The 57,671-nt window shown below is 57.2% G+C and carries 52 protein-coding genes (2 of these 52 cut by a window edge); 18 read left to right on the forward strand and 34 right to left on the reverse strand.

The window, feature by feature from the left end; all coding sequences use genetic code 11:
• The 3 genes in view from JOE56_RS00270 to lipB are tightly spaced (at most 30 nt apart) and all read right to left on the reverse strand, a layout consistent with a single transcriptional unit that may run on beyond the window.
• Positions 1 to 600, reverse strand: partial view of a DUF4191 domain-containing protein gene (locus tag JOE56_RS00270; RefSeq protein WP_102237957.1) — the 5' portion only. 135 nt of this gene lie to the left of the window's left edge; the window shows 600 of its 735 coding nt (coding positions 1-600); it begins with the start codon at positions 598 to 600; the stop codon falls past the left edge of the window.
• Between the two features lie 30 nt (positions 601 to 630).
• A complete protein-coding gene (locus tag JOE56_RS00275) occupies positions 631 to 1,671 on the reverse strand; it encodes a lipoyl synthase (protein WP_204514327.1) in 1,041 nt (346 codons plus the stop codon).
• Between the two features lie 14 nt (positions 1,672 to 1,685).
• On the reverse strand, positions 1,686 to 2,354 hold the full coding sequence (gene lipB, locus JOE56_RS00280) for a lipoyl(octanoyl) transferase LipB (protein ID WP_338028586.1): 669 nt from the start codon (positions 2,352 to 2,354) through the stop codon (positions 1,686 to 1,688).
• Between the two features lie 125 nt (positions 2,355 to 2,479).
• Between lipB and JOE56_RS00285 the strand changes: the two genes are divergently transcribed.
• Complete coding sequence (locus JOE56_RS00285) at positions 2,480 to 3,238, forward strand: hypothetical protein (protein ID WP_204514329.1); 759 nt, start codon at positions 2,480 to 2,482, stop codon at positions 3,236 to 3,238.
• Positions 3,239 to 3,296: 58 nt separating this feature from the next.
• On the opposite strand, the gene sucB is transcribed toward JOE56_RS00285, so the two are convergent.
• The 3 genes from sucB to JOE56_RS00300 all read right to left on the reverse strand — a co-directional run bounded on the left by sucB (position 3,297) and on the right by JOE56_RS00300 (position 8,144).
• Entirely contained in the window at positions 3,297 to 5,096 is a 1,800-nt protein-coding gene (gene sucB / locus JOE56_RS00290) for a 2-oxoglutarate dehydrogenase, E2 component, dihydrolipoamide succinyltransferase (RefSeq protein ID WP_204514330.1), read from the reverse strand.
• A 15-nt stretch (positions 5,097 to 5,111) separates the two neighbouring features.
• The gene (gene lpdA, locus JOE56_RS00295) at positions 5,112 to 6,503 is read right to left on the reverse strand and encodes a dihydrolipoyl dehydrogenase (protein WP_102237952.1); all 1,392 of its coding nucleotides are present in this window, start codon (positions 6,501 to 6,503) and stop codon (positions 5,112 to 5,114) included.
• Positions 6,504 to 6,683: 180 nt separating this feature from the next.
• Complete coding sequence (locus JOE56_RS00300) at positions 6,684 to 8,144, reverse strand: leucyl aminopeptidase (RefSeq protein ID WP_204514331.1); 1,461 nt, start codon at positions 8,142 to 8,144, stop codon at positions 6,684 to 6,686.
• Positions 8,145 to 8,212: 68 nt separating this feature from the next.
• Here JOE56_RS00300 and JOE56_RS00305 point away from each other — a divergent pair, with 68 nt between their 5' ends.
• Entirely contained in the window at positions 8,213 to 9,280 is a 1,068-nt protein-coding gene (locus tag JOE56_RS00305) for a quinone-dependent dihydroorotate dehydrogenase (RefSeq protein ID WP_204514332.1), read from the forward strand.
• Here JOE56_RS00305 and JOE56_RS00310 read toward each other — a convergent pair.
• Positions 9,255 to 9,872 carry a DUF3043 domain-containing protein gene (locus tag JOE56_RS00310; RefSeq protein ID WP_102237949.1) on the reverse strand — a complete coding sequence of 206 codons (618 nt, stop codon included), beginning with the start codon at positions 9,870 to 9,872 and terminating at the stop codon, positions 9,255 to 9,257. The two genes, JOE56_RS00305 and JOE56_RS00310, sit on opposite strands and share 26 nt — an antisense overlap.
• Before the next feature lie 12 nt (positions 9,873 to 9,884).
• Between JOE56_RS00310 and JOE56_RS00315 the strand changes: the two genes are divergently transcribed.
• The 6 genes from JOE56_RS00315 to JOE56_RS00340 all read left to right on the forward strand — a co-directional run bounded on the left by JOE56_RS00315 (position 9,885) and on the right by JOE56_RS00340 (position 15,525).
• Positions 9,885 to 11,303 carry a dipeptidase gene (locus tag JOE56_RS00315; RefSeq protein ID WP_204514333.1) on the forward strand — a complete coding sequence of 473 codons (1,419 nt, stop codon included), beginning with the start codon at positions 9,885 to 9,887 and terminating at the stop codon, positions 11,301 to 11,303.
• Positions 11,304 to 11,391: 88 nt separating this feature from the next.
• Positions 11,392 to 11,733: a HesB/IscA family protein gene (locus JOE56_RS00320; protein ID WP_102237947.1), complete on the forward strand. Its 342-nt coding sequence runs from the start codon at positions 11,392 to 11,394 to the stop codon at positions 11,731 to 11,733.
• Positions 11,734 to 11,770: 37 nt separating this feature from the next.
• A complete protein-coding gene (aat, locus tag JOE56_RS00325) occupies positions 11,771 to 12,409 on the forward strand; it encodes a leucyl/phenylalanyl-tRNA--protein transferase (RefSeq protein ID WP_102237946.1) in 639 nt (212 codons plus the stop codon).
• Positions 12,410 to 12,524: 115 nt separating this feature from the next.
• Positions 12,525 to 13,415: an aa3-type cytochrome oxidase subunit II gene (gene ctaC, locus JOE56_RS00330; protein ID WP_204514334.1), complete on the forward strand. Its 891-nt coding sequence runs from the start codon at positions 12,525 to 12,527 to the stop codon at positions 13,413 to 13,415.
• Positions 13,415 to 15,127: an aa3-type cytochrome oxidase subunit I gene (gene ctaD, locus JOE56_RS00335; RefSeq protein ID WP_204514335.1), complete on the forward strand. Its 1,713-nt coding sequence runs from the start codon at positions 13,415 to 13,417 to the stop codon at positions 15,125 to 15,127. Before ctaC ends, ctaD begins: the two co-directional genes overlap by 1 nt.
• Positions 15,124 to 15,525, forward strand: a complete 402-nt coding sequence (locus tag JOE56_RS00340; protein ID WP_239272184.1) for a cytochrome c oxidase subunit 4 — start codon at positions 15,124 to 15,126, stop codon at positions 15,523 to 15,525. The genes ctaD and JOE56_RS00340 overlap by 4 nt, the downstream gene beginning before the upstream one ends.
• Positions 15,526 to 15,926: 401 nt before the next feature.
• On the opposite strand, the gene JOE56_RS00345 is transcribed toward JOE56_RS00340, so the two are convergent.
• From JOE56_RS00345 to ctaE, 5 genes are all read right to left on the reverse strand, one after another.
• Complete coding sequence (locus JOE56_RS00345; RefSeq protein ID WP_204514336.1) at positions 15,927 to 16,619, reverse strand: alpha/beta fold hydrolase; 693 nt, start codon at positions 16,617 to 16,619, stop codon at positions 15,927 to 15,929.
• Between the two features lie 255 nt (positions 16,620 to 16,874).
• Positions 16,875 to 18,506 carry a cytochrome bc1 complex cytochrome b subunit gene (qcrB, locus tag JOE56_RS00350; RefSeq protein WP_204514337.1) on the reverse strand — a complete coding sequence of 544 codons (1,632 nt, stop codon included), beginning with the start codon at positions 18,504 to 18,506 and terminating at the stop codon, positions 16,875 to 16,877.
• The gene (gene qcrA / locus JOE56_RS00355; RefSeq protein WP_204514338.1) at positions 18,503 to 19,552 is read right to left on the reverse strand and encodes a cytochrome bc1 complex Rieske iron-sulfur subunit; all 1,050 of its coding nucleotides are present in this window, start codon (positions 19,550 to 19,552) and stop codon (positions 18,503 to 18,505) included. The genes qcrB and qcrA overlap by 4 nt, the downstream gene beginning before the upstream one ends.
• Positions 19,553 to 19,590: 38 nt before the next feature.
• The gene (gene qcrC, locus JOE56_RS00360; protein ID WP_204514339.1) at positions 19,591 to 20,376 is read right to left on the reverse strand and encodes a cytochrome bc1 complex diheme cytochrome c subunit; all 786 of its coding nucleotides are present in this window, start codon (positions 20,374 to 20,376) and stop codon (positions 19,591 to 19,593) included.
• 38 nt (positions 20,377 to 20,414) lie between these two features.
• The gene (gene ctaE, locus JOE56_RS00365; protein ID WP_275433679.1) at positions 20,415 to 21,089 is read right to left on the reverse strand and encodes an aa3-type cytochrome oxidase subunit III; all 675 of its coding nucleotides are present in this window, start codon (positions 21,087 to 21,089) and stop codon (positions 20,415 to 20,417) included.
• Positions 21,090 to 21,278: 189 nt separating this feature from the next.
• On the opposite strand from ctaE, the gene trpD reads away from it, so the two are divergent.
• Complete coding sequence (gene trpD / locus JOE56_RS00370; RefSeq protein ID WP_204514340.1) at positions 21,279 to 22,358, forward strand: anthranilate phosphoribosyltransferase; 1,080 nt, start codon at positions 21,279 to 21,281, stop codon at positions 22,356 to 22,358.
• Here the strand turns inward: trpD and JOE56_RS00375 are convergent.
• The 3 genes from JOE56_RS00375 to JOE56_RS00385 form a co-directional block, all read right to left on the reverse strand.
• Positions 22,308 to 24,029, reverse strand: a complete 1,722-nt coding sequence (locus JOE56_RS00375; protein WP_204514341.1) for a DEDD exonuclease domain-containing protein — start codon at positions 24,027 to 24,029, stop codon at positions 22,308 to 22,310. The two genes, trpD and JOE56_RS00375, sit on opposite strands and share 51 nt — an antisense overlap.
• A gap of 86 nt (positions 24,030 to 24,115) precedes the next feature.
• Positions 24,116 to 24,529 carry a hypothetical protein gene (locus JOE56_RS00380; protein WP_204514342.1) on the reverse strand — a complete coding sequence of 138 codons (414 nt, stop codon included), beginning with the start codon at positions 24,527 to 24,529 and terminating at the stop codon, positions 24,116 to 24,118.
• Positions 24,526 to 25,281 (reverse strand): alpha/beta hydrolase, encoded by a 756-nt coding sequence (locus JOE56_RS00385; protein ID WP_204514343.1) that lies wholly within the window; start codon positions 25,279 to 25,281, stop codon positions 24,526 to 24,528. The genes JOE56_RS00380 and JOE56_RS00385 overlap by 4 nt, the downstream gene beginning before the upstream one ends.
• A 57-nt stretch (positions 25,282 to 25,338) precedes the next feature.
• Here JOE56_RS00385 and JOE56_RS00390 point away from each other — a divergent pair, with 57 nt between their 5' ends.
• The gene (locus tag JOE56_RS00390; protein WP_338028587.1) at positions 25,339 to 26,046 is read left to right on the forward strand and encodes a lysophospholipid acyltransferase family protein; all 708 of its coding nucleotides are present in this window, start codon (positions 25,339 to 25,341) and stop codon (positions 26,044 to 26,046) included.
• 215 nt (positions 26,047 to 26,261) lie between these two features.
• Positions 26,262 to 26,831, forward strand: a complete 570-nt coding sequence (locus tag JOE56_RS00395) for a MerR family transcriptional regulator (protein ID WP_204514345.1) — start codon at positions 26,262 to 26,264, stop codon at positions 26,829 to 26,831.
• A 104-nt stretch (positions 26,832 to 26,935) separates the two neighbouring features.
• On the opposite strand, the gene JOE56_RS11150 is transcribed toward JOE56_RS00395, so the two are convergent.
• From JOE56_RS11150 to JOE56_RS00410, 3 genes are all read right to left on the reverse strand, one after another.
• Positions 26,936 to 28,096 carry an AAA family ATPase gene (locus tag JOE56_RS11150; protein WP_204514346.1) on the reverse strand — a complete coding sequence of 387 codons (1,161 nt, stop codon included), beginning with the start codon at positions 28,094 to 28,096 and terminating at the stop codon, positions 26,936 to 26,938.
• 85 nt (positions 28,097 to 28,181) lie between these two features.
• Entirely contained in the window at positions 28,182 to 31,157 is a 2,976-nt protein-coding gene (locus tag JOE56_RS00405; protein WP_204514347.1) for an AAA family ATPase, read from the reverse strand.
• Complete coding sequence (locus tag JOE56_RS00410; protein WP_204514348.1) at positions 31,154 to 32,260, reverse strand: exonuclease SbcCD subunit D; 1,107 nt, start codon at positions 32,258 to 32,260, stop codon at positions 31,154 to 31,156. The genes JOE56_RS00405 and JOE56_RS00410 overlap by 4 nt, the downstream gene beginning before the upstream one ends.
• A 158-nt stretch (positions 32,261 to 32,418) precedes the next feature.
• Here JOE56_RS00410 and JOE56_RS00415 point away from each other — a divergent pair, with 158 nt between their 5' ends.
• Entirely contained in the window at positions 32,419 to 35,820 is a 3,402-nt protein-coding gene (locus tag JOE56_RS00415; RefSeq protein ID WP_204514349.1) for a pyruvate carboxylase, read from the forward strand.
• Entirely contained in the window at positions 35,813 to 36,307 is a 495-nt protein-coding gene (locus tag JOE56_RS00420) for a peptide deformylase (protein ID WP_204514350.1), read from the forward strand. Before JOE56_RS00415 ends, JOE56_RS00420 begins: the two co-directional genes overlap by 8 nt.
• A 10-nt stretch (positions 36,308 to 36,317) precedes the next feature.
• On the opposite strand, the gene JOE56_RS00425 is transcribed toward JOE56_RS00420, so the two are convergent.
• Positions 36,318 to 37,550: an aspartate aminotransferase type Ic gene (locus JOE56_RS00425; protein WP_239530299.1), complete on the reverse strand. Its 1,233-nt coding sequence runs from the start codon at positions 37,548 to 37,550 to the stop codon at positions 36,318 to 36,320.
• A 49-nt stretch (positions 37,551 to 37,599) separates the two neighbouring features.
• On the opposite strand from JOE56_RS00425, the gene JOE56_RS00430 reads away from it, so the two are divergent.
• The gene (locus tag JOE56_RS00430) at positions 37,600 to 38,583 is read left to right on the forward strand and encodes an endonuclease/exonuclease/phosphatase family protein (protein WP_204514352.1); all 984 of its coding nucleotides are present in this window, start codon (positions 37,600 to 37,602) and stop codon (positions 38,581 to 38,583) included.
• Positions 38,576 to 39,304 carry a class I SAM-dependent methyltransferase gene (locus JOE56_RS00435; RefSeq protein ID WP_204514353.1) on the forward strand — a complete coding sequence of 243 codons (729 nt, stop codon included), beginning with the start codon at positions 38,576 to 38,578 and terminating at the stop codon, positions 39,302 to 39,304. The genes JOE56_RS00430 and JOE56_RS00435 overlap by 8 nt, the downstream gene beginning before the upstream one ends.
• Positions 39,305 to 39,375: 71 nt before the next feature.
• On the opposite strand, the gene JOE56_RS00440 is transcribed toward JOE56_RS00435, so the two are convergent.
• The 4 genes from JOE56_RS00440 to JOE56_RS00455 all read right to left on the reverse strand — a co-directional run bounded on the left by JOE56_RS00440 (position 39,376) and on the right by JOE56_RS00455 (position 42,126).
• Complete coding sequence (locus JOE56_RS00440; RefSeq protein ID WP_102237924.1) at positions 39,376 to 39,837, reverse strand: Hsp20/alpha crystallin family protein; 462 nt, start codon at positions 39,835 to 39,837, stop codon at positions 39,376 to 39,378.
• 198 nt (positions 39,838 to 40,035) lie between these two features.
• Positions 40,036 to 40,854, reverse strand: a complete 819-nt coding sequence (locus tag JOE56_RS11390; RefSeq protein WP_275577187.1) for a septal ring lytic transglycosylase RlpA family protein — start codon at positions 40,852 to 40,854, stop codon at positions 40,036 to 40,038.
• A gap of 35 nt (positions 40,855 to 40,889) precedes the next feature.
• The gene (locus JOE56_RS00450) at positions 40,890 to 41,702 is read right to left on the reverse strand and encodes a transglycosylase family protein (RefSeq protein WP_204514354.1); all 813 of its coding nucleotides are present in this window, start codon (positions 41,700 to 41,702) and stop codon (positions 40,890 to 40,892) included.
• A 148-nt stretch (positions 41,703 to 41,850) separates the two neighbouring features.
• The gene (locus JOE56_RS00455; RefSeq protein ID WP_102237921.1) at positions 41,851 to 42,126 is read right to left on the reverse strand and encodes a hypothetical protein; all 276 of its coding nucleotides are present in this window, start codon (positions 42,124 to 42,126) and stop codon (positions 41,851 to 41,853) included.
• A 109-nt stretch (positions 42,127 to 42,235) separates the two neighbouring features.
• Here JOE56_RS00455 and JOE56_RS00460 point away from each other — a divergent pair, with 109 nt between their 5' ends.
• Positions 42,236 to 42,577, forward strand: coding sequence for an RNA polymerase-binding protein RbpA (locus tag JOE56_RS00460; protein WP_102237920.1), 342 nt, complete (start codon positions 42,236 to 42,238; stop codon positions 42,575 to 42,577).
• Here JOE56_RS00460 and JOE56_RS00465 read toward each other — a convergent pair.
• Both JOE56_RS00465 and JOE56_RS00470 read right to left on the reverse strand, forming a co-directional pair.
• Complete coding sequence (locus JOE56_RS00465) at positions 42,561 to 43,313, reverse strand: glycosyltransferase (protein WP_204514355.1); 753 nt, start codon at positions 43,311 to 43,313, stop codon at positions 42,561 to 42,563. The two genes, JOE56_RS00460 and JOE56_RS00465, sit on opposite strands and share 17 nt — an antisense overlap.
• A gap of 10 nt (positions 43,314 to 43,323) precedes the next feature.
• A complete protein-coding gene (locus tag JOE56_RS00470; protein ID WP_204514356.1) occupies positions 43,324 to 44,241 on the reverse strand; it encodes a metal-dependent hydrolase in 918 nt (305 codons plus the stop codon).
• A gap of 49 nt (positions 44,242 to 44,290) precedes the next feature.
• On the opposite strand from JOE56_RS00470, the gene JOE56_RS11535 reads away from it, so the two are divergent.
• Together JOE56_RS11535 and secA2 are read left to right on the forward strand one after the other, a co-directional pair.
• Positions 44,291 to 45,901, forward strand: coding sequence for a 5'-3' exonuclease H3TH domain-containing protein (locus tag JOE56_RS11535; RefSeq protein WP_204514357.1), 1,611 nt, complete (start codon positions 44,291 to 44,293; stop codon positions 45,899 to 45,901).
• A complete protein-coding gene (gene secA2 / locus JOE56_RS00480) occupies positions 45,901 to 48,153 on the forward strand; it encodes an accessory Sec system translocase SecA2 (protein ID WP_204514358.1) in 2,253 nt (750 codons plus the stop codon). Before JOE56_RS11535 ends, secA2 begins: the two co-directional genes overlap by 1 nt.
• 15 nt (positions 48,154 to 48,168) lie before the next feature.
• Here secA2 and JOE56_RS00485 read toward each other — a convergent pair whose 3' ends face one another.
• From JOE56_RS00485 to prcB, 9 genes are all read right to left on the reverse strand, one after another.
• On the reverse strand, positions 48,169 to 50,853 hold the full coding sequence (locus JOE56_RS00485; RefSeq protein WP_204514359.1) for a DEAD/DEAH box helicase: 2,685 nt from the start codon (positions 50,851 to 50,853) through the stop codon (positions 48,169 to 48,171).
• 24 nt (positions 50,854 to 50,877) lie between these two features.
• Positions 50,878 to 51,624 (reverse strand): twin-arginine translocase subunit TatC, encoded by a 747-nt coding sequence (gene tatC, locus JOE56_RS00490; protein WP_239272143.1) that lies wholly within the window; start codon positions 51,622 to 51,624, stop codon positions 50,878 to 50,880.
• A gap of 35 nt (positions 51,625 to 51,659) precedes the next feature.
• Positions 51,660 to 51,944, reverse strand: coding sequence for a Sec-independent protein translocase subunit TatA (gene tatA / locus JOE56_RS00495; RefSeq protein WP_239530303.1), 285 nt, complete (start codon positions 51,942 to 51,944; stop codon positions 51,660 to 51,662).
• A 24-nt stretch (positions 51,945 to 51,968) separates the two neighbouring features.
• Positions 51,969 to 52,844 carry a WYL domain-containing protein gene (locus JOE56_RS00500; protein WP_204514360.1) on the reverse strand — a complete coding sequence of 292 codons (876 nt, stop codon included), beginning with the start codon at positions 52,842 to 52,844 and terminating at the stop codon, positions 51,969 to 51,971.
• Positions 52,837 to 53,730, reverse strand: coding sequence for a helix-turn-helix transcriptional regulator (locus JOE56_RS00505; RefSeq protein ID WP_204514361.1), 894 nt, complete (start codon positions 53,728 to 53,730; stop codon positions 52,837 to 52,839). The genes JOE56_RS00500 and JOE56_RS00505 overlap by 8 nt, the downstream gene beginning before the upstream one ends.
• A 77-nt stretch (positions 53,731 to 53,807) precedes the next feature.
• Complete coding sequence (locus JOE56_RS00510; RefSeq protein ID WP_204514362.1) at positions 53,808 to 54,743, reverse strand: FKBP-type peptidyl-prolyl cis-trans isomerase; 936 nt, start codon at positions 54,741 to 54,743, stop codon at positions 53,808 to 53,810.
• Positions 54,744 to 54,766: 23 nt separating this feature from the next.
• Positions 54,767 to 56,227: a Pup--protein ligase gene (gene pafA / locus JOE56_RS00515; protein ID WP_204514363.1), complete on the reverse strand. Its 1,461-nt coding sequence runs from the start codon at positions 56,225 to 56,227 to the stop codon at positions 54,767 to 54,769.
• Positions 56,224 to 56,955 (reverse strand): proteasome subunit alpha, encoded by a 732-nt coding sequence (gene prcA, locus JOE56_RS00520; RefSeq protein ID WP_204514364.1) that lies wholly within the window; start codon positions 56,953 to 56,955, stop codon positions 56,224 to 56,226. Before prcA ends, pafA begins: the two co-directional genes overlap by 4 nt.
• Positions 56,952 to 57,671 carry the 3' portion of a proteasome subunit beta gene (gene prcB / locus JOE56_RS00525; RefSeq protein ID WP_204514365.1) on the reverse strand. It continues 78 nt past the right edge of the window, so only the last 720 of its 798 coding nucleotides appear in the window; its start codon lies off the right edge, out of view — the gene reads right to left on this strand; its stop codon occupies positions 56,952 to 56,954. Before prcB ends, prcA begins: the two co-directional genes overlap by 4 nt.

Below are 57,671 nucleotides of genomic sequence, written 5' to 3' on the forward strand. Positions count from 1 at the left end.
TTTGCGCGGTAGCTTGTGAACGGTGGATACCAGGTTGTCCATTGGTACCTGGTCTTTACCGTCACCGGCCTGAATAATGTGGACAGGGACGTTCGGAAGAACACGTTCGTGACGCTTGCGTTCCTTCTCTAACATCTTGTACGTGCGGTTAGCCGGGCCCTCACTGACAAGCACAACACCACCTCGGCCGGTGGAGCGGAACACCATGTCCTTGGTGCGAGGGTCAACCGCAATGGGCTGTTCATCCATGAGCCAGCTCCTGCGAGCCGAGTTCAACACGGCACCGATCGCGCCTGGCTTTCCGCGCATTTCTGCAAACGCCGCCTTTTCTGCGTAGCGTCCCAGAATCCACAAGGCGAAAACGACACCGCCCATGAAACCGAGGATTCCCCACAGCCACACGGGTGGCAACAGGAGCCCAACAAGCACACCCACCAGGGTGATGCCCACGATTGCCGCGAGCATGATCCATGGGAGGGCCGGGTAGTGTTTGCGCGCAAGCTTAAACACTTCACGCATCTGCTCAATGCGTCCAGGTTTTGCGGGGTCCTTTGGTTTACGTTTGAACAAGCCTCGCGATTGGTTTTCTTTTTCAGCCATAGTCTCTCGTTAGTGTTCGTATACCTCGACCTAGAATTTTACCTCGTCGCCGGCACCAAACGTATCAACCACTGACTGAGCCTCCTGTTTTGCGGGAAACTCCTTGTCCAAGTGGCTCAAGTGAGCTGGAATCTCCTGGCCGCGCTTGCGCATTGCACCTGCCCACAGACGCCCTGCACGGTATGACGAGCGGACCAGCGGACCAGACATGACACCCAGGAAGCCGATCTCCAGGGCAGCGTCCCGCAGTTCAACGAAGTCTTGTGGCTTAACCCAACGGTCAATCGGGTGGTGCAGAGAGCTTGGGCGAAGGTACTGCGTAATGGTGACCAGATCGGTTCCCGCTTCGTGGAGATCGCGAAGGGCGTCGATAGCTTCTTCATTCGTCTCACCCATGCCCAGGATCAGGTTCGACTTAGTGATGAGTCCAGCTTTCCGGGCTTTTGTAATCACTTCGAGTGAGCGTTCGTAGCGGAACGCGGGGCGGATACGGCGGAAGATTCGGGGAACGGTTTCCAGATTGTGGCCCAACACTTCTGGACGTGAAGAAAAAACTTCGTCGAGGTCGTCGTCACGGTTCTGGAAGTCGGGGATGAGGAGTTCAACTCCGGTACCTTGACCGTCCGCGTGTTCAAGGGCATGGATGCGGCGCACGGTTTCAGCGTAGAGCCACGCGCCGCCGTCAGGCAGGTCATCACGCGCAACACCTGTGACGGTGGAGTAGCGCAGACCCATTTTGGCCACCGACTCTGCCACACGACGCGGTTCGTCACGGTCGAGCTCTTGCGGCTTTCCGGTGTCGATCTGGCAGAAGTCGCAGCGACGCGTACACTGTTCGCCACCGATGAGGAAGGTGGCTTCACGGTCTTCCCAGCACTCGAAAATGTTGGGGCAGCCTGCTTCTTCACACACCGTGTTGAGCTTGGAGTTGCGAACTAAGGACTTCAGCTCGGTGAACTCCGGCCCAATGTTCGCTTTCGCTTTGATCCATTTGGGCTTGTCCTCGATAGGCGTCTGCTGATTGCGCGCTTCAACGCGAAGTAGCTTGCGTCCTTCTGGAGCAACTGTCACTGTATCGATCCTTCTTATGCGGTGATGTGGGTGTTCAAGAGTTCAATGAGGCGATCGGCAACGTCGCTGGGGTTTACGGTTTCGCCGATCTCATCAGTGATTGAGGTGACGCCCGCGTCGGCGATGCCACACGGGACGATCATGTCGAACCCATCAGTGGAGTTCGAACAGTTGAGCGCCAGACCGTGCATGGCCACGCCCTGGTGGATGCGAATCCCGATGGCCAGGATCTTGCGTTCCGGCTTAGTATCGGTTGCAGGTAGCCACACTCCCGAGCGACCGTCGACCTGCCCGGCTTCAATTCCGTACTCGGCCAGAAGTTCGATTCCGGCTTTTTCAATTTGGTCCACATACAGGCGAACCTGGTGTGCTTCACGCAGCCGGTAGATGGGGTAAATAACCAACTGGCCGGGGCCGTGCCACGTAATTTTCCCACCTCGGTCAATGTCGATGACCGGTGTTCCGTCCCGAGGTCGTTCATGGGGTTCCGTGCGTTTCCCAGCCGTGTATGTGGCATTGTGTTCCAACACGAGGAGCGTTGATTCGCGAGTTCCGTTCACCACGTCGCTGTGGTACTGATTCTGCACGCGCAGTGCATCTGTGTAGTCAACAAGGTCGGGAGCAAAGCCCAACTTTTCGACAGTGAAAGCCATAACGACAACCCTAGACCCCTTAGCGACCACACCCAAATAGAGAAAACTAAATGCTCAACCCTAGTTTTTCTACGTTAAACAAAGTATTCTAAACACCATCAAACGACATCAAACAATGCTGTTGGGTCGTCGAAAACGTGAACGGATTTACTTTCATGGAACCCATTGAAGAGTACTTGCGGAACCTCCACAAGAAGAACAGTCCACGCAGTCAGTCCCGTGAGCACACTGGGCAAGAAGCACAGGCAGTGCGCGAGGACGCCGCTAGTGCGCCCACAACTGAGCTACCCACAGTTGTCGCTGCACTCCGCAACAACGAAGCCCAGAACACCGGTCAAAAATCCGGCCGCACGCAACCGTCTCCCACGCGCGCCAGCCGCAGAAGCAAGCGCACCCGTAAACGACCTCGGCGGTACGACCTTATGATCATTGCCGCTGGTGTAGCTGTCGTGGCGGTCATTGTGGGGATTGCGTTTATTCCGCGGGGGAGCGAGCGAACCGTCGCGCACCACGCACCAGCCAGCACGGCAAGCCCCGGGGAGGAGGGCAAGGCCGCACATACGCCACCAAGCAAGCAGGACAATCCACCGTCTCAGGACGAGTCGGCTCACGACGCCGTCATCCGGTTGTGCAATGAACGCGCACTGGCCTTCAGCACCACGGACGAAGATCTCCTGCGCTCTCTCACGGTGGACGGATCGCCGGCACGCAAGGCCGAGAAGTTCGGCGACATCCACAAGTACGGGGGAGCGGACATCGCAATCGACGCAACGGACATCGACGTGGTGAAAGAAACCCCAGAATCGGCCGTGGTCACCGCAACCGTCACCGCACACCCGGAAACCGGCGTGCGCCTCACGCTCACACTTAAGAAGGTGGACAAGAGGTGGCGCGTCTGGGAGGTCACAGAGTAAGTAGGAATAAACAAGGCGGGAGGTGTCTACACACCTCCCGCTTTGTTCTTAGCGCGATTTACAGGTCAAGGTCGGCTTCGAAGTTTCCTTCTTCCAGGCGAGCCTTGATGGTCTGCAGGAAGCGTCCTGCGTCAGCACCGTCAACCAGTTCGTGGTTGTAGGTCAGTGGCAAGTAGACCATGTCGCGGATCGCGATCGATTCCTCACCGTCTTCGGTCTTGACCACGACTGGGCGCTTGGTGATAACACCGGTACCCAAAATGCCCATCTGAGGCGCGTTGATGATTGGTGTGTCGAACAGCGCGCCCACCGAACCAATGTTGGTGATCGTGAAAGTTCCACCGGACAGCTCGTCGGGACCGATCTTGCCGGAACGCGTGCGCTCAGCAATGTCGTCGATCGACTTCGACAGTTCAGCCAGCGACATTTCGCCTGCATCCTTGACAACAGGAACCAACAGACCACGTTCAGTGTCTACCGCGATTGCCAGGTTCTCGTGGTCGAAGTACGTGATTTCCTTCGCGTCCACGTCGTACTGTGCGTTGACCTTAGGGTGAACCTGCAGTGCTTCGACAACAGCCTTTGCGAAGAACGGCAAGAAGGTCAGCTTAACGCCGTGAGCGCTCTGGAATGCGTCCTTGTGCTGCTTGCGCAGACGGGCGACGCGAGTCATGTCCACTTCGATCACCTGAGTGAGCTGAGCGGAGTTCTGGAGCGATTCGCGCATGCGTGTCGCAATGGTCTGGCGAATACGGGAAGCCTTTTGCGTGGTGCCACGCAGCTTCTTCACGTCCTCTGGGATCTCTACCTTGTGAGGACCCTTAGCAGCAGGCGCCGAGGTGGCTGCAGCTGACGAGGTAGAAGTAGCGTTGAGGACGTCTTCCTTACGGATACGTCCGCCCACTCCCGTTCCTTCAACAGTGTCAAGGTCAACGCCCTTTTCGCGTGCCAGCTTACGCACCAGTGGGGTCACGTATGCGCCAGCGTTAGGACGTGAGATGCCCTTGACGGACTGCGTCTTGGTTTCTGCAGGCTTGTCGGCTTCCTTCTTAGGCTCCTCGTTAGGAGCTTCTTCCTTAGGAGCTTCTTCAGCCTTAGGCTCTTCCTTCTTAGGCTCCTCCTTAGGAGCTTCTTCCTGAGCCTTTTCTTCCTTAGGAGCCTCGTCCTGTGGAGCGGCGTCTTCATCGGCAGAGTCGTCTGCGGAAGCGTCGCCGGAGCCGATGCGTGCCAGTGGGGCACCGACCTCGACCTCGTCGTCTTCAGCAGCGAGCTGTTCAAGAAGAACACCGGCTACAGGTGAAGGAATTTCGGTGTCGACCTTGTCGGTCGAAACTTCGACAAGCGGTTCGTCGACCTCAACCTCTTCGCCAACTTCCTTGAGCCAGCGAGTGATGGTTCCTTCAGTCACCGACTCGCCCAGGGCAGGCATAGGAACCTCGCTGGACTCACCCGATGACGCTGGTGCGGACTTCTCCGACTTGTCTTCTGAAGCGTCGTCAGCCGAGTCGTCCTCAGCGTTGTCATCCGAAGCGTCTTCAGCAGGTGCTTCTTCAGCTGGCTCTTCAGCCTCTTCCTCAGGTTCTTCCTCAGCTTGGTCCTCAGACGAGTCGCCACCACCGGAGCCATCGCCGATGATTGCGAGGTCTCCGCCGACTTCTACGACGTCGTCCTCGTCAGCAAGAATCTTTTCGAGGACACCCGCGTATGGGCTGGGGATTTCGGTGTCGACCTTGTCGGTCGAAACTTCAAGTAACGGTTCGTCGACTTCAACTTCTTCGCCGACTTCTTTGAGCCAGCGCGTAACGGTACCTTCGGTGACGGATTCACCGAGGGCTGGCATCTGTACGGAGTTAGACATGTGTATTCCCCTGAATCAGTTGTGGAAGTGGAGTGGCTTACCGGCAAGGGCGAGCATTGCTTCGCCGATTGCTTCGTTCTGAGTTGGGTGCCCGTGGATGAGGTGTGCGACCTCTTCTGGGAACGCTTCCCAGTTGATGATGAGCTGCGCTTCACCAACCTGTTCAGAGAAACGAGCTCCGATACCGCACAGACCCACAACTGGGCCTTCTTTGACACGGACGGCCTTGACGAAACCGTTGGTCTTAAGAATTGCAGACTTAGCGTTACCACCCAATGGGAACTTCACGCTGGCGATCTTGTCTTCGCCGTACTTTTCCTTGGCCTGGTCCTCGGTGAGTCCCACGGAGAAGATTTCAGGCTCTGAGTAGGTGGCACGTGGCACACCGTTTTCATCGACTGGAGTTGGCTCAAGTCCCGCAATTTCTTCTGCCACAAAGATTCCGTGTCCGAACGAACGGTGGGCCAGCTGCAAACCAGGAACGATGTCACCGACTGCCCAAATGTTGCCAACGCCGGTGTGCAGGCGTTCGTTGGTGACAACGAATCCGCGGTCGAGCTTCACACCTGCTTCTTCGTAGCCGAATCCAGCTGTGACCGGTCCACGACCAACGGCGACCAAGAGAACGTCAGCTTCGAGTTCTGAACCGTCTTCGAGCTGAACCTTGACACCGTTGTCGTCCTGTTCGACGCTCTTGAACTTCACGCCCAGTTTGGACTTGATCTTGCGACGACGGAATGCTTTTTCCAGTTCCTTCGAAATGTCGGCATCTTCGTTAGCGACGAGGCGGGGGAGTCCTTCAACAATCGTGACTTCCGAACCAAGCGAGGACCAGATGCTTGCGAACTCACAACCGATCACACCGCCACCCAAAACGATCGCGCTACCTGGCACCTCGGTGTGGCTCAGCGCTTCAGTGCTGGTGAGAACGCGGCCACCAATTTCGATTCCGATCGTCTTCGGTTCGGAACCGGTAGCCAGAATGATGTTCTTGGCGTCGAGCTCAAGTTCACCTTCATCAGTGGACACGGTCACCGTGGACTGGTCCTTCAGCTTGGCTTCACCGCTGATGAGGTCAACGCCGTCGGCCTTGATCATGCCGGACAGGCCCTTGTGGTTGCGGTCAACAATTCCATCTTTGAACTTGATGGCCGCTTCCATGTCGACGCCCTGGAACTCGGAAAGGATACCGAAGCTCTTGGAGTCACGGACGCTGTGAGCGACTTCCGCTACGTGCAACAGCGCCTTGGTAGGAATACACCCGCGGTGGAGGCATGTTCCACCTACTTTGTCGCGTTCGATGAGTGCGACCTTCATGTCAAGCTGTGACGCACGGATCGCAGCTGCGTAACCAGCTGTTCCGCCTCCCAGAATGACCAAGTCGTACGAGTTCTTAGATTCAACCACGATGAGCTCCTCATACTCGTGAAAACAAATTGCCGTATCAGCGGTTATTCTTATCTTTCCACGAACTGGGAAAGATTTGGCAACACGTTGCGGGAAGAAAGCCGAATGTGGTGCGAACAACAGTAGAGTTCACACCACATTCCATGCTTGACATCCGCACAATCGTGCGCGAGACCAGAGTTATTTGCTCATTGAGCGGGCAAACTCAATAAGCGTCCGCACTGGAACACCGGTCCCGCCTTCGGGCGTGTAACCCCATGGGCTGGTCGTGAACGATGGCCCAGCAATGTCGATGTGTGCCCATTCAGTACCTTCTTCAATGAATTCCTTCAAGAAGATACCGGCTGCCAACATTCCACCTTCGCGTGTACCAGAGTTCTTCAAGTCGGCAGTCGCAGAGCGGAACTGTTCGCGGATTTCCTCAGGGAACGGCATTGGCCACACCTGCTCTCCGGACTCGTCAGCCGCCACACAGACGTTGGCCCGGGTGGCCTCGGTACCCATCACACCCGTCGTGCGCTTACCCAGTGCCACAATCTGAGCGCCGGTGAGCGTTGCAATGTCGATAACGACATCTGGGCTGTCCTTCTGCGCGGCAACCAGACCGTCTGCCAACACCAGGCGACCTTCAGCATCGGTGTTGGTGATCTCAACGGTCTTGCCACCCAGAATTGTGACAACGTCGGACGGGCGCTGAGCGTTGCCGTCAGGCATGTTTTCGGCCAGGCACAGCCATGCGGTGACCTTGACATTCAGACCGAGGTCGGCGACGGCGAACAGAGTGTGTGCGGCTGCCGCTGCACCACCCATGTCCGACTTCATTTCCTCCATCGACTGAGCAGGCTTGAGAGACAGACCACCGGAGTCGAAAGTGATTCCCTTACCCACAAGCGCCAAGTGCTTCTCAGCCTTCTTAGGGGAATACTCGAGCTTGACCAAGCGTGGGCCACGCGCAGAACCACGGCCCACACCGTGCAGACCGCCGTAACCATTTTCTTCTAGGTACTTGGCGTCATACACCGTCGCCTTGACCTTGCGACCCTTGGACAGTTCGCTCACACGGTTAGCAAAAGTTTCCGGGTACAGGTCCAGTGGAGGCTGATTCACCAAGTCGCGAGCACCAATCACACCGGACGCGATAGCGCGGGCTTCCTCGACAGCGTCCTTGAACTTCTTAGCCGTAATCACGGTGATCTCGGACGCGGTCTTCTTCTTTTCGTTTACATAGTCGTTGTAGCGGTACGCGCCCAACATGGCGCCCAACGTGATCGCAGCTGCGACCTCGGCGGTGGGGGTGGGAATCGCAAAGGCGACCGACACCTCGGCGTCCAACCCGCGATTAAATGACCCTACGTGCTGGCGGAGCTTTTCAAGGTCATCTTCCAACTTCTCAACTTCACCAACGCCAATGACCGCGACGCTCTTAGCACTCACACCTTTGGGTGCGGCGACACGCACAGACGAACCAGCTTTACCGGCGAAATCGATCGCATCAAGCGCACCCGTGAGCTCTTTGACGACCGATTTGTCCAACTCAGCGAGAACAGCGCCGTTGTGCGCCTTCGCAACCACCAAAATGTCAGCCTTGACCTTCGATGCAGACGCATTCGAAGCCGACACTGAAAGCGGGACTGTTGGCATAAGTAACATTCCTTCCGTTTATTGGGTTCTTTTCGATACTAGTCGAATCAGCCCGATACGATGAGGGTGTGTATGACTTCTTGTTTCGCAACGTCCTGACTCACGTCGACCCAGAGCGCGCACACCACATGAGCATGGCAACGCTCAAAGCGCTGGACACGGCAGGGCTTGGTTCGTATCTCGCCGAAATGTACGGGACTGCTCCCGATCCTGTGAACGTGCTTGGTCTCCAGTTCCCCAACCGTGTGGGTCTGGCGGCAGGATTCGACAAGAACGGAAGCGCGATCCGCGCGTTGTCCCGGTTGGGATTTGGCCACATCGAAGTGGGAACCATCACCGCCCACTCGCAGCCGGGCAACCCCAAACCACGCCTGTTTAGGCTCACGGATCACCGCGCGATCCTCAATCGCATGGGCTTTAACAACGATGGGGCGCGGCAAGCAGTCTTCAATATCAAATCCGAGCTCAAGAAGTTGCGAGTTCTGCCTGAGTCACGCCGGCCCATCGTTGGGATCAACATTGGAAAGACCAAAGTCGTTCCTGCAGATGACGCGGTGAGTGATTATGCGACATCGGCGCGGCTGTTGAGCCCGCTTGCGGACTACCTTGTTATTAATGTCAGTTCGCCCAACACCCCGGGATTACGGGACCTCCAAGCAATCGACACGTTGCGTCCAATTGTTGACGCTGTACGCGATGAAGCAGATACGGCTGTGCGCAACCCGCGCTCAACGCTAGGGCACGTACCGCTGCTGGTGAAGATCGCACCTGATCTGAACGACCAGGACATCTTGGAAGTCGCTGACATGTGCATTGACGCCGGGGTAGACGGTCTCATTTGCACAAACACCACCATTAACCGTGACGTTCTTTCCGGAAAGGACAAGGAACTGGCTCAATCAGAGGCCGGCGGCATCTCCGGTCGCCCCGTTGCTGACCGGTCCGTGGAAGTCCTTCGGCTCATCCGCGCGCACACGGATGCGCTCACGCTGGTATCCGTAGGCGGAATAGAAACTGCGGCCCACGCTCACGAGCGTCTGGCCGCAGGTGCGTCGCTGGTACAGGGCTACACGGGCATGATTTACCGTGGACCCGGCTGGGCGTCACAAATCACGAAGGGTATTCGCCACGCTTAACCTTGGCGCGCGGAGTGCGCAGAACTCGTAGCTGGATCGCGCGCATCGTCGCGTAGAATCCCAGACCCCGTTCCAGGTTCTCCTTGCCACCAAACTTCTGGGCCATGCGCCCTCGGAGCTGGTAGTTGAGGAAGATCGAATCCAGGATGATCAGTGCGAACAACCCGTAGACCACGATTGTCGCGTACAGCTGGATCTGCTGATTGCTGAAAATACCGATGAGCAAAACCAGCACTGCCACTGGAATGAGCAACTCACCAATCGAGAACCGAGCGTCCACGAAGTCACGAACGTAGCGTCGCTGCGGCCCTTTGTCACGGGCAGTCAGGTAGCGCTCGTCACCCTCGAGGACACCTCGGCGGGCTTCGTCACGCTGTTTAGCCATTTCCGCACGGTACTTGCGCTTCGCCTCTTTCCGGTCATCGGGCACCAGCGAGCGTTTCCGCTTCGCTTCCTGCTCTTTGCGGGTGGGCGTGGGCTTGTTCTTTTTAGCTTCGGCATCGCGAACGGTCGGCTCCTCAGGAGCCGTGTTCTGCTCAACTTCTTGAGCGTCCGTCGCTTTGTCTTTTTTCCGTCCAAACACGCCCAACATAGTATCGGAAGTATGACTAACAACTCTCACCCTGCCCAGGCGGGTCCTTCAGATTCCAATGTTTCCGACACCCTGACCCCAGAGAACTTGCGCACGGCCCTCGATGCTGAGTTTGACCACGTGCTTTCTCAGCTCTCCGAGCTCGTGGCTATCGAATCCGTCGCATGGCCGGCCTATGACCGTCGCAATGTGGAAAAGAGCGCCGAGGTCGTTGCCCAGATGGCGCGCGAACTGTCGTTCGACTCGGTTGAGATTCTCACCGCGCAAACACCCGACGGTGATGACGGCTACCCAGCTGTTGTTGCGCGGAAAGAAGCACCAGAAGGTCGCCCCACTGTCGTTTTGTACGCTCACCACGATGTTCAACCAACCGGCGATGTGGCGCTGTGGCAGACCGAACCGTTCGTGGCAACCGTAAAGGGCGACCGCATGTATGGGCGTGGCGCAGCCGATGACAAGGCCGGCGTCATGGTCCACCTCGCTGCGCTGAAGCTTCTGGGTGACAAACTCAATGTGGGAGTCGTCCTTTTCATCGAGGGAGAAGAAGAGGCGGGCTCGCCGAGCTTCAACAACTTCCTGCACACGTACCGCGACAAGCTCGAAGGCGACGTTATCGTCGTAGCCGACTCGGGCAACTGGGCGGAACGCGTTCCTGCGCTGACCGTGAGCCTGCGTGGAATGGTGGCGCTCGAGTTCTCACTCAGCACCCTGAAGCACTCGGTCCACTCTGGTATGTACGGAGGCGTTGTCCCTGACGCAGGTATGGCTATGATCCGTCTGCTGGGAACGCTCCACAACGCAGACGGATCCGTTGCGGTTGAGGGACTCGTTCAGAGCGAAGACGTCGCAAGCGACTATGACGAAGCGACCATTCGTAGGGACTCCGGTGTTCTCGACAGTACAGAACTCATTGGTTCCGGTCCGTTCTCAAGTCGCGTGTGGTCCAAGCCTGCGCTCACTGTGATCGGCATCGACATTCCTGATGTAGACCACTCGTCGAACACTTTGCAATCATCTGTGCGCGCCAAGGTTTCCATGCGGTTAGCTCCGGGCCAGGACCCGCAGGACGCTTTGTCAAAGCTTAAGCAGCACCTGAAGGAAAACGTTCCATTCGGTTCCACGCTCGAGTTTGGCCCAGAGGAGTCGGGCGCACCGTGGCAGGCGAACGTGGACGACCCTCGCGTCGCCGTTGCAAAACAGGCGATCACCGACGGTTTTGGTGCAGACGTCGTCGAAATGGGACTCGGAGGGTCGATTCCGTTCATTGCCGACCTCCTAGAGGTTTTCCCTCAAGCTTCGATTTTGGTCACCGGCATCGAGGACCCAGACACGCGTGCTCACAGCGCCAACGAGTCGTTGTTCTTGCCGGACTTTAAATCGGCTATCGTGTCTGAAGCTCTATTCCTGCACCGTTTGGGAAAATCCGAGTAAGACAAGCGGAATAGAATACGCGTACAGTACGTTAGGCATAAACAGACGACGTGTCATTGACGAGTTGACCAGTTATTAAGGAGTACACATGACCGCACCTGCAACCCACGGTGTTGAACTTTCGACGGTTGCCGCCGACAAAGTCCGTAGCCTCCTTGAACAGGAAGGTCGCGACGACCTCCGTCTGCGCATTGCGGTACAGCCCGGTGGATGCTCTGGTCTCATTTACCAGCTCTACTTCGATGAACGCATGCTCGACGGTGACGCGGTCCGCGACTTCGACGGCGTCGAAGTCATTGTGGACCGCATGAGCGTTCCATACCTCGACGGCTCCACCATCGACTTCTCCGACACCATCGAAAAGCAAGGGTTCACCATCGACAACCCCAACGCGCAGGGATCCTGCGCGTGCGGTGACTCCTTCAGTTAAAACTCGCCGCTCAACGAAAACTTCAACGACCTCGGCGATGGACCCCAGGGACCTGTGTTGCGTCAGCAACGAACTCACGGTGCCTGGGGTTCTTTCTGCTTACCGCAGCGGTCTGTTTCCCATGGGGGTAGGCGAGCAGGGGAGTGGACCGATTGGGTGGTGGTCGCCCGTGCGCCGCGGTGTTTTGTTTCCGGGGGACTTGCGTGTGAGTAAGAGTCTGCGGAAGTCGGTGCGCAAGTTTGAGTTTTCTTTTGATGCCGCCTTTCCCGAGGTCGTTGACGCGTGCGCTGACCCCGACCGCCCAGGTGCATGGATTACGCCGCAGATACGCGACCTCTACCGCGAACTTCACGACCGAGGTGTTGCGCATTCGGTGGAAGTCTGGAAAGACGGCGAGCTTACAGGTGGCCTCTACGGCGTGTGGTTGGGGAAATTGTTCGCCGGCGAGTCGATGTTTCACCGGGTGACAGATGCGTCGAAGGCCGCTTTGGTCGAGCTAGTTCGCGTCCTTTCTGACGCGTGTGGAGACGCATGGATCATCGATACACAGTGGCAAACACCGCACCTCAAGAGCTTGGGCGTGTCGGAAATTGTTGCCGGGAAGTACCGCCAACGGCTTGAGTTAGCGCTACAAGATGTAGATTTTTCAGGAATTTCCCATAAATCGGGCAGTTAGCGTGAATTTCTACCGCATGTAGCGGTAAGGTGTATTCGTCAAGGTTTGTGTTCGGACCATTTGTGCTGGCTTCTTGCCACATAAAAAGGTTCGACTAGGTTTCGAAAGGCTGCACGTGGATTCTCCGAATCAGCCAGTACGCAAGTCTGGCGCACGCTGGGCTAAGCGAGTTGGTGTTTTAGGCGGACTCGCCAGCACGGTGCTTCTCGCCGGTTGTACAAAGGAACAGTGGGAGGTTGGATTCTTCCCACCAGAGTCAAAGGGTGCAACTAGCCACACCGACCACTACATTTCACTGTGGAACGGAAGCTGGATCGCATTGCTCGCCGTGGGTGCTATCACCTGGGGACTCATGCTGTTCTGCATCATCGCTTTCCGCCGTCGCAAGAACGACCGCGGTCTGCCAGTTCAGGTGCAGTACAACATGCCGGTGGAAATCTTGTACACCGTACTTCCGATCATTCTGGTTGTGGGCTTCTTCTTCGCAACCGTCAACACCCTCGACAAGACCGTCTACGACGACACGCCTGGCGAGGTGAAAGTCGAAGTCGTTGGTAAGCAGTGGGCGTGGGACTTCAACTACCTCACTGAAAATGCGTACTACGATGGCAAGCAGGTCAACCTCGACGGTACCGAGCAACCCGGAATCGACGCACCGACGCTGTATCTCCCATCTAACACTGACGTTGAGATCGAGCTTCGCTCTCGTGACGTTATCCACTCGTTCTGGATTCCTGCGTTCCTCGAAAAGCGCGACATGATTCCTGGGCGTGTTGAAACACTTCACCTTCGTATGGAGAAAGAAGGGGAGTACCTCGGAAAATGTGCTGAACTCTGTGGTGAGTTCCACGCAGAAATGATTTTCAACGTCAAGGTTGTTTCCCTTGACGAATACAAGGCGTACACCGAAAAGCTTAAGGCTGAAGGAAATGAGGGTCGCCTCGGACCAGAGCTGGACCGTACCGAATGGTACAAGAACCCTTACACCAAGGAAGGGGAGAAGTAATGACTGCCGTGGCGAATGAAACGCAGTCGGTCGTACACGAACCTAAGGTGCCCAAGAGCTTGGGCAAGGTCATCGTCAACTGGATGACATCGACCGACCACAAGACCATCGGGTACATGTACCTGATCGTGTCGTTCTTGTTCTTCTGCATCGGTGGTGTGATGGCGCTGTTGCTTCGCGCAGAGCTTTTCGCACCAGGCATGCAGTTCATTGAGACAAAGGAACAGTACAACCAGCTGTTCACCATGCACGGAACGATCATGTTGCTCATGTTCGCAACGCCCCTTTTCGCAGGATTTGCGAACGTGATCATGCCTCTTCAGATCGGCGCTCCCGACGTGGCGTTCCCTCGCCTGAACGCATTTGCTTTCTGGCTGTTCCTGTTCGGTTCACTAATCGCGTGCTCAGGATTCTTGACCCCTCAGGGTGCGGCCTCGTTCGGGTGGACCGCTTACGCCCCGTTAAGTAACACCACGTACACGCCGGGTATTGGCGGACACTTGTGGGTCATGGGACTAGCTTTCCAGGGATTCGGCACCATCCTCGGTGGTGTGAACTTCATTACCACTATCATCACGATGCGCGCGCCTGGTATGACGATGTTCCGTATGTCGATCTTCACATGGAACACTCTCATCACCGGTATCCTCATTCTGATGGCGTTCCCTCCTTTGGCAGCTTCGCTGTTCGCTTTGGGAGCCGACCGCATTTTCGGTGCGCACATCTTCAGCCCAGAGAACGGTGGACCAATTCTTTGGCAGCACCTCTTCTGGTTCTTCGGACACCCCGAGGTCTACGTGATTGCGCTTCCGTTCTTCGGAATCGTGTCCGAGATCTTCCCGGTATTTAGCCGTAAGCCCATCTTCGGTTACAAGATGCTCGTGTACGCAACGGTCACCATCGCAGCCCTGTCGATTTCTGTATGGGCACACCACATGTACGTGACTGGTGCAGTTCTGTTGCCGTTCTTCGCGTTCATGACCATGCTCATTGCGGTTCCTACTGGTGTGAAGATCTTCAACTGGATCTTCACTATGTACAAGGGTTCACTGACGTTCGAAACGCCTATGCTGTGGTCAATCGGATTCCTGGTGAGCTTCGTGTTTGGTGGTCTCACCGGTGTGATCTTGGCCAGCCCTGCTCTTGACCAGCAGATCGCCGACTCGTACTTCGTTGTGGCTCACTTCCACTACGTGATTTTCGGAACCGTTGTGTTCGCCATGTTCGCTGGATTCTACTTCTGGTGGCCAAAGTGGACCGGAAAGATGCTGAACGAAACGCTCGGCAAAATCCACTTCTGGTTGTTGTTCTTTGGTTTCCACGGAACCTTCCTCGTCCAGCACTGGTTGGGTGCCGAGGGAATGCCACGTCGTTACGCAGACTACCTACCTCAGGACGGATGGACTTTCCTCAACGAGGTGTCCACATGGGGTGCATTGCTCCTGGCGCTGTCCATGATTCCGTGGTTCTGGAACGTGTGGATCACCGCACGCAACGCACCTAAGGTTACTGTCGACGACCCATGGGGTTACGGTGGATCACTTGAATGGGCGACCTCGTGTCCACCTCCACGCCACAACTTCACGTCGCTGCCACGTATCCGTTCGGAACGTCCAGCATTTGACGCGAACCACCCCGAACTATTGGAACTCGCGGGACACCCACGCGACTCCTACTCACTGCCAGCTAAGAACGAAGGAGCTTCTAAGTGAAATCAGCCGGATGGATCATGCTGACCACTGCGTTCTTCTTCATTCCAGTGGGTATTGTGTACGGGTTCCTCACCAACTTCGAAGAGATGGTTGGGTTCCCAGCGCTCGTCGTGACCGGCCTCATGTCGATCATGGTTGGTGGCTACATTCTCTTGCACCACAAGAGCATTGGAGCCCAGCCGCAGGACAATGAGGCTGGCGAGATCTCGGATGAAGCCTACGAGTACGGCTTCTACAGCCCGTGGTCGTGGTGGCCACTGGTTCTCGCAACCGGTGCGGCGATTATGTTCGTCGGAGTAGCGGTTGGATTCTGGATCATGCCATTCGGAGCAGTGATCTCTCTTGTTGGTCTGATTGGCCTTGTCTACGAGTACGATCGTGGTGATCACGCCCACTAAGCGTTAAGTAGCGCAAAGGGGGCCACAGCGTTTTCACGCTGTGGCCCCCTTTGCGTATCTGGGTGTACTCGGTACTGTGCAAAGAGTCCACGCCTACACCCTTGCCCGTTACCTTGTGAGCTCCCCCGATGGCCGGGGGTCTGGTCGCTCGGCGTGCAAACCGTGGTCGTTCCCGCGACCGCGTCGGTGGAGCTGGTGATCCCGAGAGTCGCCGGTCAGGTCAAAGAGCTGAAGGAACATCGGCAACGGGACCGCCGTCGAGAGCGCGGGCCACCTCGCGGCCTATGCCGGGATCGCACCGGTCACACGAAGATCCGACACCTCGATCCGCGGCGAGTTCCCCGCCCGATCAGGTTTCCTGCCTGGTCGGGGCGTCCTGCCCGGTGATGCTTCGTACCCGGTTAGGCGTCCTGCAGGGTGCTGGCGACCTCACTCAACACCTCGGCGAACCTGTCGGGGCACGACACCATGGGCCAATGCCCGCTGTCGAGGTCGGTCAGCTCGACCCGCTGAGCAGCCGCAAGCTCGGGAGCGTCCCCGCCCTCGATCGCATCGCGGGCATCCTGGGGAGAGAACTCCGGACAGATCACCGTCACCGGGAGCCCAAAGCGCTCCTCATGATCCAACGAGACCGTGGCTCGGCTCACGCCCTGAGGCACACCCACCATGCGCTGCTCGGTCACACGCTTCTGCTGTGCCGACATGTCCGCTGAATCGGGCCCCTCAAACTTCTCCCAGCCCGGGAACCGCATCCATCCGTCTTCGGGCTCAAAGAAATCGGCGTACGTCGCTCCATCAGCCTCGGGGAATCCCCCCACGAACACCACCCCAGCCACCTGCTCAGCCACCCGATCAGCCGCCATCCACGCCAGCGATGCGGCCGCCGAATGTCCCACCACCAAAGGGCGATCCACACTCGTGACCGCCGACGTCACCGCCTCCAGCTGGTCCTCCAACGTCGCGGTAGCATCATCATCACCTTGACCAGGAAGGGACACCGCAATGCCTCGATGTCCTCGCTTGCCCAACTCCTCCACCACTGACTCCCACACATCAGCGGTCAGCCACAACCCACCGACCAACACCATGTCCATATCAACGTCCTCCTTGACGGGCAACACTTACCCCTGCCTCAGCATACCAACTCACCCGCCAGCAGAGAGTACCCAATTTTCCTGTCCCGTTACCTTGTGAGCGCGCCCGATGGCCGAACCAACCGCTCCCGCGGCTTGACTCGAAACATAGAGACACCCCCAGGATGAGTAACCCGTCGAGTAATGGGTACAAGTGAAGGAGCGGGTGGGAAGTTAATCCCACCCGCTCCTTTAACTAGCTATAAGCTGATCGACTCACTTACCGAGTTGGTTGCGGTCGCTCTTACCTTCAACAGCGTGGTCATGGTGCGCTGCGTCAAGTTCAGCCTTAGTGACTGGTGCGACCCGGTCTTCGAAGAAGAACTTTGAGAGCTTCGCACGGTTACGCTCGGCCTTGGTGATGACGCCCTTTTCATTCGGCTGGGCCGGAATGTACTTAGGCGATTCGAAGGAAGTCAGGACCCACAGCTTTTCAGGCGACAGTGGTTCGTGACGTTCCTGGTACTCACCATGTGGCAGACGGATAATCTGACCCGTTTCACGGCCGTGTAGCGCAATCTCGCGGTCCTTACGCTGCAGTCCAAGGCACACACGTTTGGTGATGATGTAACCGATGACAGGTCCAGCGAAGAACAGGATACGGAAGATGTAAATCATGTCGTTCAGCGACATGTGGAACATCACTGCGATAAGGTCACCGGACGCTGCGGCCCACATGTTGAGGTACCAGATCGACACGGCAACACCCAGAGCGGTACGCGTAGGCGTGTTACGTGGACGATCCAGAATGTGGTGTTCACGGTAGTCCTTGGTCACCCACTGCTCAATGAATGGCCATGCGATCATTCCACCGAACAGCACACCCGCAGCCAAGAGGGCCGAGAAGATGTTGAAGCTGATGGGGAATCCAGCAATGTAGAACTCGAACCAGCCCGGAATAATACGTAGGTAACCGTCCATCCATCCGATGTACCAGTCAGGCTGCGTACCAGCCGAAACAGGGGAGGGGTCGTATGGACCGTAGTTCCACACTGCGTTAATCGTGAACAGACCCGAGATCAGTGTCAGAAGCGCTGTGATGAGGAAGAAGAATCCTCCACCCTTCGCAGCGAACGTTGGCAGAACTGGTTCACCAACAACATTCTTGTTGGTGTGTCCAGCGCCAGGCCACTGCGTGTGCTTGTGGATCACAACGAACATCAGGTGGACACCGATCAGCGCAATAAGAATGGCCGGAACCAGCATGATGTGGAACATGTACAGACGGGACACAATGTCGACACCTGGGAACTCTCCACCGAACAGGAAGAACGAGATGTACGTACCTACCAGCGGAATACCCTTGAGCAGACCGTCGATAATTCGGAGACCGTTACCCGAAAGCAGGTCGTCAGGGAGCGAGTAACCCGTGAACCCGGCGGCCATACCCATTGCGATCAGGGCGACACCGATCATCCAGTTGATCTCACGAGGCTTGCGGTATGCACCGGTGAAGTAGATACGCAGTGCGTGCAAGCTCAGCGCCGCCATGAACAGCAGTGCTGCCCAGTGGTGGATCTGGCGGATGAAGAGTCCACCGCGAATCTCAAATGAGATTGCGAGCGTCGAAGCATATGCTTCTGACATCTCGACACCCTTAAGTGGCACGAATGGGCCGTTGTAAATTGTTTCGCCCATTGCAGGCTTGAACCAAAGCGTCAGGAACGTACCCGAGATCAGCAGGATGACGAAGCTGTAAAGAGCAACTTCACCCAACATGAAAGACCAGTGGCTTGGGAAGATCTTACGACCAAACTCGCGCACTGCAACTGAAGCGCCCGTACGCGCTTCGATCCATTTTGCTGAATCCTGGAGTGCTTTCGACTCGGTCACTTGAACGTTACTCATTCAGTCTCAGTCTCCCTCGTGTGGATCTCCCAGAAGGTCGGTCCGACTGGTTCAGGGAAGTCGCGCTGTGCAACGAGATACCCTTCGCTGTCGACCGTAATCGGGAGCTGTGGAAGTGGGCGCTTTGCAGGGCCGAAGACCACCTTGCAGTGGTTTGTCACGTCGAAGGTCGACTGGTGGCATGGGCACAGCAAGTGGTGTGTCTGGTGCTCGTACAGAGCAACTGGGCAACCCACGTGAGTACAAATCTTGGAGTATGCGACTACTCCGTCAATACCCCAGTCTTCCTTAGCTGGGTCCGTCTTGAGTTCGCGTGGGTCAACGCGCATCAGGAGAACCGCTGCTTTAGCCTTCTCGTTCAGCGGGTGACCGGACTTTGCGATACCTTCTGGCAGAACGTGGAAAGCCGAACCGATGGTGACGTCAGCAAGCTTGATCGGACGCTCGGCACCTTCGTGAGGAATACCGCCCGGGTCCTGGATCAGACGAACGCCTGGTCCCCACAGGGTTTCAAACAGTTTGTTTCCTGGAAGTGGACCGAGGTCGCGCAAAACAAGCACAGCAGGCAGGGGAGCGATCGCTACCGCAGTGATGAGCATGTTGCGCAGAAGTGGGCGACGTGCGATGCCCGATTCTTCCTTGGCCTGGTTGAGGATCTCCAGTGCGATCGCCTGGTCTTCTTCGGACCCAGCGATGCGGTGGCGGTCTTCAACCACCTCAACGTCCGTGATCAGGTTCTTAGCCCAAAGAACAATTCCAATACCGATACCGGCAAGTGCGAGTGTCGCACCCAAGCCAAGCATGGTGTTCTGCAGTCGCAGTGCCTCCATGCTCCCGTCGAGCGGGAACAGGAAGTACGACACGATGAACCAAATGGTTCCAACCATGGAGGCCAGGAACCACATGGCAATCTGCCGTTCAGCTACCTTCGCAGCACCTGAGTCACTGTCTACAAGGCGCGGCTTGTGTTCAGGCAGTCCTGGGTTCTCAAACCCATTCACCTGCTCCAGCTGGCCTGTTGTGCCAGTCAAATTCTTCGAGGTCATTCGCTTCCTCGTCTAGTTCTCAATACTGATTTCTTTGATCACTTAGCGCGGGCGGTCAGCCACACAGTGATCCCAACTACTGCTCCAAGGCCGAAGAACCAAATAAACAGACCTTCGGCGACTGGCCCAATCGAGCCCAACTTGAAACCACCTGGTGACGGCGGTTCAGACACGGTACGTACGTAGGCGATAACGTCGCGCTTCTGCTCAGGTGTGAGGTTCGCATCGTTGAAGATAGGCATGTTCTGAGGCCCGGTCTGCATTGCCTGGTAGAGGTGCTTTTCGGACACTTCAGACAGGTTTGGCGCGTACTTACCACGAGTCAGCGCACCACCGGCACCGACAACGTTGTGGCACATTGCGCAGTTTGTGCGGAAGAGTCCACCACCAGCAGCAGGGTCACCCTTGGAAGCGTCCAGGTACTCTTCGTCAGGCAACGAAGGTCCAGGGCCCAGGGAAGCAACATAAGCTGCCATCTGGTCGATTTCGTCCTGGCTGAACTGTGGCTTCTTCACCTGGCCCTGTGGCCCGTGCATCTGAAGCGGCATACGTCCGGTACCCACCTGGAAGTCAACAGCGGACGCACCTACACCAATGAGGCTTGGTCCGTTGGGGCTACCTTCTGCATTTGCGCCGTGGCAAGTTTTGCAGTTTGCAATGAAGAGCTTTTCACCAGCTTCGATGTCTTTGGCCGAAGCCTGCTGTGCCGTGGCGGTTGAGTTGTTAGTGAAGAGTGCGTAGGCACCTCCGGTCACCAACAGGCCCACGAGCAACAGGACGACCAGCGCCAGCGGGTGGCGACGGCGTTGCGCTAGAAGCTTCACGTTACGAGTCCTTTTCTGTCTGAGCTAGGCGATAAGTATTAGTGCAGGAGGTAAATCACTGCGAACAGGGCAACCCACACGACGTCCACGAAGTGCCAGTAGTACGACACGCAGACAGCAAAGGTTGCTTCACGGTGACCAAATTTCTTGGCACCGTACGCACGACCGACAACCATCAAGAAGGCGATAAGCCCACCGATCACGTGAAGACCGTGGAAACCGGTTGTCAGGTAGAACACCGACCCGTATGCGTTCGAGTTGAGGGCTACACCTTCACTGACGAGGGTCGCGTACTCAAAGACCTGTCCACCAATGAAGATTGCACCGAGAAAGAACGAGAGGAGGTACCACTCGATCATTCCCCACTTGCCAATCTCGAAGATGCCGCCGGTACGTGCCGGCTTGAAGTGTTCGGCCTTGTGAACACCGAACTGACAGGTAATGGATGAGATCACCAGGACGGTTGTGTTAGCCAAGGCGAAGGGAACAGCCAGTTTTGGCGTTTCTTCCTGCCACATTTCAGGCGCGACAGACCGAATGGTGAAGTACATGGCGAAGAGCGCGGCAAAGAACATCAGCTCACTACCAAGCCAAACAATGAACCCCACGGTTGAGGTGTTAGGCCGGTTGATCACTGGATGAACTGGCGCTGAATGAGATGCAGTTGCTGTTGACACAGGCCTATTATTACCCAGTTGGCAGGGTAATTTCATCTTTTACTCAGGAACGATGTGCGGTTTACTTCGCGTGCCACCAGGAAAGTCGCGTGGATAGTGGCAAAGAGGCACTTTTGAGAAAAACGGGTGGGCGTGTCGAAAAATGAGCGAGGACTCACTAGCATTTAGTCGTTACTTCGCTTCACGAAAGTAAATCTCACACAGGCAATGATCAGAGGAGAGCGTATGAGTACTGCACAACCGGCCACGATGTCTGATGTGCGCAACTGGCCGGACCTGCTTGTTGGTCTCATGCGCGGCGTTCACATGGATGCTGACACCTCGGCGTGGGCGATGGACCAAATTATGTCCGGTGTTGTCCCAGACGTCACCATGGCATCGTTCTTGGTCGCGCACCATGCAAAGGGCGAAACAGTTGACGAGATCAACGGCCTTGTCCGTTCCATGTATGAACATGCTGTGCGAATCGACGGCCTCGAAGATTCAGTGGACATCGTTGGAACCGGGGGAGACCGTGCTAAGACGGTCAATATTTCCTCGACCGCCTCTTTCATCATCGCCGCATCTGGGCAACGGGTCCTCAAACACGGAAACCGGGCAACGTCCTCGGCGTCCGGATCCGCTGACGTCCTCGAAACCCTTGGCCTTCAGCTGGAACTGGGCCCAGAAGCCGCCACGGAGCTCGCCAAGCGCGAGAACATGGCGTTCCTCTTCGCGAACGTCTATCACCCGTCGATGCGGTTCATTGCACCTGTGCGCAAGCAGATCGCTGTTCCGTCTGCTTTTAACATCCTGGGACCGCTCACCAATCCGGCACGCACTAAGAAGGCGGCTATTGGGGTTGCTGACCCTGCCATGATCGACCTCGTTACTGGGGTTCTTAACAACCGTGGCGACCAGGCAGTCGTGTTCCGTTCCCGCGACGGGCTCGACGAGCTCAGCAACACCGATGTGAACGACGTGTGGGAAGTCCGCGACGGCAATATCACGCACTGGGAGTTCGACGCTACAGCCTTGGGTTTGCCACGTGTAACAAAAGACGACCTCCGCGGCGGAGATCCAGCGTTCAACGCCTCGGTCATGCAGCGCACGCTCTCGGGTGAACATTCTCCGGTGCGTGACGTTGTGCTCCTCAACGCGGCGGCGGCGTTGGTTGCCGCTGACAGCGCCTCAGAGGAGTCGTTCACGGAACGGTTGGCAGCGAAGTTTGACACGGTCGCCGAGGTCGTTGACTCCGGGGCTGCGCGCGCCAAGTTAGATTCGGTGGTCCGTGCGTCGCAGGATCTTCGGAGCGCCCAAGGCTGACTCGTTGAGAGCCTGCTGATACCCGTTGGTGGGCTGAGCAATTGGCTCTTCTAAGTCCAGAAGGACGGCACCGTCGTTCATGGCCCAGTGGTAAATCAGTGAGCGCTCTTCGGCGAGCCCACGGTGGCTCTCTGGAAACTGTGCCGCGGTGAGAGCCAAGCTGTGGGACACGCTACCCAGATCGGCTCCCCATGGGACGTGCTCTGAAGCCCCCAAGAGCCCGCGGTGGACAACTGCTACGTCAAACCCGTGATCGGTAGCTACTGCGACGGCGAGTCGCCCCGACTCTTCAACGCTACTGTTTTGTTCTCCGCGTGCTCCCGCGCGTAAGACGCTGATGGCTACGTCTCGGGCTTGGGCCGCTTCTTCATAGCGTTCATGAATTGCCAACTGTTTCAAGTGGTCCATAGTGTTGTCGACAAACGCCTGAGGTTGCCCCTCCAGGAGAGCGGTTACGGGGCTTATTCCGTTCAGGTACTCCTGGGGATTCGTGACACCGCTGCACGGACCACCGCATTTACCCATTTCTCCGGCTGGGCATGGTCGAAAATCGGCACGTTTTGGTTTTGCAGTACACCGCTTGAGCGGATACATGCGTTCCAGCAGGTCTTTTGCGGCACGTGCTGACGCGTTCTTGCGGAAGGGCCCTAGCGCCAGCATGCCCGGTGCGGGTGACGTCCGGGCTATCGAAAGACGGGGGAACCTTTCGGTTGTGAGTTTGAGCCACGTCTCACGCGATGCACCTTTTGAACGCCGGTTATATGGAGGTTGAAGTTCGTCAATCAACCGGACTTCACGCACCCGCGCTTCGAGCTCTGTTGGACAGACGATTGTTCGAATGCTCTGCGCAGCTGTCACCATTTCGGCCATTCGTCCGCGTGATTCTGCGGCATTGAAGTATGACGTGACACGTGACCGCATGTCTCGGCTACTGCCCACGTAGAGAACGCGATCAGAACCGTCGACAAACATGTACACACCGGGTGCATGCGGCACATCTCTAGCTAGGTGTTTCTTTGACTGCCGGACTTTCCACCCTTGTGGCTTGAGGCTTTGGAGTTCTTCAAAAGTGGTCACGCCCAGCGCACCAAAGCGCTCGAACATGCACTGCAGAATATGGTGTGTCGCACGCGCGTCCTCAAGTGCCCGGTGTACCGGGGGAGTAGGCGCGTTGAAGAACGTAGCGAGCGTGCCAAGTTTATGATTACGTACTTCCTGCCGGGTGACGCACAGCCTAGCCAACTTCACAGTGTCCAACACGGAATACGACGGCCACGGATAGTCAAGACGTGCACACGCTTCGCGAAGAAACCCAATGTCGAACCCTGCGTTGTGTGCAACCAAGGTACTTCCGTGTGCAAACTCTAGAAACATTGGGATCACAGAAGATAGTTCCGGCGCCGTTGCCACCATGGAGTTGGTAATGCCTGTCAGTCGCTCAACAAAAGGCGAAATCACGGAACGGGTGGGTTTCACAAGCGTCTGAAACTCACCAATTATCTCTCCTCCACGACTTTTGACCGCGCCAATCTCCGTGATGTCACCGTTGGCCGCATTAGCGCCCGTGGTTTCAAGGTCGACGACAGTGAACGTCACATCGTGGAGTTCGGTGCCCAGATCGGCAAACGTCATGGGTCCGCGAGATGCGGAGCGGTCAAAACGATAGTTCATAACTCATATGGTTCTAGATGGCACTGACACGGTGCCACAGGCTCTTCAGGACGCATGACGAAACTCGTCGCCTCGCGTACGTACCACTAAACTTGCGCGCCCCCATCATCGTCGTGGCGCCTTTCCTTAGGCAAGGTGAAGATCGCCCCCACGCCACCTCCGGCGGCTGCCACAACGCACACGATGGACGCCCACATGGGCACAGGTCGCACAAACAGCACCAACACGATGATCGCAAGAATTCCACCGACCAAAGCGACAAGCGAAACGACTCGCGCCGGCTGAGCATCACTGAGATTCACCTTTTCGACGACCGGCCCCTCCCAGTCTTCGCGTTGCTCAAGGTACTCGGTGACTTCTTCTGCCGAGACTTCCGAGTTGTACGCTGTCGAACGCCCAAAATCGGCAACAATCGCGTCCCAGTCTTCATCACGGACGCGTTCGTCCTCGCTCAGGCGTTCCCATTCAGGAACAGAGTCACCGTTGTCGCTATTTTTCATGCTTCGTCACGTGCCAAGGCACGTTCAATCTGCTGAATAATCATCGGTGCATCATAATCCAGAGTGGCCACGTGCAAACTTTCACGCATAATCACACGGTTCACGTTTTGTGCTGTGCGCGCAATAAAGTCGCTCGACCGCGAAGCAACCACGTTGTCGGTCGAAGACGACATCAGCGTCACCGGCGTTTGCAGTGACCAGAGCCGAGCACGCACGCGCTCACATCCTCGGTACAACTGGGCTACTCCACTCAACGGCGTGCGCGGGTAGGCGTATTCATCCATGCCGGGCCGTGCAATATCGCCACCGATCGATTTCACATCGGTAATGAACGGCGAAAGCACACCCGCAAAACGCGCAAGAGGTGAGTCAACGTACACAGCCGGGTTCACCAGGACGCCGGCAGCCACCTCGGGCCGGGAAACCAACGCCTCCAAAGCCAGCGTGCCACCCATCGACAACCCAGCAACAACCACGCGGTCGTGTTCCGCAAGCGCAGCATCAACTTCGTCCAACGCACAGTCAACCCAGTCTTCCCACGTGCAGTCGAGCATATCTGTCCACACCGTGCCGTGCCCAGGCAAAAGAGGAACCGACACCGTCGCACCCGTCGACGCATGCACGCGGTGCGCTATGTCGCGCCACACATACGGGGAGCCGGTGAAACCGTGCAGCATCACAACTGCGGCAGACGATTCGCCACGCAAGGAAATCGGGGACGACACAGAATCAGTTGTCGTTAACTCAGTCATGTTTCCAGCATGCCACAGTGCCATATAGTGAATGCGGAACCGTCGAAAGGTGAGCGAGTGTTTTATTGGGTCCTCAAACGGATCTTGGTTGGTCCGTTGCTTAAGATCCTCTTCCGCCCATGGGTCCGAGGGATCGAGAACATTCCAGAAGAAGGTGGCGCGATCATCGCGGGTAACCACCTGTCCTTTATGGACTCGATTTTTATTCCGCTCATCGCGCCCCGCCCGGTTGTGTACTTGGCGAAAAAGGACTATTTCACCGGTCCTGGCATCAAAGGCCGGCTCGTGCGGTCGTTTTTCTTGGCAACGAACCAGTTGCCCATGGACCGAGGTGGTGGCTCCGCTTCCGAGGCATCGCTCAAGTCCGGTTTAAAAGTCCTCAACGAAGGCAAGTTGCTCGGTATCTATCCGGAAGGGACGCGCTCCCCAGATGGTCGCCTCTACCGAGGTCGTACCGGCGTTGCGCGTCTAGTCCTAGAGTCTGGCTGCCCAGTAGTTCCGGTGGCGCTCATCGGCACGGACAAGGTTCAGCCTCAGGGAAAAATGGTCCCCAAATTGCGTCGAGTTGGAATTGTTTTTGGTAAGCCAATCGACTTTTCACGCTACGAGAACGTACCCGAGGACCGTTTTCTCTTGCGCTCGATTACCGACGAGATCATGTACGAGATTCTGCGACTCTCCGGGCAAGAGTACGTGGATACGTATGCGTCCACAGTGAAGACACGGTTGCTGGCCGAAAAGAAGGACGCCGGCCCTAGCTCGTAAGGCACTTTTTTGCCTTCTGCAAGCAGTGCGTGAGTGTTCGATAATTTCGATAACGGCGACACGCCAAATCGTTATCTGCGCGGTTGTTGAGTCAGGGTCGCCAAGCACATAGTTTCGTTTATGTAGATCATCCCGAAAGCCATGCGCATGTAGAATGGAATAATTCCGCAAGTGCTTGAGCCCCACTTCCCCCTGGGGTGTAAGGAGTAATTGGTGTGAACCAGAGCCCAGAAGTAGCAGCGTCCCAATCGCGCGAGGCGCAGGGACTGCTATTCAACGACGACCTACCTGAACTTAACGAGGAAATTGGGTATCGCGGACCCGTCGTCGCCAACGTTATTGGTATTACGTACCGTCAGCTCGACTACTGGGCACGAACCAACCTGGTCCAGCCGACCATTCAGACGGCATCCGGCTCAGGTTCTACGCGTCTTTACTCGTTCCGCGACATTCTGGTGCTGAAGATCATCAAGCGTCTGCTGGACACTGGCGTTTCACTCAATCAGATCCGCGTCGCTGTGGGGTCACTGCGTGAACACGGAATCGACGACCTTTCAAACATCACGCTCATGAGCGACGGCTCTTCCGTGTTTGAATGCACGTCTCCCGACGAGGTCATTGACCTCCTTCAGGGAGGCCAGGGAGTCTTTGGGATTTCGGTTGGGCGTGTATGGCGCGACGTCGAAGGAACTTTGGCTGAACTGCCCAGCGAACGCCCTGAAGCTCCTGTTGCACCTGTTGACGAACTTGCGTTGCGTCGCGCTGCTAAGAAGAAGATCGGCTAGATAGCGCTACTTAAACGCTTTTATTTTGGGGGATAAACAATGAGCGGGGAACCGGTTGGTTCCCCGCTCATTGTGTGCGCTCTGTGTTTTACAGATTGATCGCACTAGTGCTTTGGTTTGCGTCCTTGGGTTTCCTTCATCGACTCAATCTTGCGCGAAAGCATGGCGTCGAATCCCGCTGAGTTCGCATTGTGATCGGATGCCTGAGTGGGTTCCTTAGACTTCTTCTTTGGTTTCTCAAGCTTTGCGTCGGTGTCTGGTTTTGAACCCTTGCCTGTTTTTACGTCCTTACCCGTTTTGGCAGCTTTCTTTTCGGCTGGCTTCTTTGGGGCGTCAGCAGGCTTTTGTGGGGCCCCAGCGGGTTTCTTTGGAGCCTTGGCCTTCGGTTCCGGCGACGGCGACTTCGGCGTTTCCAGAGGAGCTTCAGTCTTCGTTTCGAGAGGCTTCGTTCCGGACGAATCGCGTGTTCCACCTTTTCCGCGCACATTCATGCTGCGCAATGCGCGGTCGAGAATGGAATCAAATGCAGACGCGAGTTCACCGGCTGGCTTACCCGGCCATTCGTGGATCGGGCGTGCCGATCCCTGCGCCTGCTGAAGTACGGTACGTTCCGACAGTGGCGGGTTGAGGACAAGCGGCCCAAACATATCTTTGAGCTCTTGAATCCGGAAACTCTGTTCGCGAGATGAGGGACGCACACGGTTGACGACAATACCCAGAGGTTGAAGCTTAGCGGCACTCCTACGACGAAGTTCATCGGTGGCTCGCAAAGCGCGGTCGGCAGCGGCCACTGAGAACAGGCCGGGTTCCGTCACGATAAGGACTCGCTGGCTCGCTGTCCACGCAGCTCGAGTGAGCCCGTTGAGCGATGGAGGGCAGTCGATGAGTACCAGGCGGTACTTGGAGCCATTGCGTTTGATGGCCTCGCGTAGACGTTTAAGATACCGGTCTGACAGCGAGGGCCGATCAAACTCCGCGGCCCGAGGCGAACCGGGAATCACGTCGAGTACGCCGTGTTTCCCTTCAACCCATCCAGAAGGGGTGATCGCCTGGTTGACGAGTTTGCTCTTGGGGGCAGAGAGAACATCCGCAATGTCAGCTGGGGTAGTGACGGGAACATCGAGCCCAGTTGAAGCATCTGCCTGAGGATCCATGTCCACGACGAGCGTAGGAATGCCACGGCTCAACGCCGCTGAGGCGAGCCCCAGAGTTACGGAGGTCTTACCGACCCCACCTTTTAGACTAGAAACGCTAAGAACAAGCACACTCTAACGTTAGCGGATTCTGCCCGTTTGGTGTCTTAAGGTCGCTAATTGTGAACGCACGACTGGCGTCAACGCGTGTTGCACACTACGAACTGCCGGTGACAATCGATGTCGTTGAGCCGGTCGGTGACGGGGCCACCTGAAGCTTGCATGGGATCGACTGCTGCATTTCTTCGACGTGTGAAATGACGCCAACTGATCTACCGTGCGCACGCAACTCGTCGAGCACTGTCATGACTGCGTCCAGCGCTTGAGGGTCAAGACTTCCAAAACCTTCGTCAATAAACAGGGAGTCCAATTGAATACCACCTGCATGTGCAGAGACAGTGTCTGCAAGGCCCAGTGCCAAGCTGAGCGAAGCCATAAAGGACTCACCGCCTGACAGCGTTCGCGGGTCCCGCTCTTCCGAAGTGAAGGTGTCGACAACTTTCAGGAGCAAACCACCTTTTGTTTGCCCAGTTTGGCGTTCATACGCGTGTTCGAGGCGATAGCGCTGTCGAGACATCACCTCGAGCCTGTCCGACGCCGCCTGCGTTACTTGAGCAAACATTTCACCCAGCACGAAAGACTTGAGTGTGATGCGGGGAGCGTTGGACGGGCTTGTCGCGTTGACGATCTGCGCCAGCTCTACGATGCGTTCGTTGTGCGCGAGTTCCGTTTCACAGGAACGTTCCTGTTCAAAAGCCGTGCTCCGCGCGTGGTGGGCCGCATCTCGCCTCTTCATGGCGTGAAACAGCCGTTTGCTGGCCACATCAAGGTCTGCTGTGTAGCTCTCTAGTACACGTTGTTGCGCCATGACACGCTCAGTGAGTTGATCGTATGTGAGAGGTTCGTCGATACCTCGTGCGTACCAATCGGATGCATGATTTTCCCGCAGAAGGGTCGCGTGTTGCTCCATCAAGTTGAGTTGGTGTGAAGCGTCCTCGAGATCCTCGCTTCGCAGTTCGTTGAATTCGTCATGTTCGGTAAAGACCGAGGTGTCAAACGCAGTTGCCCACTCACTCTCCCGCTCATGGAGGTCGGTGATCCGGGATTGCAGCTCTCGGGATAGCTCCAGGCTCTTCTCCACCCGTTGTACAAGCGACTCCACATATCGTTCTAGATCCTGCGCTTGAGTTGCACCCGTAGGGGCAGACCTATCGATGACGTTGAGCAACGATTCGGGTACCGAGGTTTCAGACTCAAGGTGCTCAATTTGGGTGTCCACTCGGATGCATTCTTTTTCGCAGTCGGTCTGTTTGACACGCATTGCTTCCATGGCGTGTTCTGCTTGCTCAAGCTCTTTCTGAAGCTTCGCGTGTGTTTCCGTCAAGCGTTTATGCTCATCTTGAAGTCTTCTGTATTCGGCCTGTTTACGTACACACTGCTGTTCAACTTCAGACGTCTGTTCATACTCTTGCCGTTGCTTTGAAAGCTCTTGCCATGTGGCACGTTCTTTCACATACTCGCCACTGAGCACGGAATGCCGTTCATTCGCTTGTGACATCGCGTTGAACGCGTTGTCTTCGTCCGCTTGCCCCGGGGCCTGGGGCTGCTTGTGTGCGGGGGAGGGGTGATCGGTGGAACCACATACTGGGCACGACTTGTTCTTGTGTAGTTTGGCGGCAAGTTCCCCAGCAATACCAGCTAACCGCTGAGATCGAATGGAGTCATACGCCTTCCGCGCTTCCTGTGCGCGTACACATGCTTCTTCGAGTTGGTCCTTCAGACGTTCACACTTCTGAGTGAGTTTCTGCAGCTTGGAATCGAGCGCGTACACACGGTCACGCACCGCTGTGGAATCTTCATAAGCATTCTGTGCCTGGTCGACTGCGTGTTCGATCACATGTGGATCATCAAGTGCCTCAAACTGGGCGCGTTTTTCTTCAACGTGCAGAGTCAGCGTGTCAACACGAGACGAGTAATCGCCCAGCTGCTGCTCGAGTTGCGTCTTGTGGGCATCGAGCGTTTCGAGTTCACTAAAGGCGCGACGTGATCTGCGCGTGAAGTCGAGCAGTTCCTTTAACTCGCTGGCACTGTTGTCGAAGGGCGAAGCCGCTTCATCGCGTTCAGCTCGAACCTTGTTGGCCTGTCGCCTGGCACGTTCATATTCGTCCCATGCGGGCGCAATTCTATGGGCTTCCCTCAAACGTTTGACGCGTTTCGCATACTGCGAGTGCCCTTCGGGGTCGTACTTTCTTTCCACTTCACGGTGCTTGAGAAAATGTTCCGCGTCATCGCGTCTTTGGCGAAGCTCTTCCAAACGTGACTCAGCCGTGTCTTTCCGTGTTTGGGCCATGTCATTCACGCGCTGAGCAGTCTGGTATCGACTTTCTTCTTCGATGTACGCGACTGTCGCGGCAGCACCGACGTTCGTCAGAGATGGGTGTGTTGAAAGCTGCCGAATGCCTGGCACGTGAGCGTTTTCCAAAAAGCGCGTGATCTTCTCAGCACGTCGCGTGCGAATCTCCGAGGTGCTTTTATTTGCCTCACTTTGCATCCGACTGAGGTTTGCGGCCACCATGCCAAACCGTTCGGTTCCAAAAAGCCGTTCAAGGATGACTTCCCGCTCCGTGGCATTTGCTCGAAGGAACGCAGAGAATTCACCCTGCGGCAACATCATGACGCGCGTGAACTGATCACCGTTCAGGCCCACGTTCTCGTGAACAACCTGAGCGACTTCCTCGTGCCTACGTGACCGGCCGATCCATTCACCCCCGATGTATTCGTGATAGCTGACACTTGCTGGCTGCGTCGTCATTCCAGTGCCACGCTGTTTGGGGCGCTCATAGGACGGCGATCGCTCGATCTTAAAACGTTTGCTCCGTACTTCGCAGTCGAGGATTACTCGAGTTGTCGTGTGCGGAGACGCGAACTGTGACCGTAGCTGTTTCACCTGGCCCCGGCCTCCCGGAACCTTTCCGTAGAGCGCAAAGCAGATGGCGTCGAGAATGCTCGTTTTGCCTGCTCCTGTGGGGCCCGCAATCAGGAAAAGGCCGTCTGATGTCAGCGTTTCGAAGTCGATTTCTTCCTTACCTGCGAACGGTCCAAATCCCTCGATCGTGAGGTGCAGAATTCTCATTGTTGTCCACCTCGCAGTGCTTCGTGGAAGAGTTCTAGTTCTTCCGGCGTGGGGTCGTGTTGCGTGACATGTTTCATAAACGCACTGAACACGGCTGTATCAGTCGTGCGATGCGTGTGGACGTGTTCGGCGGATGAGCGTTGAAAATGCTCGTCCACCCAGCGCAGGTGAATGAGGTTAGGAATTTTCGCTTTGAGCTTTTGAAGCGCTTGTGGAACCCGTTTGCTGTCAGTGAGTTCAAGTTCAACGAGAGCATCTTTATCAGACCAGTCGCGAGTCAGGGCTTGCTCGAAACTACATCGAATGCTGTGGGCTCGCACAAATTGAGGAAGCTTAATGGCGTGGTACTTCACGCCGTCGGCGTCGATCTTCACCTCTTGCACGGTTTTCGGAATGCGTGCTTCTTCAAATGAATAAGGGATGGGGGATCCGGAATACACAACTCCTTGAGTGATCTCTTGAGGTCGGTGCAGGTGACCTAGAGCGGCATAGGCGACGTTCGTGAAAACGCCACTGCCAACGTTGCCTACACCGCCCACTCCGATTTCGCGTTCAGACTCTGAAGGCGTCGCACCTGTCACAAACGCATGAGCAACGACAACTACCGGACGACCGGGGAAATGTTGCTCAGCATGCGCATGGATCTCTTGTACGCAATGGGAGATAACGGACTGGTGATTCCGTTGAACATTCAGAGCCCGATGCACGAGGGCGGGTTCGAGGTAGGGGATCGCATAAATGACACAGTCGCCCATATCGATGGGCCACAGAATATCTTCCACATGTGTTCGTAGGTGGATTCCTACGCGGTCCAGCTGGTGACGGCTAAATCCCAGCCGATGAAAGGAGTCGTGGTTGCCGCTCGATGCGATGACACGAATCCCGGCATCTGCCAAGCGGGTGATTGTGCGGTCAAACAGATGAAGCGCATCGATAGGAGGCACCGCGCGGTCGTACACGTCACCGCTCACAACTACTGCATCGTACGAGCCGTCTTGGGCCAAGTCGACCAAATGGTCAGCGAAGCGACTTTGCGCATCAGTGAGATCCACGCCGTGAAACGTGCGCCCCAAATGCCAATCCGATGTATGAAGAAACCGCATGGCATAAGCGTATCGAGAGGCACTGACACAGAAAGTCACGTCGCGACACCACGCACAAAGGTGCCCGGTGTCGTGTAGAACACATGTACTTTTGTAAAGTAGAAGCGTAGAAAATGGCGTGGGGCGAATCTGCCTACGTGAAACAAGGAAGGGCCTACATGTTCAAAAAGGTTCTGGTTGCCAACCGCGGTGAAATCGCGGTTCGCGCATTCCGTGCGGCATACGAATTGGGAGCGTCAACCGTCGCAGTATTCCCATATGAGGACCGCAACTCTGAGCACCGCCTCAAAGCTGACGAAGCGTACCTGATTGGCGAAAAGGGACACCCGGTTCGCGCTTATTTGAGCGTCGAAGAGATTATCCGTGTCGCAAAGGAATCCGGCGCCGACGCGATCTACCCCGGTTACGGTTTCCTTTCCGAGAACCCGGATCTGGCACGCGCGTGTGACGCTAATGGAATTACCTTCATTGGGCCCGCAGCCGATGTTCTCCAAATGGCCGGAAACAAAGTCGACGCTCTCGACGCCGCCCGTCGCGCCGGCATTCCAACGCTTGCTTCGACCCGCCCTTCGGCAGACCTTGACAAATTGCTCGCCGAATCCGAAGACATGGAGTTTCCGCTCTTCGTCAAGGCAGTCGCCGGTGGTGGTGGACGTGGTATGCGTCGCGTCAACTCGCGCACTGAGCTTGTCGATGCGCTTAAGGCGGCTATGCGAGAAGCTGAAGGTGCGTTTGGCGACCCGACCGTCTTCATTGAACAGGCCGTTCAGCGACCACGCCACATTGAGGTGCAGGTTCTCGCTGACAACGACTCCAACGCTGTTCACCTTTTTGAGCGCGACTGCTCGATTCAGCGTCGCCACCAGAAGGTCGTCGAAATTGCTCCCGCTCCACACCTCGACCCCGAAATCGCACAGGCTCTTCACGAAGATGCTCTGAAGTTCTCCCGGGCCTTGGGTTACCAGAACGCCGGAACGGTCGAGTTCTTGCTCGAAACGGAAGGTCCACGTAAGGGCAAGCACGCGTTCATCGAGATGAACCCGCGCATCCAGGTGGAGCACACGGTGACTGAAGAGATCACCGACGTCGACCTCGTGCAGTCGCAGATGCGGATTGCAGCTGGAGCTTCACTCGAAGAACTTGGCCTCACACAAGACAACATCCACATCAAGGGTGCCGCCCTCCAGTGCCGTATCACCACCGAGGACCCAGCAAACTCGTTCCGACCTGACACGGGAACCATCACCGCCTACCGCTCCGCCGGTGGTGCCGGTGTCCGCCTTGACGGCGGAACCGTCTATGCGGGCGCCGAGGTGTCGGCCCACTTTGACTCCATGCTGGTGAAGTGCACCACGCGCGGACGTACCTTTGAGCAGGCGGCTTCACGTTCCAACCGTGCATTGGCTGAGTTCCGTATCCGCGGTGTAGCTACCAACATCGGGTTCCTGCGGGCCGTCCTGGCTGATCCTGCTTTCCAGGCTGGCGACCTCGCCACGACGTTTATTGATGAACGCCCGTACCTGCTTGAAGCAAAGGTCGGTGCCGACCGTGGTTCGAAGCTTCTTGAATACCTGGCGAACGTCACGGTGAACCGTCCACACGGATCGTCGCCTGTTGCCCTTCAGCCCCGTGAGAAGCTTCCCGAATTCGACATTTCAGGGGAAGCACCCGCAGGTCACCGTCAGAAGCTACAAGAATTGGGACCTGAAAAGTGGGCACAGGCACTGCGCCAGGAGAACGCTCTGCGCGTCACCGACACCACGTTCCGCGATGCCCACCAGTCGCTCTTGGCAACCCGTGTGCGTACCCGCGATCTCGTGGATGTCGCACCGTATGTCGCCCGCATGACTCCTGAACTTCTCAGTGTCGAAGCGTGGGGTGGAGCTACGTACGACGTTGCCCTGCGCTTCCTCGCGGAAGACCCGTGGGAGCGTCTCGAGAAGTTGCGCGACGCCATGCCGAACCTCAACCTGCAGATGCTTCTTCGTGGTCGTAACACGGTGGGTTACACGCCGTACCCCACCAAGGTCACGGACGCGTTCGTTGACGAAGCAACACGCACTGGTGTCGACATCTTCCGTATTTTCGACGCGCTCAACGACGTCAACCAGATGCGCCCAGCTATCGACGCCGTTCGCAACACGGGAACTGCGGTTGCCGAAGTAGCACTCTGCTACACCTCGGACCTCAACAACCCCAACGAGAAGCTCTACACGCTCGACTACTACCTCAACCTTGCTGAAGAGATCATCGAGTCTGGCGCCCATGTCCTAGCAATTAAGGACATGGCCGGCCTGTTGCGCCCTGCAGCAGCCAAGAAGCTGGTCTCTGCTCTTCGTTCGAATTTCGACCTGCCGGTTCACGTCCACACCCACGACACTGCAGGTGGTCAGTTGGCGACACTCATCGCCGCTGCTGAAGCAGGGGCAGACGTCGTGGACGCAGCAAGCGCATCAATGGCGGGAACCACTAGCCAGCCGTCGCTTTCAGCTCTGGTCGCCGCGTTTGAAAACACCGAACGCGACACCGGCCTGAACCTGCGCAATGTTGAGGACCTCGAGCCGTACTGGGAGAGTGTGCGCAACGTCTACAAGCCATTCGAATCTGGGCTTCCTGGACCCACCGGACGCGTGTACAAGCACGAAATTCCGGGCGGTCAGCTGTCCAACTTGCGTCAGCAGGCAAACGCTCTGGGACTGGGCGAAAAGTTCGAGGAAATTGAAGACTTCTACGCGGCTGCCGACAAGATTCTGGGCCACCTCGTCAAGGTGACTCCTTCTTCGAAGGTCGTGGGTGACCTCGCACTGCACATGGTCGCTGTGGGAGCGGACCCACAGGACTTCGCTGAGAACCCACAGAACTACGACATCCCAGACTCTGTTGTCGGATTCCTCAGCGGCGACCTCGGGGACCCTCCGGGTGGCTGGCCAGAGCCTTTCCGCACCAAGGCGCTGGAAGGACGCACCCACAAGGCCCCTGCAAGCGAACTTTCGCCTAACGACTCCAAGCTGTTGGACGAACAGGGTGAAGTGCGTCGTGACACTCTCAACCGTCTGCTCTTCCCGCAGCCGGCCAAGGAGTTCCTCAGCATGCGCGATACCTACGGCGATCTTTCGGTCCTCAACACCACCGACTACCTGTACGGTCTGGAAGAGGGCGAAGAGCACGCCGTTGTCATCGACAAGGGTAAGGCGCTTCTTCTGGGCATCCAGGCAATTGGTGCGGCCGATGACCGCGGCATGCGCACCGTGATGTGCACTCTGAACGGTCAGCTGCGCCCGCTGTCGGTACGCGACGAATCCATCAAGGTTGACGTTGCGGCGGCCGAACGTGCCGACACCTCAAACCCTGGTCACGTGGCCAGCCCGTTCGCTGGTGTTGTCACCCTGCAGGTGAAGGAAGGCGATAAGGTCAAGGCGGGCCAGACGGTTGCCACGATCGAAGCGATGAAGATGGAAGCCTCGATCACCTCCCACATCGATGGAACGGTGTCTCGTTTGGCAATTGGCCCAGTCGCGCAGCTTGAAGGTGGCGACCTAGTCGTTGTGATCGATGGCTAATCGCACGATTCGTACGTTTGGGGATCCGGTTCTGCGTACAACGTGTGAGCCGGTGACCCAGTTCGGAGAGTCCACCGTCGCGCTGGCACAGGATTTGTTGGACACGGCGGCGCCGGAAGGTCGCGCCGCCGTTGCCGCCCCGCAGATCGGTATCGCTGTGCGCGCCTTTGGGTATGACTTGCACGGTCGTAGGGGAGTGGTTTTCAATCCCGAGGTCGTTGCAAGTGGCGAGGTTCGGGATATTGACGAGGGTTGCCTGTCAGTCCCGGGCCTGTTCTTCCCAACTCCTCGCTACGCGTTTGCGACAGTACGCGGGGTCGATGAATACGGTCAGCCCGTTGAGATTTCGGGTGACGGGGTGTTTGCACAGATGTTGCAACACGAAACCGATCACTTGAACGGTGTTGTATACGTGCAGACCTTACCGTCTGACCGTCGAAAAGAGGCCATGCGCCAGATTCGACAGTCAGACTGGTTTATGAAGTAGCGAGCCCGCTCTACCCTTCGGTGCGTTCTGCCACGGCCGCTCGAACGCACGCAACCAGCCCCTCAATGGCTACTTCGAGCTCTTCGAGCGTGGGCATCGAAGGCGCAAGGCGAATAATTGAGTCAGTGGGGTCCTCACCGTATGGGTGCGTGGACCCCGCTGGCGTGAGTTTGACCCCAGCCTGCGCGGCGAGTTCGACGATTCGGCTAGCGGTCCCGTGCGGCACCGTGAGCGTAATGAAGTAGCCACCGTGGGGCTGTGTCCACGAAACTCCCTCAATACTGCCCAGATCACGGTCCAGCACCTTTTCTACCAGCTCAAACTTGGGCTGGAGAATCGCCGCATGCGCCTGCATGTGGGCGCGCACACCGTCAGCGCTACGGAAGAACCGTGCGTGACGAAGGTGGTTGATTTTATCGGGCCCAATGCATGTGGGGGAGAGGCACGATTCATACCACTCCATGTTCTGCTGTGACGAGCCAATAAACGCCACGCCCGCGCCTGCCTGAGTGACCTTAGAAGTCGAGGCAAAGATCCACACGCGGTTGGGGTTGCCGGCCTTGCTGCACACATCCAGGATGTCCAGAACAGGCGCTTGGTTGTTATCATCCAAGTGGTGGAGCGCGTAAGCGTTGTCCCAGAAGAGTTTGAAGTCAGCCGACGCTGGCATCTCAGCCAACGCTTGAGCGCGTTCAGGCGACACATTGATGCCGGTGGGGTTCGAATATGCGGGGACGACCCACATGCCTTTCACGTCATCGCGGGAAGCGTATTCAGCAACCTGCTCGAGCACAGGCCCTTCGTCGTCCATCTCAATGGGAATCAGTTCAAATCCCAGGCTTTCAGCCAGACCAAAGTGACGGTCATAGCCCGGAACAGGACATAGGATCGCGCGCTTCTTCCCGGCCCATGCGGTGCCGTCTGGTGAGTCGTGCAGTAGGTGGAACTGCAGGACTTGACTCATGAGCACCAGCGACGAATTGCCCTGCGCGAACAGCTGTTGCGTGGGCACCTGTAGAAGGGGGGAGAAGATCTCACGGAGTTCGGTCAAACCCTTCAATCCACCGTAGTTGCGCGTGTCGGTGCCATCGGCAGCCGTAGCGGTTTCGTTGGTGACGTTCGTCAGCAAATCAGCAGAGAGGTCAAGCTGTTCGACCGATGGCTTTCCGCGTGTAATGTCGAGTGACAGGCCACGTTCTTTGAACGCCGTGTACTCTTTTTGGGCGTGTGCGAGATTCTCCATGAAAAAACCCTGACTTTCGTGATGCTCTATATTCACTATCCTAAGCATCATGCTTGATGCGTTACGACGCCCCTCAGTGATTTTCGGTGCTGGCTTTGGGGTCCTGATCAGCGTGCTCTGTTTCTTCCCCGAAGTTTTCAGCCTTCACACCGTCACTGGTTTCGTTCACTTTACTGCCATGCGACCTTTTGCGCTTGCCGTTGTGGGTGGCGCTACGATGCTGGGTTTTCTTCTGTGGGCGTTCTGGCGGTCGCCCATGCTGCTTGCCATGCTGGTTGTAGTAGCGCTGTTTACGGGCATCGTTGGCGTCCAGTGGGCGTCAAAAGGTTTGCGTAATTCCGCCGAGGTGGCGGCCCCCTCCAGCGACAAACTCACCGTGGTAAGTGCGAACGTTCTAATCGGCAACGATTCGTACGACAGGTTGTTTAAGCGGATTAGCGACACTGACGCAGATATCGTCACGTTGCAAGAGGCCGCTCACACGACAGTTGAGGACAAGCTTGAGAAGTTCGGGCTGTCGGATGCATATCTGGTCACACCCGAGACGCCCACTGCCTCACCCACAGACGCTGATTCTCTGGTCATGGTCAAGCACGACCTAGAGCCGGAGGTCATCGACGCGCACTCGCTCCCGTTTGCTACGGCTGGTGTACGCACCTCACTCGGCGAGTTCTATTCCATCCACGCTCATGCTCCTGTCCAAAGTGCGGTCGAACAGCGCAATTGGGCACACAGCGTCAAGACAGAGCGTGATATTTGTGAGCGTGCCACCTTGATTGCTGGTGACTTCAACGCGACAACGGATTCGCCACTGATGCGCACTGGCAGGTGCTCAGACTCAGCCGAAGAACTCAATATGGGTGCCCGAGGGAGTTGGCCATCCAAGTGGTCGAGTATGCTTGGTGCGCGCATCGATCACCACCTGTATAACCCCGAGTTGCTCACACCGTACAAGGGTGAAATGTTCGTGATCGACGGGAGCGATCACCGCGGTCTCGAGTTTTCGTACGCGTTTCAGGACGCTGATGGTTGAGCCCAAGATCAGTAACCGCCTTCATGGGCGTCACTTTGGTCAGTCTCCGCAAGCGTATGAGCGTTTTCGGCCCGGATACCCCAGAGAAGCGTTGGATATCTGTGTACACGCCGCACTTGGCCCACGGGTCGCCGATATCGGCGCGGGAACTGGAAAACTCAGCGTCGCCTTGCGCGACCGCGGGCTGGACGTCACCGCGGTCGATCCGGACACCTCGGCCCTGAAACATAACCCGTGCCGCTCTTTGGTGGGGACCGCCGAAAACATTCCTTTACCCGCGGGCAGCGTCGATTTGGTGACGTTTGCGCAGTCATGGCACTGGGTCGACGCACAGGTAGCCGTCACGGAATGCGCCAGGGTTCTAACACCTGGGGGAGTAGTGGCAATTCTGATCAACCAGCTAGACGTGTCACACGAGTGGGTCATGCGGATCGCACGCATCATTCACGCTGGCGATGTGTACCGACCGGAGTGGCGGCCTAACCTGGGTGATGCGTTTGGCGAGATTGAGGCGCATGTGAGCACGTTTTCACAGAAGCTCACGTTTGACGATCTGGTGGGGCTGGCGTCGACGCGTTCGTATTGGTTGCGTTCGGGGCAACAGCAGCGAGACAGAATCGTGAACAATCTTCGAGACTATCTGTTGAATGAAAATCCCATGGGGGAGACCTTGCAGCTGCCGTACGTGTGCCTCACCTATGTGGCGAGGTTAAATGCATAAAAGGTCAGGCAAGGAGAGTGTCCCTGCCTGACCTTTTACTTACGGCTCTTTAGCTGTGAGCCAGGCTTTCTTTAGGCCTCAGTGTTGGAGGAGCCTGCCAGTGGCGTGTTGTTTGGCTCGGTGGGCGCCGAGGTGGTGTTCCCGCTGTGGGAGATGGAAATCTTGCGTGGCTTGGCTTCTTCTGACACTGGGATCGTGAGTGTGAGAACACCGTCGCTGAAGTCAGCAACAATGCGGTCAACGGCGATCCGGTTGCCCAGAGTCAGCTGACGTGCCGCGGTTCCGGTTGGACGTTCGCGGGTGAGCCACTCGACACCTTCACCAGCTTCAACTTCACGTTCAGCGCGGACCGTCAGGGTGCGGTCTTCAACGTCAACGTCGATGCTTTCTGGGCGAACACCTGGCATGTCGATGCGTGCCACGTAGTTCTCTCCGTCACGGAACAGGTCCATGGGGAGTGTGGTGGAGTTGGATCGAGTGACTTCAGAGATGAAGCGGTCGATGTCACGGATAGGGTCAAAACGAGTAGCCATAGAAGATCACCTTCCTTGTAATGAACTCTGTACATTGAGCCTAACGCACTCAACTTTAGAAAAATTCCGTTCGCACGTTAAATCTATGCAAAATAGTGGGGCCCACCCGAAGGTGAGCCCCACTCAACTCTACTTAACATAATGTATATTATCGGCTAATAGCCCATAGTTGCGCTTAGCCAGCCGCGGTCAGTCGCCTTAGAGAACTTCGTACGAAACTGAAATAACACCACTGCTATATCCGCCCACGGCCTTCATAGCCGCTACGGACAGGTCCAGGCAACGTCCACCGATGTACGGACCGCGGTCGTTGATGCGAACAACGGTCGTTTTGCCGTTTGCCTTATTGGTGACCTTTACACGGCTATTCATGGGAAGTGTCTTGTGCGCCGCGGTCATAGCGTTTGCATTGAAGCGTTCACCGCTCGCCGTTGGTCCGCCATGCGTGCCATCTCCGTTGCCGTACATGGACGCCTTGCACGTTCCGCCTTGGCCAGAAGCCTTCTTGTTGTGCGGCTTATTCGAGTCGTCAGCCGAAGTACCCTTCCCACCGGAAGACTTCGAGGACTTCGACGAGCTTGATGAACCCGCAGAGCTAGACGAACCCGACGCCGACTCCTCAGGTTCTTCCTTTGGAGCGTCCATCTTGACCGATGCCTTCGAGGCCTTGTTCTGCTTCTTGGCTTCTTCTTCGTGCTTCTTGACTTCGGCTACCTGCTCCGATTCGCCCTGTGGCAGAGCGAAATCAGGCTCATAGTAGTCATGAGCATTAGCCTGTGCTTCGACGTCAGCGTTCGACTCCCCCTGACCGTTGTTGACAACACCGGCTACCGCAATTGTGGCGATCGCTGCGGTAGGAATCGCAATAGCTGCCATCACTGGCGCACGACGGCCGGAAGCAAGAACTCCCGCAGCCGATACAGGTTCACCGTGGCGTCCCGCCGAGGCTTTCCGGCGACCAAACAAATCCTTAAGCGACCCGCGAGTCGCTGGCTTTGACGCAGAATGCTTACCCATAAACGTTCCTTAATACTCCTGATACCGCGCTCACATTAAGCGCAGGACCACTGGCCCCAGCCAGCTTTTGCTTGCAGAATTTTTGCGCGCTTGAACTGTTCGCGCGGGTGGGCGTCGATTGGGTTGCCCTTGCCTCCAACTGAGCGCCAGGTCGCCAGCTTGAACTGGAACAGACCAAAGTGCGCACGGTTGGCCTTGTTGATAGCACGTGGGTTAAAGGTGGATTCGCACTTGGCAATCTTGTACCAGCGCGATCCAGGCCCACCCAACATGGCCTTGATTTCTGCCGTGGACATTGGGGAAGAATAATCGCCACTAGCGTCACCGGCGCTCGCATCGGAGGACTCCCCCGACTTCGACGAGCTCTTCTTCTTTGAGCCCTTCTTTGACGAGCTCGAACCACTCGATGACGAACCAGAGGTTGACGAGGATGAAGATGAGGAGGACGACTCGGACGAAGAAGATTCGTCCGTCGACGTTTCAGGCATTGTCACTGAAGCGTTGCCAACAGCCGCGACATTACGCGCCTGCTCTTGGGCCTGCTGAAAGTCATCCTCGTGGTGATTGACACCCGATTCTGGTTGCTCAACGCTGATGGTTTCGGGTTGTGTGAAGGCTTCTGCCGAGGTGTCTCCACTTTGGGGTGCTCCGACAACTCCAGCGACACCGACCGCAATAATTGCGACGGTTGGCACGGCGATTGCCGCCATGACTGGTGCGCGTCGACCCGAACTCAGAACCGTCGAAGCTGACAGCTTTTTAGATTGTGCGTGACGACCCTTTTTCTTGGTACGAGAAAAGAGGTCAAGAACAGATCCCTGTGTACGCGAAGAAGTGTGCTTGCCCATACGTGATGCCTTTACAATCCCGTTACCATTCCGTGACAGTTGTAAAGCATATATAACGAACCGTTACTTTATCAAGCTACGGGGATGTGAGATGCGTTGACTTCAGTGGGCTGTTCCACACACATACGCGTGCGCGCGACCTCAATCACTACTTACGGGAGAAGAACTCCACTCCCCTGCGCGTGAAGTCGGCACCTTTCGTCACGCCAGTCGTTGTGAGGTGAGACAAGAAATCAACACCGTTGTGCAGTGCTTCTCGCACATACTCCACGCCTTCATTTAGGCGCTCTTCCGAACTGTCAACAACCTCGGCGGGCCGTACGTTACTCATGCGGACACGGGTAGCGTGCGCGGTGTTGGCTACACGTTCACGTAGCGTGCGCGAGGTGGCGTCCTGAACTTCTGGCTGAGTCGCATTCGTCATAGTTCTATTCTGTGTGCAGGCTCCGGCAGGGTCAATATGTACAGGGAATAAATGGCCACGGTACGATGTTGTGGTTACATTCCCTTCCGCTACTTTTGAAAGGATCTCGATGAGCGAACGTAGCTTGCGCGGTACACAGCTGGGATCTCGATCGTTAGAGTCTGAAGTCGGTGTTGAGCCGGCACCCCGCCAGCACGTCGAGTACGTATGCGAGGACGGGCACAGGTTCACCGTTCCCTTCTCAGTCGATGCTGAAGTACCCGCTACGTGGGACTCAGGCGCTCACGGAATTGGTGTTCGCAGTGGCGGTGAAGAACCAGACGAAGAACCAGAAAAGGCTGCACGTACCCACTGGGACATGCTTCTGGAACGCCGTAGCTTCGAGGAACTGCAGGTTCTTCTGGACGAACGCTTGGCGATTCGTCGCGGTGAGGCTACTCCGGAGATTTAGCCGACAGACGACTGACAAGAGCCTTCACCTGAGAAGTGCGACGGGCGACGCCCCATTCCGCTACTCGGGTGAAGGCTTCTTTTATGATGTTCCCGTCCATCTTCGACTCACCTAGCTCACGTTCGACAAAGGTGATCGGGACTTCAACGATCGAGAAGCCGGCCAGTGCAACGCGCATGGTCATGTCGATCTGGAAGCAGTAACCCGCCGACTCAACCTGCGAAAGATCGATTGTTTCGAGTACCTCGCGTTTGAACGCACGGAATCCTGCTGTTGCGTCGTGAACACCCAGGCCTAAAGCAACGTTGACATAAACGTTTGCGCCGCGCGACAAGAAGTGGCGGTTACGTGGCCAATTGACCACCGCTCCCCCAGGGATCCAGCGTGATCCGATAGCCAAGTCTGCGCCACGCCCCACTTGTGCCAACAGCTGTGGCAAATCACGACCGCGGTGTGACCCGTCGGCGTCCATTTCACAAATGGCGTCATAGTCGCGCTCAAGCGCCCATGTGAAGCCCGCAATGTACGCCGGACCCAGGCCGTTCTTTTCTGTGCGTTGGAGCAAGAACAGTGTCGAGCCATAGTCAGGCGACTGCTTCACCCACTCCCCTGTGCCATCAGGAGAACCGTCGTCGACAACCAGGATGTCGACGGTGTTGTACTTGCGGATCGTCTCAATGGTGATGGGTAACGATTCACGCTCGTTGTACGTGGGGATGACGACTAGTGTTTTCACTCCTGCAATGCTACACGGACTTAGGCGTTGCGTCGTAAGAACGGCCGCCTACCCATGTTGTTCGCGCATGAGGCAAAGTTGCCCCCAAATCAGGCAGGCCTGGCGTTCCCGACCGTGGGTCCGTGCTCCACGCGGCTACCCTGGGATCGGCCACCTGGACCACAAGCGAGGTTGCTGACCACCGAACCATGTCGACAGCACTTCCCGGCGCAAGAACGCCACCGTCAAACTGCCCCAGCGCCCGGAACCCGAACCGCGTAGACGCGTTAAACGCCGCGCGTGCCGATAGGCCGTTTTCAACACCTGCTCGCACGGCCTCCCACGGCTTCCCGGCCAGCGAAAAGCTCACTTGAGCACCTGCGTTGAACAGAGCATGCAAGTCGCGTGGATGATGCGGGTTCACTGTCAGGGCAAGACCAGAGGTGCCCCACACCTCGGGGTCCACCTGGGTGTCACACGCGATCAGCACGCGCACCCCAGCGCGTTGGGCGGCAGTTTTCCAGGCGGGGTCGCTTACCAACTTTTCGAGCTCTGCGAGCTCATCGGCTGTGTCGGCCAGAATGAAAACAGGACCAGTCAGAGTGTTGGAATCGCGGGCCGCATCGACCTGGATGGCTCGACGACCTTCACGCACGTCGGTGGGATAGGCCACGACGTGTGGGCCTGTCACTGCGTCGCACTGTTCCTGTGTTCCGATCACGTGGACGCTCGTAACTCCACAGGACAGATAGTCGTAACCGTCTCCACTGCGTAGATCTAGAGCAGCGTCGACGAAGCCAGGAGCCACGAAATCGCCATCGAGCGAAGTTCCGGAACTCACCGCCTCATCGGATCCCACCCACACAACAGTGTCACCGTCGTACGTGATCGCTGTTGCAAACGGGTCTGCAGTCGAATATACGTCTCCACCAAATAAAGTTTCACTCACGGGCCACACATTAACGCACTTTCAGGCGTTCACATGTAGGGTTTAGTGCGTGACCGGCCTAGTAATCATCGACATGCCCGCGCTTTACTACCGTGCGTTCTATTCCGTCCCCAGCTCACTGACGAGCGCCGACGGAACGCCCGTGAATGCGCTCCGGGGCACGCTCGACGCCATTGCGACACTGGCAAGTCGACTCAGCACAACGCGGATCATCGCAGCGAGTGACGCCGCATGGAGACCCAGCTTCCGCACAAGAATCGTTCCCGAATATAAGGCGCACCGGGAACGCGAAGACAAACCCGGCACCGAGACTCCCGACGATCTCATTCCCCAAATTCCGCTCATCTACGAAGCCTGCACACTCTTAGGTCTCCCCGTAGGGCACATTGAGGACACGGAAGCCGACGACGTGATCGGATCCGTCGTTCACCAGTGGGACGGCCCCATCACCGTCGTCTCCCCCGACCGGGACCTCTTATCACTTCTCAGCCCTGACAAGCAGATCACCCTGCTACGACCTCGGCCGCGGGGGCAATGGGAAGAAACCACAGTCCACGACCTCCCAGACCTCTACGGAATTCCCACCGGAGAACGGTACCGGGAGCTTGCGGCTCTGCGTGGCGACCCGTCCGATGGTTTATCCGGGGCGCAAGGAATCGGCGAAAAAACCGCGGCAAAACTACTGGCCGGGTATGGCAGCCTCGACAATGTTTTTGACGCCGCGAAACGCGGAGTCAAGGACCACGGCCTGTCACCTAAACGCAGAGACAACCTGCTCGCAGCCGAACACGCGGTGCGCAAAAACGTACAGGTCATGACCGTCCTCACCGATCTAGACGTGAGTAACCTGATCGAGTCCTCCGCCACAATCACCCCAAACGTTGCCGGTCTTGACGCATTCGCCCAGCGCTACGGGGTTGAACGATCAATCAGCCGACTCACAGAAACCTTCACGTCCCACACACCACAAACGTCACCGCCAACGTCCTGGGCAGACGAACCCCTTTTCGCGTTCGACTTAGAAACCACGGGTCGCGACCCCCACACGGCACACATCGTCAGCGCGGCTCTCATCGACATGCGCACTAACGAAACCTGGGAATGGCTGGTCTACCCGGAAGACGACATTCCGGCGGAAGCAACAGCCGTCCACGGGATCACCACCGAATTTGCCCGCGCCCACGGCACGCCACGGGCACAAGCAATTGCACACATGCACGCTGTCGTCTCGGAACGCACACCTGCGTGCATCGTTGCCCACAACGCGCCGTACGACCTGACGATTTTCGCCCGCGAATGCGCACAGCAGGGCCTGCGCATCCCAGGCTTCTTCGTCATCGACACTCTGGTCATCGACAAACAGGCCGAACCGTATCGCAAGGGACCCCGGACGTTGGACGCCGTGTGTAAGCGCTGGGGCATTTCCTTAGACAACGCGCACGACGCAACGGCCGACGCCCGCGCCTCGGGCTTGGTGGCTTTGGCGATCGCCGATGCGTTCCCCGATATCGCCCAACTGAGTGCAGAACAGATTCACCACGCACAAAAGGACTGGAAACGCGAACAGGCGGCGCGTCTGCAAGAATATCTTCGGACTCGACGTGACCCCAACGCGGTCGTTGATCATGAGTGGCCCTTTCTAACCCGAGGAGAACGCTGATGGGACTTTTCGACAAACTCGTCAACAAACCCGGTTCGCAAGCCAAGAAGCGTATTGGCTGGTTTGAAAAGGTCCTCAAGGATTTGCCCGAGGCGGACTACGAAGACCTCAAAGACTCCGAGTTCCCGTCCACGGCTGCCAAGATCTTTGAAACCGGTGACAAGCGCGAACAGTTCACGAAGTTCGCGGCCCTGGTTCGGGTGGCTGCCCAGAAGACCCTTGAACAGCGTCCGTATGACGTGCAGCTCCGTGGTCTGGTGGCGCTTCTGGACGGCATGGTGGTCCAGATGATCACCGGTGAAGGTAAGACCTTGGTGGGTGCCATGGCGGCGGCCGGTTACGCCCTGCAGGGACGTTACGTCCACGTGGTGAGTGTGAATGACTACCTGGCGGCCCGTGACGCTGAGTGGATGCGTCCGCTGTTCGAACTCTTAGGCGTGAGCGTGTCCTCCATCCAGGAATCTGATGACGACGCCACCCGCAGGGAGGCGTACAGCGCCGAGGTCGTTTACGGTTCCGTGCAAGAAATCGGCTTTGATCTGTTGCGCGACAGGTTCGTCGAAGATGACGCGGATACCCGGGTACCACCGCGGGATGTTGTCATTGTTGACGAAGCCGATTCGGTTCTCATCGACGAAGCGCGAGTTCCCCTGGTTCTGGCTGGGTCCACGAACGTCGAGGAGGCGAACTTCCAGATTGCCCGGTTCGTGGAGAAGCTTGAAGATGGTGTGCACTACGAGGTGAGCTCGGACCACAAGGCTGTTTCGCTCACCGATGAGGGTGTCGATCTTGCAGAAAAGACACTCGACGTTGAACTGTTCGGTGAAGACGCCGACACCCTCGCAGCGATCAACCTGGCACTGTATGCACAGGCCCTGGTTCACCGAGACGTCGACTATCTCATTGTCGACGGTGCGGTGAAACTCATTTCGGACTCGCGTGGACGCGTCGCGCAGCTCCAACGGTGGCCCGACGGCCTGCAAGCCGCGGTCGAAGCAAAAGAAAAGCTTGAAACCAGTGAGTCCGGCGAAATCTTAGACCAGATGACCGTTGAAGAGATGATTCACGGCTACCCCACGGTGTGTGGCATGACCGGTACGGCCCTTGCTGTGGGCGATGATTTGCGCGAGTTCTACGACTTGGAGATCGCAGCGATTGAGCCGAACGTTCCAACGGTGCGTGAAGATGAGCCTGATCGTCTGTACACGTTCCAAGAGTCGAAGGAACGCGCGATCGTTGACGAGGTTCTGGACCAGCACAAGAGGGGTCGCCCCATTTTGATCGGTACCCGGTCGGTTGCAGAATCCGAAAGTTTGGCGTCGCGGCTCAAGGCGCGCGGAATCGACGCTGAGGTCCTCAACGCGAAGGACGATTCGCGCGAAGCCGAGATTATTTCGCGGGCTGGTGCAAAAGGCGCTGTCACCGTGTCTACGCAGATGGCTGGGCGCGGTACCGATATTCGCTTGGCTGATGAAGAAGTCGCTGACCTGGGTGGGCTTTTGGTGATCGGCGCCGGACGGTACCCGTCCTCGCGTCTGGATGACCAGCTCCGAGGTCGTGCCGGCCGTCAGGGTGACCCCGGCACCTCGGTGTTCTTCACCTCCCTTGAGGACAGCCTGTTGGACCGGGTTCCGGACGCTCAGAGGTTCGTAGAAGACGGTGATGAAACTGGTTTTATCGACTCCAAGCGCGCAGCACAAATGGTCGAGCACGCACAGCGCATTGCCGAAGGTGAGAACACCGCGATCCACCGTGACACGTGGCGTTTCAACGAGCTCATGGCAAAACAGCGCCAGCTCGTTCTTCAGCGACGTGTCAAGGTTCGCGAAGGCCACGGTGTTGACGAAGTGAAGGAATGCCTTGATGAGGAATTCACGAAGCGCCATTCAGATCTCGATGACGCCATTGTGGACCAAGCAATCACCTCGGTGTTGCTGTTTAAGATCGATGAGCGTTGGGTCGACCACTTGGCGTACCTGAATGACCTACGTGAAGGTATCCACTTGCGCACTCTGGCGCGCGAGAAACCGCACGAAGCGTTCAACTCAGAATCCGTGCGCGTGTTCTCGTCGTTCTGGGACGACGTCGTCGACGGATCGGTTGAGGTTCTCAACGACGTCACGATCACCAAACAAGGTGTGGACCTGGACACGTACGGTTTGAAGCGCCCGTCGTCCACGTGGACCTACTTGGCAGCCGAATCGACGTTCGGTTCCGATGTCGAAAACATCGTTAAGCGCGTGCGCAAGTAGAACTGCGCTGTTCACTTAGCTGTCGAGGACGACACCGCGTCGGATCGACATAGCAGCGCGTTTGATGACTTTGGCAGTGCCTGGTTCGACCACGTTTTCCACTTGGCCCAACAGGTCCAACGTCTGTTTTGCCCACCGCACAAAGTCACCAGCGGAAAACTCGGCACTTCCCATTGCGCTGCTGAGTGTTTTGCCTTCGGTCCACGCGAAGATGGCCTTCATCATTCCCGGTTCGGGTTCGGGCGTAATGGGAAGACGCGAATCAGTTTCGATGTGAAACAGTTGGCTCCACAGCTGTTGTAGCTCACCAAACGCCTCTTGCAACTGCTTTGACGGCAGACGCGGAACTCCACCCTCTTCTCGGCGTGCCTGATACACCAGGCTCGATGCCAGAGCGGCGACCTCGGGTTCGGTGAGACGGTCCCATATGCCGGCACGTACCGACATCGCGGTGAGGAGATCGCGCTCGCCATAGATTCTACGCAGAATCCACGAGTCGTCTGGCAGGAACTTCAGCGTGACAAGAACATTGCACACGCGGTCAAACACGTGGGCGATCGACGATGTGCGGCCCTCAATTTGGTGTGTGAGACTCGACAGTTCTTTTTCTACTTTGGCAGCGCGTTCTGCCCACCGTGCGTGGGTTTCACGATCCGGGCACTCGTGGCACGGGTGGTCGCGTAGCTGCTGGCGAACGAGTTGGATTTCATCTTGACCGACTGTTGGTGCTTTGTGCTTGGACCGCGGAACCGCTGCGGGGTCCTTCAAGCGTCCTTCGTCCAGGGCCGTTTCCACAATGGCTTGTACTTGCCTTCGGTGAGCGACCACCCTGTGGTTGAACTTCTTGGGAAGCTTAATACGCCCCAGTTTCACCGCTGGTTCGGTCACTTCGTGAGGTCGCAGGTGCCACACTTTCCCCGATTCCGTCAGAACTGTCGGCAAGCGCACCCCGTGGTCGTCGTTGCGGAGTGCTTGCAAAACGACGCACGCGCCAAAACCGCGTCGGCTCGGAATGAAGATCGTGTCTCCCACGCTTAAGTGCGAGAGCGATTCAATCACATCGCGCTGACGCAGTTTACTGCGCTGGTTGCTGGCACGCTTCTCTAACTGCGCAATCGTCCTCCGCAACCCCGCGTACTCTGAGAAGTCACCGTAGGAACACTCCATTGCAGACTCGTAACCAGCGAGCGTCTCTTCTTTCGATCTCACCTTCCGGGCCAGCCCCACAACTGCGGCGTCAGCCTGGTACTGGGCAAAGGATGTCTCAAGAACCTTTTTCGCATCTTCACTTGTCATGCGTGCGAGCAGGTTCGCAGCCATGTTGTACGTGGGAGTGAACTGGCTCTTGAGCGCGTACGTGCGCTTGGACGCAAGAGCCGCAATATCGGCGAGCTCAATCTGCGGATTCCACACAGTGACTGCGTGTCCTTCAACGTCGATCCCACGGCGCCCCGCACGCCCGGTCAGCTGCGTGTACTCCCCCGGCGTGATCTGCACATGGGATTCTCCGTTGAACTTTGTGAGCTTCTCTAACACCACTGTGCGGGCAGGCATGTTGATGCCCAACGCAAGCGTCTCGGTGGCAAACACCACCCTCAGAAGCCCGCGGACGAACAGCTCCTCAACAACCTCTTTGAACTGGGGAATCAACCCAGCGTGGTGAACCCCAATACCCTGCATGAGGCCGGCGGAGAAATTGTGAAATCCCAGAACGCCTAAGTCTTCCGCAGGAAGCTCTTCGCTCAAGTCATCCAGCCGTAGCGCAATCTCCTGCTTCTCCCGGCTCGAGGTGAGGTCCACTCCCCCGGCTAAACACTGATCGAGTGCATCGTCACACCCGTTGCGGGAAAAGATAAAGAAGATCGCGGGAAGCAAATTCTCACTGCCCAAAGCTTCAATCACGCTACTTCTCGCAGGGCGACGGAAGCGGGAGAAATAACGACCTCGGCGGCGGTTACCCGGGGACGGCTGGAACCGGCGCACATAGCGCTCCAACTCTTTATTCACGTTAAAACCGCGAGGCGCAAACAACGGAAAGATATCCGTTCCCACACACGCGTGATTGTGCAGTGGCACGGGTCGGTGTTCGGACACGATCACGTCTGTTGACCCGCGCACTTCTGCCAGCCATGCCCCAAACTCTTCAGCGTTGGACACGGTTGCGGACAAGCTCACCAACAGCACGTGGATGGGCAGGTGGATAATCACTTCTTCCCACACGGGCCCCCGGAAACGGTCGCCCAGGTAGTGGACCTCGTCCAAAACCACAAACCCCAGGTCGCTTAAATCGGTGCCCGAATAGATCATGTTGCGCAACACCTCGGTGGTCATCACCATGATCTGAGCGTCCCGGCGGATCGACACGTCACCGGTCAGCAAGCCCACTGACTCTTCACCGTACGCATCGCACAGTTCGTTGAACTTCTGATTCGACAGCGCCTTAACGGGTGCGGTGTAGAAAACGCGCACGCCACGGCTTACGGCAAGCTTGACCGCAAACTGGGCGACAATGGTTTTTCCGGCACCGGTTGGGGCTGCAACCAAAACAGAGCGCCCATCGCTGAGGGCGGAACAGGCCTGGAGCTGAAAGTCGTCAAGCTCAAACGACAGCTCGTTACGAAACTCTGCGAGAGGACCGGTCATGGTTCCTTTTTTAGCTTGGAACTGCGCATAAGCTTGGGCTGGAGTGGGCTGGTCCATATGCTCACTCTAACCGACAGGGCGTTAGTCCTCTTCGACCCACGTGCCCTGGGCAATCATTTTGCGTTTGCGCCGTTTGTCGTTGATTGCGCACACGCCCCATGCCAGGAAGAACATGAACAGCATGGGCACCATCAGGTAGAACATGGAAATAGCGTCGGGTGACGGCGTTGCAATGGCGGCGAAAGTGGCGACCAGCATGATGACCCATCGCCACGAGTGGCGAACTGTTCGTGCGCTGAGCACCCCGATGAAGTTCAGACCCACCAGGATCACGGGCAAGACGAAGGCCACCCCGAACACCACGATGAGCAACATGGTGAACGTCAAGTAGTCCTGTGCCGGGACGATGTATGACGCACCTTGTGGAATGAGCGAACCGAGCGCGTGGATCGCACGTGGAAGCGCGAAGAACGCCAGCCCCGCACCGGCGAAAAACAGCGGAAGGGCAGCGCCTAAAAACCCAAAGACGTACTGCCGTTCCTTTTTTGTGAGCCCTGGAACCACAAATGCGCACAGCTCGTATAGCCACACAGGAGCCGTCACAATAAACCCGATAAACACGGACACCTTGAGTTTGAGGTCAAACGGCGAGGCGATACCCGCGAAGTTGAGTTCAGCTGTGCGTCCCTGCGACTGCGCGACTTCGTCCAAAGGACTCTTCAGCAGCACAATGACAGGGTCATATAAGAACCAGCCCACCGCAGCTCCAATGAGGAGCGCGATGAGCGACACGATCATTCGATTGCGTAGTTCTTTAAAATGCCCCATGAGGGGCATGGTTCTGTCAGGGTTTTTGGAACGTTTCACTTATCGGTGTCACGGGCCGACTGGGTGGAGTCAGCATGTGGGCGAGAACCGTTGTTGACAGAATCTTCCGAACGAGATGACTCAAGTTCGGATGGAGTTTCGTTCGAGTCGTCGTTCATTGATTTCACTTCGTCGCGGAAAATCTTGGCTGACTTGCCCAGGTTACGTGCGAGCGACGGGAGTTTGGAAGCTCCGAACAACAAAATAATGATGACCAGAAGAATGACGATGTGCTGAGCACTGAGTTGCAACAGCATGACGGCTGGCGTCTGGGAAAACATGGCACTCCTTATTTTGGATCCACACTATTCTAAACGCTCAAGCGCGGCACGTGCATACTCCCGTGGCTCGATCGCAAACACGTGTCGCCCGTGCATCATGAGCAGTTGGACGATCCAATCTGCGGAAAACACGGTGAGGTCAACAGTGACCGTTCCGGGTCCGTGCGTGTCAAAACTCACGTCCCGAGGTGTCAGTTCGTCGGCGAGCCACGCACCTTCGGGTGTAAAAGTGATGCGGCAGGGCTGCCCGTTGTTGTGGTCGTCGGTGCCCGTTTGGGCCGGTTCCGAGGTGGTGTGCCACGTGCGAATGTAGTCGGCGCGGAAGGAACGCCGGCCTTGTTTGTCGTGGCAAAAGGCGTCGAGGTACCACTGTCCGTCCAAGTTGAACGCGATGGGTGAGATGGTGCGGGTGGTAACTTCGTCCCGGCTGCGGACGTAGTAGTCGATCGCAAGGGCAGTGCCCGTCTCCAGCGCGTGGGCCACTGCCAAGCGCAACTCTGGGGACACCTCGGCGGGTTCGAAACTCACCGCGCGCGACTCTTCCTCCCCTACAATGCCACGCAACTTCTCAATGACAGTCTGGGCGACCTCGGGGGTGTCCGAACCTGCGGACTCTAACGCCATGAGCAAAAGGTGCGCTTCCAGGCTCGACAGACGAACCGGAACGTCCACGCCCTCGGTATTGCTCAAGGATACGATTCCGTCGGTTTCCCACACATCGATCTTGGCGCCATAATCGTCGGGCATCCCGCTGACAAGCAGGACGTCGAGGTAGTCGCGCACCGTGCTTTCGCTAAGCCCAAAAACCGCGGCGAGTTCGGCGATGGGCACTTCTTCCTTTTTGGTGATATACGCGACCAGGCTGATCAGCGTTGTCACCACTTGAGGCGTACTACTCACCAGCCAGCTCCTTTAGCCGTTCCACCGTTTGGCGGTACCCATCCTCGTACGCTCGGACGACCTCGGGCGGTTCGAGAGGTGTGACGAACGACCCCAAACTCAGCATTTCGGATACGAACTCGTGCATGTCTGTGACATCCACAGTCACGCGATCCCAACTGTCGTCAATGCGCGACACGGCATGCGCGCGACTCCGCAGGTTGTCTCCACGCCCATGGGCCAGGGCAACAGACACGCGCACTGTGGGATCCGAACGCACATAGTCGCTGGCGGAAAAGTCGGACGGAATGTCATATGCGCTTGAACGGTACTTGGGGTGGTGTTTCACCTTCCCAACGATCCGACTGAGTCGGAATACGCGGATGCCCTCGCGATCCATGTCATAGCCGACCACGTACACGCGCGGACCACGGCTGAGCACGCCATAGGGGAACAGTGTGCGGACTTCAGGTTGACCGCCTGCCTTGCGATACGTAAACGTTTGAGGCCTGCGGTCCTCAACCGCGTCGATAAAACGGCCAGTGAGCTTCGTGTTCGTTGCGGTAGCGGGAACGGGAACGTCGTGCTGAATGAGATCTTCGCCTAAGCCCGTTAGCTTGGTCATCGCACGCACCGCTGGTCCCGTCTGCGGGAGCCACACCGACGCGGCTCGCAGGACCTCCACCTCGGCAGGGGTGAAGGAGATCTCATCGAGCGCGTAGTCCTCGTCTGTAATGCGGTAGCCGTAGACCACGTCTTCATTTGGCCGGTTGCCCCAGTCGGTACTAGAGATATTGATCCCCATTCCGCGCAGGGTGGCCTTGTCGCGTTCAAACATACGGTTGAACGCGTCGTCACTTAAGTTCTCGTAGCCTTCAACGTGCTCACGAATCTGAGCCTTACTCATCCATGTCCGCGTATTGCGCAGTGCGAAAAGAAGGTTGAGAAGCCTTTCGTACTGCCTGCGAACTGGAGCCGAGACCATTAGCCCACAGCAGACAGGATGTCGACGACGAACACCAGGGTGGCCCCACCAGGGATGTTGGGAGGTGATCCCGCGTCGCCGTATCCCTTGTCGGCGGGGACAATCAACAGAACCTGGGAGCCGACCTTCTGGCCCTTCACGCCTTCGTCCCAACCGGCGATGACTTCACCGGCGCCTGGGGTGAAGGAGAACGGTTGTCCACGATCCCAACTTGAGTCAAATGGCTTGCTGGGGTCGTCCCACAACCATCCGGTGTAGTGAACGCTAACCTTCTGACCTTCTTTGACCTCGGGCCCTTTACCTTCAATCGCAGGCGCGACCGTGAGTTTTTGAGGAGCGTCACCTTCTGGTTTAGAGATCGACGGCTTCCCGTCCTTGTCGCGCTTCACTTGAGGCAAGTCGCCAGGAATGTCTTTCTCGGTACCTTCAGCCTTGGACAGGACTTCCGGCATCTCTTCGACCTTCACAATGTCCCACACGTAAATGAGAGTCTGGTTGGGCGAGTTGCCCCCTGGGCTGGCGTTTTGCACCATGAGCACACGGCCACCTTCTTGAACACCCATGACAGCGTCGAAGAGGCTCTTGTTGATCTGCTGGTCGTCCATTGGGAAACCAGACGGTTTGGAATCGTACGACGACTCGATCTCTTCGCCAGACTCACCGGAAATCAGTGTGTAGTTCGCCGTGACCTGAAGGCCTTTGTCGACCTTCTTCCCAGAACCCTGTTCCAGGGTCTTGTGTGCGTTCTCGGCTGCAAACGGAGTTGTGACTTTGACTTCTGGTTTCTTCTTCGCGTCGCCTGAAACCTGGATGTCGTCGATCGACCCGTTCTGCTTCTGTTCCTGTTGATCGGGTGATTTGGAGTCCTCGTCTTGGCCACCACAACCGGTCAGGACTAGAGCCGAAACGGCGACCGCGCACACAAGTTTTTTCACTGGTTTCCTCTCTTCTGCCCTAGTTATGCTAGCTCAGAATCATTGAGACACGCGATGAGTTCGTCTGCGTGTTCGCTGGTGGAAACAAACGGGTCTCTCAACGTCACGGCGCGTTGAGCGTGCGCATTGAGTCGCAAGTGAACCCAGTCGACCGTGTAGTCGACGCGGTGTTCCACGGCCGCCTCGACAAACGCGCCACGAATCTTTGCGCGCGTGCTCTGAGGTGGCACATCTTTCGCTGTTGCAACCTCGGTGTCGCCCACGGTTCGAGCAATCAGCCCGCCAGCTTCCATCTTCTGGACCAGCCCAACTCCCGGCGTCACGTCGTGATACGCAAGCTCCAGCCTACGAATTCGCGGGTCGCTCAGTTCCACTTGGGACCGGGACATGTACCGGTCAAGGATCTTCTTCTTGATCACCCAGTCGATCTCCGTATCGACGCGGGAGAAGTCCTGCGTGCGCACCGCCTCGAGCATGCGCTTCCACAGGTCGAGCACTGCACGCGCAGTCTGGTCATCGCCCACGCTGTGGTCCCCTCTGTCCACGATTGTGGTAGCCGCCTGCAGGTAGGTTTCGAGCAGTTCAACAGCCGTGAGCGTGCCACCGGCTTTGAGTTCCAGTGGCGTTGTACCGGTGAGGTCGCGTGCGATCACGCGGATATCGCGAATGGGGTCCGACAACGTCAGATCCCGCAACGGCATACCCGTTTCGATCATGTCCAGAATCAGTGCAGCCGATCCCACCTTGAGCAGTGTGGTGGGTTGTGCCATGGACGAATCGCCCACGATCACGTGCAAGCGGCGGTACTTTTCGGCATCCGCGTGGGGTTCGTCGCGCGCGTTGATGATGGGGCGTGACCGCGTAGTCGCGCTGGACACCCCTTCCCACATGACATCGGATCGGCCGGAAAGGCCAAAGACCACGTCCGAGGTGGGAGTCGCCAAAGTCTGTGTGGCGTTGGGGTTGGCGCGGTTTGTCTGGGCAGCGGGCATGGCCGTGGAGACCTGGCGTGGGATGATCGCTCCTGCGCCCACCATGAGTTGTCGTACCACAAGGAACGGTAGGAGCGTACTAGTCAGGTGCGCAAAGTCCATATTCCTGCGGATGAGGAAGTTTTCGTGGCTTCCGTACGAGTTTCCAGCGGAGTCGGAGTTGTTCTTAAACAGGTGGGGAAGGCCGTCGTATCCGTCGGTTTTGAGTGCCTGGTTTGCCTGGCGCAAGAGGTCCTGCATGATGACCGTTCCGGCGCTGTCTTGCGCAATCAGGTCATCGAGGCGGTCGCATTCGGCGGTGGCGTATTCGGGGTGTGATCCCACGTCGAGGTACAGGCGTGAGCCGTTGGGGAGAAACACGTTGGAGGATCGTCCCCATGCCACAACAGGTTTAAACAGGTACCGGGCCACTTCTTCCGGTCCCAAGCGACGGCCACCTGTGGGTGCGTATGCAATCCCGAACTCTGTTTCTAAACCGAAAATGCGTTTCATTCGCCGGTCTCTTCCCCATGTGTAGAGTCTGCTTGTCCGGGTGCCGACTGACCGTATTCGAGTGCCCCGCGCACCTGCTCTTCCGTGAGCCGCACAAAGGTCCTGCGTCCTGGCGCGTTGCGGTCCAAAATTGCGGCTTCAACGTGGGCTGCAACGGGATCTTCTTCTCCAAACAGTGCTCGTACTGCTGTGTTGATTGTGGAGTCGAGGTCTTTGAGCCCTGGCGCGACTTGAATGCGTTGCGCGGTGGCTTCAGCGTTCCCGCCGATCACCACGCAGTCGTTTTCGTCGGCGACCGAACCGTCATAGGACAAACGGTAGAGGCGGTCCTGTGCAGGAGTTTCGCCCAGCTCGGCTACCACCAGTTCAACCTCAAAGGGTTTGGACTCGGTGGTGAACACGCTTGCTAGTGTCTGCGCGTACGCGTTGGTGAGTCCGCGGGCGGTGACATCGGCACGGTCATATGAGAATCCGCGCAAGTCCGCGTATCGCACGCCTGCCTGGCGTAGCGTTTCGAACTCGTTGTACTTGCCCACTGCTGCGAAAGCGATGCGGTCGTAGATTTCCGCAATCTTGTGCAATGTGGACGACGGGTTGTGAGCAACCAACGCAATACCAGCGTCATATCGACACACAATGACCGAACGACCTCGGGCGATTCCCTTCCGCGCGAACTCCGCGCGGTCCTTCATCAGCTGTTCAGGAGATACGTAAAACGGTGCAGTCATGAGTTGTTCCGTCCAGTCACAATTGAGCGAGCAATCTGAAGCACATGGTCGGCAGGGACTTCGTTCACACCGTCTCCGTCAACGGTCATCACCTGTGGCGCGATCTTCCGAACCAGGTCCGGGCCACCCGTGGCAGAGTCGTCATCGGCGGCGTCGTAGAGCGTTTGCACGGCGACGCGCACTGCTTCTTCAGCATCCAGCTGTGGTTTCCACAGTTTTTTCAGGGCGCCGCGTGCGAACCCGGCCCCCGAACCGATCGAGTGGAAGTCGAGTTCCTGGTATTTCCCACCTGTGACGTCAAAGGAATAGAGCGCTCCCGAGGTGGTTCCTGGCACAGTGCCCGCAAAGAGTGGCACGACTGCCAGGCCCTGCAGTGCGAGGCCTAAGTTGCCCCGCAACATCGAGGCCAGCCGGTTCGCTTTACCTTCTAGCGAGAGCGGGGTGCCCTCGATCTTTTCGTAGTGCTCGAGTTCCAGCTGGAAAAGTCGAATCAGTTCAAGCGCAAGCCCCGCAGTTCCTGCGATTCCAATGACCGATGCCGAGTCGGCAGCGTGGACTTTCTCAATGGTGTGGCTGGCGATCAGATTGCCCATCGTGGCCCGGCGGTCACCGGCCATGAGCACTCCACGTTCCGTTTTGAAAGCGACAATCGTCGTGCCTACTGGCGCTTCGAGTTGCTGCGAGACCACCTGCGACGTGGCCTGTGGCAACACGTG

The sequence above is a fragment of the Brevibacterium paucivorans genome (genome assembly GCF_016907735.1).
GTDB lineage: Bacteria > Actinomycetota > Actinomycetes > Actinomycetales > Brevibacteriaceae > Brevibacterium > Brevibacterium paucivorans.

What these genes read in the sequence shown, in the direction of transcription:
- JOE56_RS00285 (WP_204514329.1), top strand. Translation starts at nt 2,480, where the DNA reads ATGGAACCCATTGAAGAGTACTTGCGGAACCTCCACAAGAAGAACAGT.
- sucB (WP_204514330.1), bottom strand. Translation starts at nt 5,096, where the DNA reads ATGTCTAACTCCGTACAGATGCCAGCCCTCGGTGAATCCGTCACCGAA.
- JOE56_RS00300 (WP_204514331.1), bottom strand. Translation starts at nt 8,144, where the DNA reads ATGCCAACAGTCCCGCTTTCAGTGTCGGCTTCGAATGCGTCTGCATCG.
- JOE56_RS00310 (WP_102237949.1), bottom strand. Translation starts at nt 9,872, where the DNA reads ATGTTGGGCGTGTTTGGACGGAAAAAAGACAAAGCGACGGACGCTCAA.
- JOE56_RS00315 (WP_204514333.1), top strand. Translation starts at nt 9,885, where the DNA reads ATGACTAACAACTCTCACCCTGCCCAGGCGGGTCCTTCAGATTCCAAT.
- JOE56_RS00320 (WP_102237947.1), top strand. Translation starts at nt 11,392, where the DNA reads ATGACCGCACCTGCAACCCACGGTGTTGAACTTTCGACGGTTGCCGCC.
- aat (WP_102237946.1), top strand. Translation starts at nt 11,771, where the DNA reads ATGGACCCCAGGGACCTGTGTTGCGTCAGCAACGAACTCACGGTGCCT.
- ctaD (WP_204514335.1), top strand. Translation starts at nt 13,415, where the DNA reads ATGACTGCCGTGGCGAATGAAACGCAGTCGGTCGTACACGAACCTAAG.
- JOE56_RS00345 (WP_204514336.1), bottom strand. Translation starts at nt 16,619, where the DNA reads ATGGACATGGTGTTGGTCGGTGGGTTGTGGCTGACCGCTGATGTGTGG.
- qcrB (WP_204514337.1), bottom strand. Translation starts at nt 18,506, where the DNA reads ATGAGTAACGTTCAAGTGACCGAGTCGAAAGCACTCCAGGATTCAGCA.
- qcrA (WP_204514338.1), bottom strand. Translation starts at nt 19,552, where the DNA reads ATGACCTCGAAGAATTTGACTGGCACAACAGGCCAGCTGGAGCAGGTG.
- ctaE (WP_275433679.1), bottom strand. Translation starts at nt 21,089, where the DNA reads ATGAAATTACCCTGCCAACTGGGTAATAATAGGCCTGTGTCAACAGCA.
- trpD (WP_204514340.1), top strand. Translation starts at nt 21,279, where the DNA reads ATGAGTACTGCACAACCGGCCACGATGTCTGATGTGCGCAACTGGCCG.
- JOE56_RS00375 (WP_204514341.1), bottom strand. Translation starts at nt 24,029, where the DNA reads ATGAACTATCGTTTTGACCGCTCCGCATCTCGCGGACCCATGACGTTT.
- JOE56_RS00380 (WP_204514342.1), bottom strand. Translation starts at nt 24,529, where the DNA reads ATGAAAAATAGCGACAACGGTGACTCTGTTCCTGAATGGGAACGCCTG.
- JOE56_RS00385 (WP_204514343.1), bottom strand. Translation starts at nt 25,281, where the DNA reads ATGACTGAGTTAACGACAACTGATTCTGTGTCGTCCCCGATTTCCTTG.
- JOE56_RS00405 (WP_204514347.1), bottom strand. Translation starts at nt 31,157, where the DNA reads ATGAGAATTCTGCACCTCACGATCGAGGGATTTGGACCGTTCGCAGGT.
- JOE56_RS00410 (WP_204514348.1), bottom strand. Translation starts at nt 32,260, where the DNA reads ATGCGGTTTCTTCATACATCGGATTGGCATTTGGGGCGCACGTTTCAC.
- JOE56_RS00415 (WP_204514349.1), top strand. Translation starts at nt 32,419, where the DNA reads ATGTTCAAAAAGGTTCTGGTTGCCAACCGCGGTGAAATCGCGGTTCGC.
- JOE56_RS00420 (WP_204514350.1), top strand. Translation starts at nt 35,813, where the DNA reads ATGGCTAATCGCACGATTCGTACGTTTGGGGATCCGGTTCTGCGTACA.
- JOE56_RS00425 (WP_239530299.1), bottom strand. Translation starts at nt 37,550, where the DNA reads ATGGAGAATCTCGCACACGCCCAAAAAGAGTACACGGCGTTCAAAGAA.
- JOE56_RS00430 (WP_204514352.1), top strand. Translation starts at nt 37,600, where the DNA reads ATGCTTGATGCGTTACGACGCCCCTCAGTGATTTTCGGTGCTGGCTTT.
- JOE56_RS00435 (WP_204514353.1), top strand. Translation starts at nt 38,576, where the DNA reads ATGGTTGAGCCCAAGATCAGTAACCGCCTTCATGGGCGTCACTTTGGT.
- JOE56_RS00440 (WP_102237924.1), bottom strand. Translation starts at nt 39,837, where the DNA reads ATGGCTACTCGTTTTGACCCTATCCGTGACATCGACCGCTTCATCTCT.
- JOE56_RS11390 (WP_275577187.1), bottom strand. Translation starts at nt 40,854, where the DNA reads ATGGGTAAGCATTCTGCGTCAAAGCCAGCGACTCGCGGGTCGCTTAAG.
- JOE56_RS00450 (WP_204514354.1), bottom strand. Translation starts at nt 41,702, where the DNA reads ATGGGCAAGCACACTTCTTCGCGTACACAGGGATCTGTTCTTGACCTC.
- JOE56_RS00455 (WP_102237921.1), bottom strand. Translation starts at nt 42,126, where the DNA reads ATGACGAATGCGACTCAGCCAGAAGTTCAGGACGCCACCTCGCGCACG.
- JOE56_RS00460 (WP_102237920.1), top strand. Translation starts at nt 42,236, where the DNA reads ATGAGCGAACGTAGCTTGCGCGGTACACAGCTGGGATCTCGATCGTTA.
- secA2 (WP_204514358.1), top strand. Translation starts at nt 45,901, where the DNA reads ATGGGACTTTTCGACAAACTCGTCAACAAACCCGGTTCGCAAGCCAAG.
- JOE56_RS00485 (WP_204514359.1), bottom strand. Translation starts at nt 50,853, where the DNA reads ATGGACCAGCCCACTCCAGCCCAAGCTTATGCGCAGTTCCAAGCTAAA.
- tatC (WP_239272143.1), bottom strand. Translation starts at nt 51,624, where the DNA reads ATGGGGCATTTTAAAGAACTACGCAATCGAATGATCGTGTCGCTCATC.
- tatA (WP_239530303.1), bottom strand. Translation starts at nt 51,944, where the DNA reads ATGTTTTCCCAGACGCCAGCCGTCATGCTGTTGCAACTCAGTGCTCAG.
- JOE56_RS00505 (WP_204514361.1), bottom strand. Translation starts at nt 53,730, where the DNA reads ATGAGTAAGGCTCAGATTCGTGAGCACGTTGAAGGCTACGAGAACTTA.
- pafA (WP_204514363.1), bottom strand. Translation starts at nt 56,227, where the DNA reads ATGAAACGCATTTTCGGTTTAGAAACAGAGTTCGGGATTGCATACGCA.
- prcA (WP_204514364.1), bottom strand. Translation starts at nt 56,955, where the DNA reads ATGACTGCACCGTTTTACGTATCTCCTGAACAGCTGATGAAGGACCGC.